Annotated in this window: 67 protein-coding genes (2 of these 67 cut by a window edge); 40 read left to right on the top strand and 27 right to left on the bottom strand. The window is 63.7% G+C overall.

From position 1 onward, the window contains the following. Positions 1-79 carry the beginning of a M23 family metallopeptidase gene (locus DKB74_RS11660; RefSeq protein ID WP_161956853.1) on the bottom strand. It extends 1,427 nt beyond the left edge of the window, so the window shows 79 of its 1,506 coding nt (coding positions 1-79); it begins with the start codon at positions 77-79; the stop codon falls past the left edge of the window. A gap of 245 nt (positions 80-324) precedes the next feature. Here DKB74_RS11660 and DKB74_RS11665 point away from each other — a divergent pair, with 245 nt between their 5' ends. From DKB74_RS11665 to DKB74_RS11690, 6 genes are all read left to right on the top strand, one after another. Beyond that, positions 325-2,820: a helicase-related protein gene (locus tag DKB74_RS11665; protein WP_109808352.1), complete on the top strand. Its 2,496-nt coding sequence runs from the start codon at positions 325-327 to the stop codon at positions 2,818-2,820. Continuing rightward, positions 2,817-3,128, top strand: coding sequence for an RNA-binding S4 domain-containing protein (locus tag DKB74_RS11670; RefSeq protein ID WP_239987490.1), 312 nt, complete (start codon positions 2,817-2,819; stop codon positions 3,126-3,128). The genes DKB74_RS11665 and DKB74_RS11670 overlap by 4 nt, the downstream gene beginning before the upstream one ends. A 36-nt stretch (positions 3,129-3,164) precedes the next feature. Further along, positions 3,165-3,506: a ferredoxin FdxA gene (fdxA, locus tag DKB74_RS11675; protein WP_109808353.1), complete on the top strand. Its 342-nt coding sequence runs from the start codon at positions 3,165-3,167 to the stop codon at positions 3,504-3,506. Positions 3,507-3,803: 297 nt separating this feature from the next. Further along, on the top strand, positions 3,804-4,343 hold the full coding sequence (locus DKB74_RS11680; RefSeq protein ID WP_109808354.1) for a CarD family transcriptional regulator: 540 nt from the start codon (positions 3,804-3,806) through the stop codon (positions 4,341-4,343). A 119-nt stretch (positions 4,344-4,462) separates the two neighbouring features. After that, complete coding sequence (locus DKB74_RS11685) at positions 4,463-5,179, top strand: head GIN domain-containing protein (protein ID WP_109808355.1); 717 nt, start codon at positions 4,463-4,465, stop codon at positions 5,177-5,179. 43 nt (positions 5,180-5,222) lie between these two features. Next, entirely contained in the window at positions 5,223-5,924 is a 702-nt protein-coding gene (locus DKB74_RS11690) for a GIN domain-containing protein (RefSeq protein ID WP_109808356.1), read from the top strand. Between the two features lie 22 nt (positions 5,925-5,946). On the opposite strand, the gene pdeM is transcribed toward DKB74_RS11690, so the two are convergent. The 8 genes from pdeM to lepB form a co-directional block, all read right to left on the bottom strand. Beyond that, positions 5,947-6,609, bottom strand: a complete 663-nt coding sequence (gene pdeM / locus DKB74_RS11695; protein ID WP_109808357.1) for a ligase-associated DNA damage response endonuclease PdeM — start codon at positions 6,607-6,609, stop codon at positions 5,947-5,949. A 31-nt stretch (positions 6,610-6,640) separates the two neighbouring features. Continuing rightward, on the bottom strand, positions 6,641-7,087 hold the full coding sequence (locus tag DKB74_RS11700) for an NUDIX hydrolase (RefSeq protein WP_145960964.1): 447 nt from the start codon (positions 7,085-7,087) through the stop codon (positions 6,641-6,643). Positions 7,088-7,159: 72 nt separating this feature from the next. Further along, on the bottom strand, positions 7,160-8,578 hold the full coding sequence (locus DKB74_RS11705) for a M20/M25/M40 family metallo-hydrolase (protein ID WP_109808359.1): 1,419 nt from the start codon (positions 8,576-8,578) through the stop codon (positions 7,160-7,162). 58 nt (positions 8,579-8,636) lie between these two features. Beyond that, positions 8,637-9,629, bottom strand: coding sequence for a nitrilase-related carbon-nitrogen hydrolase (locus tag DKB74_RS11710; RefSeq protein ID WP_109808360.1), 993 nt, complete (start codon positions 9,627-9,629; stop codon positions 8,637-8,639). Next, positions 9,626-10,525, bottom strand: a complete 900-nt coding sequence (era, locus tag DKB74_RS11715; RefSeq protein WP_109808791.1) for a GTPase Era — start codon at positions 10,523-10,525, stop codon at positions 9,626-9,628. Before era ends, DKB74_RS11710 begins: the two co-directional genes overlap by 4 nt. A gap of 86 nt (positions 10,526-10,611) precedes the next feature. Next, positions 10,612-10,920 (bottom strand): GIY-YIG nuclease family protein, encoded by a 309-nt coding sequence (locus tag DKB74_RS11720; protein WP_109808361.1) that lies wholly within the window; start codon positions 10,918-10,920, stop codon positions 10,612-10,614. Between the two features lie 134 nt (positions 10,921-11,054). Beyond that, the gene (gene rnc, locus DKB74_RS11725; RefSeq protein ID WP_109808362.1) at positions 11,055-11,765 is read right to left on the bottom strand and encodes a ribonuclease III; all 711 of its coding nucleotides are present in this window, start codon (positions 11,763-11,765) and stop codon (positions 11,055-11,057) included. Next, positions 11,720-12,550 (bottom strand): signal peptidase I, encoded by an 831-nt coding sequence (gene lepB / locus DKB74_RS11730; protein WP_109808792.1) that lies wholly within the window; start codon positions 12,548-12,550, stop codon positions 11,720-11,722. The genes rnc and lepB overlap by 46 nt, the downstream gene beginning before the upstream one ends. 102 nt (positions 12,551-12,652) lie before the next feature. Between lepB and pgi the strand changes: the two genes are divergently transcribed. Beyond that, entirely contained in the window at positions 12,653-14,149 is a 1,497-nt protein-coding gene (pgi, locus tag DKB74_RS11735) for a glucose-6-phosphate isomerase (RefSeq protein WP_109808363.1), read from the top strand. Positions 14,150-14,271: 122 nt separating this feature from the next. Then, positions 14,272-14,583, top strand: a complete 312-nt coding sequence (locus DKB74_RS11740; protein WP_109808364.1) for a zinc ribbon domain-containing protein YjdM — start codon at positions 14,272-14,274, stop codon at positions 14,581-14,583. A gap of 16 nt (positions 14,584-14,599) precedes the next feature. Here DKB74_RS11740 and DKB74_RS11745 read toward each other — a convergent pair whose 3' ends face one another. Continuing rightward, positions 14,600-15,247: a hypothetical protein gene (locus tag DKB74_RS11745; RefSeq protein WP_145960965.1), complete on the bottom strand. Its 648-nt coding sequence runs from the start codon at positions 15,245-15,247 to the stop codon at positions 14,600-14,602. A 703-nt stretch (positions 15,248-15,950) separates the two neighbouring features. Between DKB74_RS11745 and gorA the strand changes: the two genes are divergently transcribed. From gorA to DKB74_RS11760, 3 genes are all read left to right on the top strand, one after another. Beyond that, entirely contained in the window at positions 15,951-17,297 is a 1,347-nt protein-coding gene (gene gorA / locus DKB74_RS11750) for a glutathione-disulfide reductase (protein ID WP_109808366.1), read from the top strand. A gap of 18 nt (positions 17,298-17,315) precedes the next feature. Next, positions 17,316-17,627: an energy transducer TonB gene (locus DKB74_RS11755; protein WP_109808367.1), complete on the top strand. Its 312-nt coding sequence runs from the start codon at positions 17,316-17,318 to the stop codon at positions 17,625-17,627. 79 nt (positions 17,628-17,706) lie between these two features. Beyond that, positions 17,707-18,099: an energy transducer TonB gene (locus DKB74_RS11760; RefSeq protein ID WP_145960966.1), complete on the top strand. Its 393-nt coding sequence runs from the start codon at positions 17,707-17,709 to the stop codon at positions 18,097-18,099. Between the two features lie 59 nt (positions 18,100-18,158). On the opposite strand, the gene DKB74_RS18610 is transcribed toward DKB74_RS11760, so the two are convergent. Both DKB74_RS18610 and DKB74_RS11770 read right to left on the bottom strand, forming a co-directional pair. Further along, positions 18,159-18,512: a hypothetical protein gene (locus tag DKB74_RS18610; protein WP_145960967.1), complete on the bottom strand. Its 354-nt coding sequence runs from the start codon at positions 18,510-18,512 to the stop codon at positions 18,159-18,161. A gap of 63 nt (positions 18,513-18,575) precedes the next feature. After that, positions 18,576-19,841, bottom strand: coding sequence for a dicarboxylate/amino acid:cation symporter (locus tag DKB74_RS11770; RefSeq protein WP_109808370.1), 1,266 nt, complete (start codon positions 19,839-19,841; stop codon positions 18,576-18,578). A gap of 71 nt (positions 19,842-19,912) precedes the next feature. Here DKB74_RS11770 and glmM point away from each other — a divergent pair, with 71 nt between their 5' ends. Next, positions 19,913-21,256, top strand: a complete 1,344-nt coding sequence (gene glmM, locus DKB74_RS11775; RefSeq protein WP_109808371.1) for a phosphoglucosamine mutase — start codon at positions 19,913-19,915, stop codon at positions 21,254-21,256. 341 nt (positions 21,257-21,597) lie between these two features. Continuing rightward, complete coding sequence (locus tag DKB74_RS11780; protein ID WP_109808372.1) at positions 21,598-21,822, top strand: DUF1272 domain-containing protein; 225 nt, start codon at positions 21,598-21,600, stop codon at positions 21,820-21,822. Between the two features lie 58 nt (positions 21,823-21,880). Here DKB74_RS11780 and DKB74_RS11785 read toward each other — a convergent pair whose 3' ends face one another. Next, positions 21,881-22,345, bottom strand: a complete 465-nt coding sequence (locus DKB74_RS11785) for a MarR family winged helix-turn-helix transcriptional regulator (RefSeq protein ID WP_109808373.1) — start codon at positions 22,343-22,345, stop codon at positions 21,881-21,883. Positions 22,346-22,425: 80 nt separating this feature from the next. Between DKB74_RS11785 and DKB74_RS11790 the strand changes: the two genes are divergently transcribed. The 8 genes from DKB74_RS11790 to folP all read left to right on the top strand — a co-directional run bounded on the left by DKB74_RS11790 (position 22,426) and on the right by folP (position 31,072). Next, positions 22,426-22,884, top strand: coding sequence for a hypothetical protein (locus DKB74_RS11790; RefSeq protein ID WP_109808374.1), 459 nt, complete (start codon positions 22,426-22,428; stop codon positions 22,882-22,884). 276 nt (positions 22,885-23,160) lie between these two features. Further along, a complete protein-coding gene (gene thiD, locus DKB74_RS11795) occupies positions 23,161-24,363 on the top strand; it encodes a bifunctional hydroxymethylpyrimidine kinase/phosphomethylpyrimidine kinase (RefSeq protein ID WP_109808375.1) in 1,203 nt (400 codons plus the stop codon). Continuing rightward, on the top strand, positions 24,350-24,979 hold the full coding sequence (locus DKB74_RS11800; protein ID WP_420822414.1) for a ribonuclease HII: 630 nt from the start codon (positions 24,350-24,352) through the stop codon (positions 24,977-24,979). The genes thiD and DKB74_RS11800 overlap by 14 nt, the downstream gene beginning before the upstream one ends. After that, positions 24,976-25,395, top strand: a complete 420-nt coding sequence (locus DKB74_RS18615; RefSeq protein ID WP_145960968.1) for an ExbD/TolR family protein — start codon at positions 24,976-24,978, stop codon at positions 25,393-25,395. Before DKB74_RS11800 ends, DKB74_RS18615 begins: the two co-directional genes overlap by 4 nt. Then, on the top strand, positions 25,392-26,396 hold the full coding sequence (locus tag DKB74_RS11805; protein WP_205007873.1) for a M28 family peptidase: 1,005 nt from the start codon (positions 25,392-25,394) through the stop codon (positions 26,394-26,396). The genes DKB74_RS18615 and DKB74_RS11805 overlap by 4 nt, the downstream gene beginning before the upstream one ends. A 186-nt stretch (positions 26,397-26,582) precedes the next feature. Then, on the top strand, positions 26,583-28,271 hold the full coding sequence (locus DKB74_RS11810) for a radical SAM/SPASM domain-containing protein (protein WP_109808376.1): 1,689 nt from the start codon (positions 26,583-26,585) through the stop codon (positions 28,269-28,271). Between the two features lie 201 nt (positions 28,272-28,472). Then, positions 28,473-29,603, top strand: coding sequence for a site-specific DNA-methyltransferase (locus DKB74_RS11815; protein ID WP_109808377.1), 1,131 nt, complete (start codon positions 28,473-28,475; stop codon positions 29,601-29,603). Positions 29,604-29,959: 356 nt separating this feature from the next. Next, entirely contained in the window at positions 29,960-31,072 is a 1,113-nt protein-coding gene (gene folP / locus DKB74_RS11820) for a dihydropteroate synthase (protein WP_239987491.1), read from the top strand. An 11-nt stretch (positions 31,073-31,083) separates the two neighbouring features. Here folP and DKB74_RS11825 read toward each other — a convergent pair whose 3' ends face one another. Next, on the bottom strand, positions 31,084-32,511 hold the full coding sequence (locus tag DKB74_RS11825) for a sigma-54-dependent transcriptional regulator (RefSeq protein WP_109808378.1): 1,428 nt from the start codon (positions 32,509-32,511) through the stop codon (positions 31,084-31,086). A 95-nt stretch (positions 32,512-32,606) separates the two neighbouring features. On the opposite strand from DKB74_RS11825, the gene DKB74_RS11830 reads away from it, so the two are divergent. The 7 genes from DKB74_RS11830 to DKB74_RS11860 all read left to right on the top strand — a co-directional run bounded on the left by DKB74_RS11830 (position 32,607) and on the right by DKB74_RS11860 (position 38,209). Then, complete coding sequence (locus DKB74_RS11830) at positions 32,607-32,795, top strand: aa3-type cytochrome c oxidase subunit IV (RefSeq protein ID WP_275658169.1); 189 nt, start codon at positions 32,607-32,609, stop codon at positions 32,793-32,795. Position 32,796: 1 nt separating this feature from the next. Beyond that, positions 32,797-33,921 carry a Re/Si-specific NAD(P)(+) transhydrogenase subunit alpha gene (locus tag DKB74_RS11835; protein WP_109808380.1) on the top strand — a complete coding sequence of 375 codons (1,125 nt, stop codon included), beginning with the start codon at positions 32,797-32,799 and terminating at the stop codon, positions 33,919-33,921. 104 nt (positions 33,922-34,025) lie between these two features. Then, positions 34,026-34,295 (top strand): hypothetical protein, encoded by a 270-nt coding sequence (locus DKB74_RS11840; RefSeq protein WP_161956854.1) that lies wholly within the window; start codon positions 34,026-34,028, stop codon positions 34,293-34,295. A 3-nt stretch (positions 34,296-34,298) separates the two neighbouring features. After that, complete coding sequence (locus tag DKB74_RS11845) at positions 34,299-34,598, top strand: NAD(P) transhydrogenase subunit alpha part 2 (RefSeq protein ID WP_109808382.1); 300 nt, start codon at positions 34,299-34,301, stop codon at positions 34,596-34,598. Between the two features lie 129 nt (positions 34,599-34,727). Beyond that, the gene (locus tag DKB74_RS11850; protein ID WP_109808383.1) at positions 34,728-36,140 is read left to right on the top strand and encodes an NAD(P)(+) transhydrogenase (Re/Si-specific) subunit beta; all 1,413 of its coding nucleotides are present in this window, start codon (positions 34,728-34,730) and stop codon (positions 36,138-36,140) included. A 69-nt stretch (positions 36,141-36,209) separates the two neighbouring features. Continuing rightward, positions 36,210-37,109 carry a hypothetical protein gene (locus DKB74_RS11855; protein WP_145960970.1) on the top strand — a complete coding sequence of 300 codons (900 nt, stop codon included), beginning with the start codon at positions 36,210-36,212 and terminating at the stop codon, positions 37,107-37,109. Between the two features lie 152 nt (positions 37,110-37,261). Further along, on the top strand, positions 37,262-38,209 hold the full coding sequence (locus DKB74_RS11860) for a helix-turn-helix domain-containing protein (protein ID WP_145960971.1): 948 nt from the start codon (positions 37,262-37,264) through the stop codon (positions 38,207-38,209). Between the two features lie 108 nt (positions 38,210-38,317). Here the strand turns inward: DKB74_RS11860 and DKB74_RS11865 are convergent, their stop codons facing one another. From DKB74_RS11865 to DKB74_RS11920, 13 genes are all read right to left on the bottom strand, one after another. Continuing rightward, complete coding sequence (locus tag DKB74_RS11865) at positions 38,318-38,695, bottom strand: GIY-YIG nuclease family protein (RefSeq protein ID WP_109808386.1); 378 nt, start codon at positions 38,693-38,695, stop codon at positions 38,318-38,320. 21 nt (positions 38,696-38,716) lie between these two features. Continuing rightward, positions 38,717-39,802: a tyrosine-type recombinase/integrase gene (locus DKB74_RS11870; protein WP_109808387.1), complete on the bottom strand. Its 1,086-nt coding sequence runs from the start codon at positions 39,800-39,802 to the stop codon at positions 38,717-38,719. Beyond that, positions 39,694-40,032 (bottom strand): helix-turn-helix domain-containing protein, encoded by a 339-nt coding sequence (locus DKB74_RS19145; RefSeq protein ID WP_109808388.1) that lies wholly within the window; start codon positions 40,030-40,032, stop codon positions 39,694-39,696. The genes DKB74_RS11870 and DKB74_RS19145 overlap by 109 nt, the downstream gene beginning before the upstream one ends. Beyond that, positions 39,978-40,277, bottom strand: coding sequence for a hypothetical protein (locus DKB74_RS11880; protein WP_109808389.1), 300 nt, complete (start codon positions 40,275-40,277; stop codon positions 39,978-39,980). The genes DKB74_RS19145 and DKB74_RS11880 overlap by 55 nt, the downstream gene beginning before the upstream one ends. Positions 40,278-40,381: 104 nt before the next feature. Beyond that, the gene (locus tag DKB74_RS11885; RefSeq protein WP_109808390.1) at positions 40,382-40,825 is read right to left on the bottom strand and encodes a hypothetical protein; all 444 of its coding nucleotides are present in this window, start codon (positions 40,823-40,825) and stop codon (positions 40,382-40,384) included. Then, positions 40,822-42,765: a DNA cytosine methyltransferase gene (locus tag DKB74_RS11890; protein ID WP_109808391.1), complete on the bottom strand. Its 1,944-nt coding sequence runs from the start codon at positions 42,763-42,765 to the stop codon at positions 40,822-40,824. The genes DKB74_RS11885 and DKB74_RS11890 overlap by 4 nt, the downstream gene beginning before the upstream one ends. Continuing rightward, on the bottom strand, positions 42,762-43,214 hold the full coding sequence (locus DKB74_RS11895; protein ID WP_109808392.1) for a DUF4326 domain-containing protein: 453 nt from the start codon (positions 43,212-43,214) through the stop codon (positions 42,762-42,764). The genes DKB74_RS11890 and DKB74_RS11895 overlap by 4 nt, the downstream gene beginning before the upstream one ends. Then, complete coding sequence (locus DKB74_RS18710) at positions 43,211-44,029, bottom strand: hypothetical protein (RefSeq protein ID WP_154670832.1); 819 nt, start codon at positions 44,027-44,029, stop codon at positions 43,211-43,213. The genes DKB74_RS11895 and DKB74_RS18710 overlap by 4 nt, the downstream gene beginning before the upstream one ends. Before the next feature lie 131 nt (positions 44,030-44,160). Next, entirely contained in the window at positions 44,161-44,400 is a 240-nt protein-coding gene (locus DKB74_RS11905) for a hypothetical protein (RefSeq protein WP_109808393.1), read from the bottom strand. Beyond that, entirely contained in the window at positions 44,397-44,552 is a 156-nt protein-coding gene (locus DKB74_RS18715) for a hypothetical protein (protein ID WP_154670833.1), read from the bottom strand. Before DKB74_RS18715 ends, DKB74_RS11905 begins: the two co-directional genes overlap by 4 nt. Beyond that, positions 44,549-44,770 (bottom strand): hypothetical protein, encoded by a 222-nt coding sequence (locus tag DKB74_RS11910; RefSeq protein ID WP_145960973.1) that lies wholly within the window; start codon positions 44,768-44,770, stop codon positions 44,549-44,551. Before DKB74_RS11910 ends, DKB74_RS18715 begins: the two co-directional genes overlap by 4 nt. Continuing rightward, positions 44,767-44,955 carry a hypothetical protein gene (locus DKB74_RS11915; protein ID WP_109808395.1) on the bottom strand — a complete coding sequence of 63 codons (189 nt, stop codon included), beginning with the start codon at positions 44,953-44,955 and terminating at the stop codon, positions 44,767-44,769. Before DKB74_RS11915 ends, DKB74_RS11910 begins: the two co-directional genes overlap by 4 nt. Positions 44,956-45,037: 82 nt before the next feature. Continuing rightward, a complete protein-coding gene (locus DKB74_RS11920; RefSeq protein WP_109808396.1) occupies positions 45,038-45,868 on the bottom strand; it encodes a S24 family peptidase in 831 nt (276 codons plus the stop codon). Between DKB74_RS11920 and DKB74_RS18625 the strand changes: the two genes are divergently transcribed. The 12 genes from DKB74_RS18625 to DKB74_RS11990 all read left to right on the top strand — a co-directional run. Then, positions 45,861-46,118, top strand: a complete 258-nt coding sequence (locus DKB74_RS18625; protein ID WP_145960974.1) for a hypothetical protein — start codon at positions 45,861-45,863, stop codon at positions 46,116-46,118. The genes DKB74_RS11920 and DKB74_RS18625 overlap by 8 nt on opposite strands. 59 nt (positions 46,119-46,177) lie before the next feature. Then, positions 46,178-46,576: a hypothetical protein gene (locus tag DKB74_RS11930; RefSeq protein ID WP_145960975.1), complete on the top strand. Its 399-nt coding sequence runs from the start codon at positions 46,178-46,180 to the stop codon at positions 46,574-46,576. Then, positions 46,573-46,869, top strand: coding sequence for a hypothetical protein (locus tag DKB74_RS11935; protein WP_109808399.1), 297 nt, complete (start codon positions 46,573-46,575; stop codon positions 46,867-46,869). Before DKB74_RS11930 ends, DKB74_RS11935 begins: the two co-directional genes overlap by 4 nt. Beyond that, entirely contained in the window at positions 46,866-47,396 is a 531-nt protein-coding gene (locus DKB74_RS11940) for a hypothetical protein (protein ID WP_145960976.1), read from the top strand. Before DKB74_RS11935 ends, DKB74_RS11940 begins: the two co-directional genes overlap by 4 nt. Positions 47,397-47,413: 17 nt before the next feature. After that, a complete protein-coding gene (locus tag DKB74_RS11945; protein WP_145960977.1) occupies positions 47,414-47,725 on the top strand; it encodes a hypothetical protein in 312 nt (103 codons plus the stop codon). Between the two features lie 188 nt (positions 47,726-47,913). Next, complete coding sequence (locus DKB74_RS11955) at positions 47,914-48,630, top strand: methyltransferase (protein ID WP_109808403.1); 717 nt, start codon at positions 47,914-47,916, stop codon at positions 48,628-48,630. A 67-nt stretch (positions 48,631-48,697) separates the two neighbouring features. Then, entirely contained in the window at positions 48,698-49,960 is a 1,263-nt protein-coding gene (locus tag DKB74_RS11960; RefSeq protein ID WP_109808796.1) for a CHC2 zinc finger domain-containing protein, read from the top strand. Then, on the top strand, positions 49,957-50,226 hold the full coding sequence (locus DKB74_RS11965) for a hypothetical protein (protein ID WP_109808404.1): 270 nt from the start codon (positions 49,957-49,959) through the stop codon (positions 50,224-50,226). The genes DKB74_RS11960 and DKB74_RS11965 overlap by 4 nt, the downstream gene beginning before the upstream one ends. Continuing rightward, positions 50,223-50,957, top strand: a complete 735-nt coding sequence (locus tag DKB74_RS11970) for a DUF2312 domain-containing protein (RefSeq protein WP_109808405.1) — start codon at positions 50,223-50,225, stop codon at positions 50,955-50,957. Before DKB74_RS11965 ends, DKB74_RS11970 begins: the two co-directional genes overlap by 4 nt. After that, positions 50,950-52,503 (top strand): DNA primase family protein, encoded by a 1,554-nt coding sequence (locus tag DKB74_RS11975; protein WP_161956856.1) that lies wholly within the window; start codon positions 50,950-50,952, stop codon positions 52,501-52,503. Before DKB74_RS11970 ends, DKB74_RS11975 begins: the two co-directional genes overlap by 8 nt. 293 nt (positions 52,504-52,796) lie before the next feature. Then, complete coding sequence (locus tag DKB74_RS11980; protein WP_145960978.1) at positions 52,797-53,249, top strand: hypothetical protein; 453 nt, start codon at positions 52,797-52,799, stop codon at positions 53,247-53,249. 669 nt (positions 53,250-53,918) lie between these two features. Next, positions 53,919-54,239 carry the 5' portion of a P27 family phage terminase small subunit gene (locus DKB74_RS11990; protein ID WP_161956857.1) on the top strand. 315 nt of this gene lie beyond the right edge of the window, so the window shows 321 of its 636 coding nt (coding positions 1-321); its start codon is at positions 53,919-53,921; the stop codon falls past the right edge of the window.

Raw genomic sequence — 54,239 nt, forward strand, 5'->3', positions numbered from 1 at the left:
TCAATTCGGTGGTACGCGGATTGCTCAGCGCATTGGCGCCGGCCCCCGCATCATATCCGTGATCGCTCCGCAGGAACAAAGCTCGCTGCCCCCAAAAATCGTCCTCAACGCCGATACCCCCGGCTTGGACACGATCACTGTGCAACGGTGGGTTTAAAGTCAAATTAAGCTTGCCTCGCGACTGTCCCGAGTGCGGCAAACCGTGCCGCACCGAAGATGAAGAGTTGCTGACGGGATTTTCAGGCGCGAACCCAACATGGTTAAGCCGAATCATCAACTCGGGAGAGTTGCTTAAGGGCCGGCGCGAGACGATGTTGGTCGCCGATGACTCAGCTTTCGCGCAGCGCGGTTACGGCGGTTCTTGGTCCCACCAACACCGGCAAGACACATTTGGCGGTCGAACGGATGTGTGCGCATTCGAGCGGCATGATCGGGTTTCCGCTGCGGCTTCTGGCGCGCGAAGTCTATGACCGCGTCGTCGCGACGAAGGGCGAAAATCAGGTCGCGCTGATCACCGGGGAAGAGAAAATCTGTCCGCCCGATGCGCGCTGGTTCCTCTGCACTGCCGAATCGATGCCGCTGGAACGGCAGACCGGTTTCGTCGCGATCGATGAGGCGCAACTGGGCGCAACGCCCGAGCGCGGGCATGTCTTCACCGATCGCATGCTGCGCGCGCGCGGACGCGACGAAACGATGATCCTGGGTTCCGAAGCGCTGCGCCCGATGGTCGAGGCGCTGGTCCCCGAGGCCGAAATCATCGGCAGGCCGCGCTTTTCGACGCTGAGCTATGCCGGCGCGCGCAAGCTTTCCCGCCTGCCGCGTCGTTCCGCGATCGTCGCGTTCAGCGCCGAGGAAGTCTATGCCGTGGCAGAGGCGCTGCGGCGGCTGCGCGGCGGCGCGGCGGTGGTGATGGGCGCGCTTTCGCCGCGCACGCGCAACGCGCAGGTCGAAATGTTTCAGGCGGGCGAGGTCGACTATCTGGTCGCGACCGATGCGATCGGCATGGGCCTCAACATGGATGTCGCGCATGTCGCCTTTGCCTCGCTGCGCAAGTTCGACGGCAAGAAGCAGCGGCGGCTGACGGTTTCGGAAATGGCGCAGATTGCCGGACGGGCGGGGCGGCACCAGCGCGACGGCAGTTTCGGATCGCTGCACGAGGATGGGCCCAACGCCTTCACCCCCGAAGAAGTGCTGGCAATCGAATCGCACCGCATGCCGCGCGTCGAAAAACTGTTCTGGCGCGAGGGCGAGCCTGATCTGTCGAGCGTCGATGCGCTGATCGCCAGCCTGGAGCGCAAGCCCGACAGCGATGTGTTGCGCGCCGCGCCCGAAGCCGTCGATCTGGCGGTGCTCAAGCGGCTCGCCGAACAATCCTGGGTGCGTGATCGTGCGCGCGGGCAGGCGGCGGTGGCGCGGCTGTGGGCGGCGTGCGGTCTGCCCGATTTCCGCAAGCTGGGCGCCGATCCGCATGCGCGTTTCGTCGGGCGCGTCTATGGCCATTTGTCCGAAGGGCGCGGCGCCGTCCCGCACCAATGGTTTGCCGATGAAATCGCCCGGCTCGACCGGACGGACGGCGATGTCGAAACGCTGGCCGGGCGGATCGCCGCGGCGCGTAGCTGGGCCTATATCGCCCACCGCGCCGACTGGCTGGAAGACCCGCTCCATTGGGCCGAGCGCACGCGTGCGATCGAGGAAAAACTGTCCGATGCGCTCCACGCCAGCCTGACCCAGCGTTTCGTCGACAAGCGCACGACGATGCTGCTGCGCCAGATCGGCGCCAGCGCCGATGCGCTGCCCGTCACCATCGCTGCCGACGGTGAAGTGAGCATTGAGGAACATAGCCTCGGCACGCTCGACGGGTTTCGCTTTTCGGTCGCGTCGGATGCCCGCGCGGCGGACAAGCGCATGCTGCTTGCGGCGGCGGAAAAACGGCTCGCTTCGGAATTGCAGCGGCGGGGCAGGGCGCTGGCCGAGGCAAAGGACGCGGATATTGCGCTCGGCGAACCCGACCCGGATGCTCCCGTCGCGCTATTGTGGGAAACCCTGACGGTTGCGCATCTGGTGCCCGATCGCAACGCCGCGCTGCCGCAAGTGAAGCTCGACCGCGCGCTCGACGTGCTCGACGTGTCGTTGCGTGGCGCGGTGCAGGCGCGACTCGATCGCTGGCTGGCGGATCGCGTCGTGGAAACCGCGCCGCCGCTTGCGAAACTACAGGCGGCGACGCGCGACCCGGATGCGGGTGCGCCGCTGCGGGCGCTTGCCAATGCGTTGCTCGATCATGGCGGGATGATGCCGCGCCGCGCTGCTGCCGAACTGGTCGAGGCGCTCGATCCCCCGGCGCGCAAGGCGTTGCGCAAGCTGGGCATCACCATCGGCACGCTCGATATCTATGCTTCCGCTTTGCTCAAGCCCGGCGCCGCGCGCCTGCGTCGCGATCTGCTGCGGCTCGGGGCCGGGCCGGCGGAAGGGGCGACCGTATTGCCGCGCAACGCGCCCGGCGCCGATCTGGCGCACGGCTTTCGCCCGCTGGGAACGCAGGCAGTGCGAGTCGACCTGGTCGAGCGAATCGCGCGTGCAGCGCATGATTCGCGCAAGGGCCGTGCCCCCTTCACGCCCGATCCGGCGCTGGCGACGTCGATCGGCCTGACGCCCGACACGCTGGCGCGACTGATGGCGCAGCTTGGGTTCCGTGCGATCCGCGGCAAGGAAGGCGAGCCGCAGCGCTGGGCCTGGAAGGGGCTGACACCCAAGCCCAAGGCGCCTGCGCCGCCGCGCGACAATGCCTTTGCCGCGCTTGCCGATCTGATGGCGGGCAAATGACCGAGGCGGCGGACATGATGCGTGTCGACCGCTTCCTCTGGTATGCGCGGCTGGCCAGGACGCGCAGCATGGCGCAGGCGATGGCGCAAAAGGGCACGATGCGGATCGACGGCCGGCGAATCGAGCGCGCGCATGTGCCGGTTCGCGTCGGTTCGGTGCTCGCTTTCCCCTGGAATGGAGCGGTTCGTATCCTGCGGATCGAGGCGTTGCCGCAGCGGCGCGGGTCACCATCGGAAGCAGCTCTGCTTTACACCAGTCTCGAAAGCCTATCCGCCAATGTCGTTGACGCGCCACAAAGCTCAGCATAGCAGGGGCGACCCAATGCGGAATGGAGCCTGCGACCAATGACCTATGTCGTCACCGATGCGTGTATCCGGTGCAAATATATGGATTGCGTCGAGGTGTGTCCGGTCGACTGCTTCTATGAGGGCGAGAATATGCTCGTCATCAACCCCAGCGAATGCATCGATTGTGGCGTGTGCGAACCCGAATGCCCGGCTGAGGCGATCCTGCCCGACACCGAAAACGGTCTCGAGAAATGGCTCGAGGTCAACAAGACCTATTCGGAACAATGGCCCAACGTCACGTCGAACAGCGGCCAGACGCCGGACGATGCCGACGAGCACAAGGGCGAAGACGGCAAATTCGAGAAATATTTCTCGGCAGACCCCGGCAAGGGCGACTGAGGCCGCCTGCGGCGTCGGCGCCACGCAGGCGCCGCGCCGATCGTGCCAAACCGTTACACTCGCGACGGCCCGTGCGTGAAAAGCTGCGCAGGGCCGGATAATTCGCGTGCCGCGCTGCCGCGAAACGCTGGTAATTTTATTACGACTGTGTTAAATGAGCAGAGTCGAAGGCGAAAATCGTCTTCGCTCCGGAGTCGTATTAAATCGAGCCCCGGCGCCCTTTCCCGCTTCGCCTAGGCGAAGCCCGCGAGAAGCGCAATCCTTTGGGGCCGGAATTCACGGAAAGGCTACACGCACATGGCTGCCAAGGCGCTGTCCTTCGATGTCGGCGATTATGTCGTTTACCCCAAGCACGGCGTAGGCCGTGTGATCGAGCTGCAAAAACAGGAAATTGCGGGCATGCAGCTCGAACTCTATGTGCTGCGCTTTGAAAAGGAAAAGATGACCCTTCGCGTTCCGACCAACAAGGCGGAAAGCGTGGGCATGCGCAAGCTGTCGTCGGACAAGACGCTCAAGGAAGCGCTCGACACGCTCAAGGGCAAGCCCAAGGTCAAGCGCACCATGTGGTCGCGCCGCGCCCAGGAATATGAAGCGAAGATCAATTCGGGCGACCTGGTGTCGATCGCCGAAGTGGTCCGCGACCTGTTCCGCGCCGACGATCAGCCCGAACAGAGCTATTCGGAACGTCAGATCTTCGAAGCGGCTGCCAGCCGCCTCGCGCGCGAACTCGCCGCGATGGAAGAAGTGGACGAGCCGACTGCGCTCAAGAAGCTGCTCGAAATCCTGAACAAGGCGGCGGCGATCCACAACAAGGTCAAGGAAGACGCTGCGGCCTGATCGGGCGGCACGGCTTTCGGCCAACGGAAAAAGGGCGGTCCTTCGGGGTCGCCCTTTTCATTTGCACGTATAGGCCGTGTGTTATATGAACAATACACATGAACAACGGGAGAAATGCCATGCGTCCGCTGATCCTTTTCGCTGCGCTGCCGCTCGCGGCATGCGGCTTTGCAGGAAATCAGGGTGAACATGCGCGCAGCAGCGGCCAGCACGCCACGCGCGATTTTGCCGCCAGCGATTTCACGCAGGTCGATCTGCGCGGATCGGATGATGTCTCGGTCGTCATCGGCCAGCAGTTCAAGGTCCATGCCGAGGGCGATTCGAAGCAGATCGAGCGGCTGCGTATCGAAGTGGTCGACGGCACGTTGCGCATCGGTCGCGAAGGCAACAGCGGCTGGTCATGGGGTTCGGACGACGATGTCCATATCCAGGTGACGATGCCGCGCATCACCGGCGCATCCGTATCCGGATCAGGCGATATGGACGTCGAACGCGGCGATGGCGATTTCGCCGGCGACATTTCCGGATCGGGCAACCTCAACATCCGGGGGCTTCAGGCCGGACGGGCATCTTTGTCGATTTCCGGATCGGGCGATATCGAAGCGGCGGGGAACGCCGAGTCGCTGACCCTCTCGATCAGCGGGTCGGGCGATATCGATGCCGAAGGGCTGACCGCGTCGCAGGCCAGCGTGGCAGTGAACGGCTCGGGCGACGTCACGGCAACGGTGAACGGCAACGCTTCGGTTTCGGTTTCCGGATCGGGTGACGTCGAACTGGGCGGCGGCGCGACCTGCACGGTCAACAAGTCCGGATCGGGCGACGTCAGCTGCGGCTAATGCGGACTTGCCGGGTCGGGTGCCCGGATGCGATGGCTGGGCAATGATCCGCGGCCTCGCCCTTCTGCCTCTGCTGATCCTGCTCGCGGCGTTCGCGCCGGGGCAGGACCGCAGCTTCATGGTCGGCAGTTTCGATCGCATCCGCGTCGATGGTCCCTATCACGTCACAGTGACGCAGGGCCGCTCGCCCGCGGCGCGTGCGGTGGGCGAACGCGATTCGCTGGAGCAGGTCGAGGTGCGGCTTTCCGGCACGACACTGGTCGTGACTGCAGGAACGCTGGGCTGGCAGGAGCGCAATTCGCCGGCCGAGGCAGCCGAGATCCTTATCGTCGCACCGCATCTGCGCGGGATTTCGGTCAATGGCGGCGGGCGCGCGACGATCGCGGCGATGGACGGTGATCGCGTAGAGGCGAATGTCAACGGCGCCGGAGCCATCACCATCGACAAGGTCGAAGCGCGCGATTTCCGCGCGACGCTGATCGGTACGGGCCGCATCGCGGCGAGTGGTGAGGCACAATCGGCACGGCTTCTGTCCAACGGTGCCGGATCGATCGACGCCCACGCGCTGACGACGGGCGATCTCTCAATCGTCTCGCAATCGGTCGGCGGCATTGCCGGGAATGCGCGATACACGGCGCGTATCCTGGCAACCGGCGGGGGAACCGTATCGGTCACCGGCGCTGCGAAATGCGAAGTCAGCGGCCCCGGCCCGGTGACATGCGAAGGCGAGACGATACGGCGCTGATCGCCGCCGCGTGAGGGCCGGTTCAGGCCGCGACCGGAAAGCGCAGCAGCCGCCCCTCGACCGCGATCATCGCTTCGGCATCGCGTCCCACTGCGCGCAGAATTTCCGGGTGCCCGGCATCGAGCCCGCCGGTCAGCGATCCGAATGCGGGCAGCACGATCTTGCGCGACGTCGTGACGAAGCACCGCCGCGAAAGCCGTCGCCCGCGTACCGTCAGGCGCAGCTTGGGGTGGAAATGGCCCGACAATTCGGGGCGCAGCTCCTGCGGATCGGCTTCGTGACGCAACAGGATGCCGTCGACATCCGCTTCCTCCAGCACTTCGGCGCCCCAGCGTTCGGCACCGGCGGGATCGTGATTGCCGGTGATCCATGTCCAGCGCAGCCGCCCGATCAATGTCGTCAGCAGCGCGCGCGCCGCGCCGGTCAGCCGCTCCCCGGCATCGACGTCGTGAAAACTGTCGCCCAGGCACCAGAGTTCGTGCGCCCCGGTGCGATCGACCAGCTCTTCAAGCCCCTTCAGCGTCGCCAGCGAATCATAGGGGGGCAGCATCTGGCCATGGGTGGCAAACCAGCTCGCCTTTTCGAAATGCAGATCGGCGACCAGCAATGCCCGGCGCGCGGGCCAGTACAGCGCGCCTTCGGGCAGCGCCTCGAACGCATGGCCGGCGAACGAAAAGGGAACCATGACGTTGCTATCGGCGCGGATTACGATGGCGTCAACAGCGCAGGATCGGGATGTCATTCCCTTCGAAACGCAACACGCCATGCGATGCGTCGCGCCGTTCGACCGTGTAGCTGCGCGTGATCGGCGCCGACAAGGTGGTCAGCGTGCCGGTTTCCTGATCGATTTCGCGTTCGATCGTCTCGGTCACCGTGTCGCCGTCCAGTGTCCAGCGCCCTTGCTGGCCGCCATTGTCGACGCTGCCATCGGCGGCATAGACGACTGCGAAGTCCGACGAGCCGCAATAGGCATCGAAGCTCCAGGTGCCGACGATCCACCGGTCGATCGGCGCATCCGCCGCGACCGCTGCCGCAGCGCCCGGGGCGGGGCTATCCTTGCCCGGAGCCTCTGCGGCATTCGCCGTGTCGCCGATGGGGTCGGCCGCCGAGCAGGCGCATAGCAGTGCGAGCGGCATGGCAATGCAAAGCAAACGGACCGGCATATCGCCCCCCCCCTCGATGTGGCCGGTGGGCGAGTATAAGCGAAGGCATGGCGGCTGGGTAGCCGCCACGGCCTATTCGGCGGCGACTGCCTGCCCGGTTTCGGCCTTAGCCGCGCCCAGCGCACGCAGGATCCGGACCCAGGAACGGATGCCCTTGTGGAATGCCTTCAGGTCGTATTTCTCGTTGGGCGAATGGATATTGTCGTCGTTGAGCGCGAAGCCGACCATCACCGTATCCATGCCCAGGATCGCCTTGATCGAATTGACCACCGGGATCGATCCGCCCGAAGCAAGCAGCGCAGATTTGCCCCATTCGGCGTCGAGCGCGCCCTGAGCCGCGCGCAGCGGCGCGCTGTCGGTCGGCAGCGAGACGGCGAACGAACCGCCGCGCGGTTTGAACCGCGCCTCGCAATCGGCGGGCAGGCTGTCGCGCACGCGCTGTTCGAACGATGCCCACACTTTGTTCGGGTCCTGCCCCGGCACCAGTCGGAACGAGACCTTGGCATGCGCCTCCGACGGGATCACCGTCTTGAATCCTTCGCTGATATAACCGCCCCATATGCCGTTGATCTCGGCGGTCGGGCGTGCCCAGCTTTGTTCGAGGATGTCATAGCCCTTCTCGCCGGCGGGCACCGACAGATCGACTTCGTTGAGGAACGCCGCACCGTCGAAGCCGAGCGCATCCCATGCCTTGCGCAGCGCGGGGTCGACCGGCTTCACGCCGTCGTAAAAGCCCGGCAGCGTCACGCGGCCATCGGCATCCTTCAGTCCGCTCAGGATTTCGGTGAGGGTCTGAATCGGGTTGCGCGCCGGGCCGCCATACAGCCCCGAATGCAAGTCGCGATCGGCGGCGCGGATCGTCACTTCGCCCGCCGCGGTGCCGCGCAGCCCGGTGGTGATGCCCGGCGTCTCGCTGTCCCACGCGCCGGTGTCGCAGATCAGCGCGAAATCGGCCTTCAGTTCATCGATATGCGCGCGCAGGAACGGTTCGAGGCTTTCCGACCCCGATTCCTCTTCGCCTTCGAGCAGCACCGTCACCCGGCACGGCAGCGCGTCGGTGGTTTCCTTGAGCGCGCGGAACGCTTCGATGAAGGTACGCAACTGGCCCTTGTCGTCCGAAGCGCCGCGGCCGACGATCTGTTTTGCGCCGTCCGCCCGTTGCTCGATCACCGGGTTGAACGGATCGTTCCGCCACAATTCCAGCGGATCGGCAGGCTGGACGTCGTAATGGCCATAGAAGAGGACATGCGGGCCGGGTCCATCATGGTGCGCGACCACCATCGGATGCCCCTGGGTCGGCGCGACGCGCGCGGCAAAACCCAGTTCCGACAGTTCGTCCGCCTGACTCTGCGCAGCGCGAAGGCAATCGTCCTTATGCGCCGGATCGGTCGAGATCGACGGGATGCGCATCAGCGCGAACAGCCGGTCGAGACTGGCGTCGAGTTGCGCATCGACTCGGTCGAGCGCGGCGGTTTCCTGCGATGAAGTCATGGCGGTAAATTAGGCGCCGTGCCGGTATCCCGCAAGGCGGGGTCTCAGCCGGTGCCGCCTATGCCGCGCGCGATTCGTCTTCCGCATCGGCGTCGATATCGACGATTCCCGAGCGCTGTCGCCGGTCGACGCGCAGTTCGAACACATCCGGGCGCGCATGGCGGCCGTCGATATCCATCGCGGCGAGGCCATGATCGGTTTCCGAAAGGTCGAGGCTCGCGGTCAGGATCTGCGCGCTGTCATCGGCCTGGGCGACGACCACGCCATCGGGTGCGATGATCGCGCTGCCGCCGGTGTGGAGCGCGCCAGCGGGCAGGCGGTCGAGCAATTCGCGCGCCGCCCGGAAATGTTCGCCGCCCGCGCGGGCAAAGCCGTGCATCAACTGATCGCGGGTCAGCACGCTGCCCGCCGCCAGCACGAAAGCGCTGCCTTCATAGGCATAATGGCATGCGGCGAGCAGATCGATGTCGCGCACGCTGGTCCAGGCGGAGACATGTACGTCCTCGCCCGCATGATGCATCGCCGCGCGGGCGAGCGGCATCCAGTGCTCGTCCGAAACGAGCTGGCCGACGCGGCCCCAGCTCGCCTGATGGATTTCCAGCGTCGAACCGTCGCCGGCGCCGAACACCATGCGTTCGGGCGCCGCAGGCACCAGCTTGCGGTGAAGCAGTATCGGCTGTTTGGGGCGCAGCAGGAACTGAGTGTTGTACAGGCTGGAACGAACGCGCTCGATCCCGCCGATCGCAACGGCAACGCCCGCCAGATCGACCACCCATTGCAGTTGCTCCAGCCGTGGGTCGGCCCCCCGGATCGCCTTGTCGAGCAACAGCTTGTGCAGTTCGCGCGTGCCGGGATGATCCCAGAGCGACGGGCCGGGCAGATGTTGCAGCCACGCCGGATAGCCGCCCAGAAAACATTCACCAAACGCAATCACGTTGGCGCCGGTTTCGATCGCCGCCTTGGTGAGGCCGACGGCGCGCTCGATTCCTTCGTCAATCGCAAGCGGCAATGGTGCTTCCTGCACGATCGCCGCCCGTATCCTGTGGTTCATTCCACCCAGTCCAATCCGATGTCCCGATAAAAGGAACGATCTTCTTGCCAGTCGGGCCTTACTTTCACGTGAAGATAGAGGTGGACCTTTACGCCCATGAGACGCGAGAGTTCGGCGCGCGATTTTGCGCCGATTTCCTTGATGCGGCTGCCGCCCTTGCCCAGCACGATCGCACGCTGGGTTTCGCGCGCGACCAGGATCTGCTGGTGGATTTCGACCGATCCGTCCTCGCGCTCCTTGTACAGCTCGGTATCGACGGCGCTGGCATAGGGCAGTTCGGCATGGAGCTGGTGATAGAGCTGCTCGCGCGTGACTTCGGCCGCCATCATCCGGTCGGTGGCGTCGGAAACCTGATCCTCGGGGAAATGCCAGGGCCCTTCGGGCATGCGGCTGGCGAGCGCGGTCTTCAGCTCGGCCACGCCGTCGCCGGTGGTGGCGGAAACGAAGAAGGTTTCGTCGAACGGCATCAGTTCGTTGAGCTTTGCCGCATGGCCCAGCAGGCGCGGCTTGTCGGCAATATCGACCTTGTTGAGGATCAGCAGCTTGGGCTCCTTGCGATGCGCCAGCCGCTCGGCGATTCCGGAAACCTTCGGCCCGATCCCGCCCTTGCCATCGACGACAAAGGCAATCGCATCGGCGCCCTCCGCACCTTCCCACGCGGCGGCGACCATCGCCCGGTCGAGCCGGCGTTCGGGGTTGAAGATGCCGGGGGTGTCGACCAGCAGCAACTGGGTGTCGCCTTCGATCGCGATCCCCATCAGCCGGGTTCGCGTGGTCTGCGCCTTGGGACTGGTGATCGCGACCTTCTGGCCGACCAGATGGTTGACGAGCGTCGACTTGCCCGCATTGGGCGCGCCGACCACGGCGATCAGGCCGCAATGTTGGGATACAGGAATCTGGTTCAACGTTCTGGATACTCTCAGAAGCGGGCTTCGACAGGCTCAGCCCGAACGGGATGGGAATGGCTGCCCTCTTACGCCGTTCACCCCGAGCTTGTCGAAGGGGGTTCAGTCTTATCCCGGGATTTTGCCAATGATTTTAGGCGTTCCCAATCGCCGCCGATAAGCGCTTCCTTCTTGGCTCGGCTCCAGCCCTTGATGCGCTTTTCCGTCTCCAAGGCTTCAATCCGGGTTTGGAAGCTTTCCGACCAGACCAATGTTACCGGGCGGCGTGAGCGCGTGTGGCCCGGAATAGCCCCGGACTGGTGCTGTGCGATGCGCGTGTCGAGATCATCGCTATGCCCGGTGTAATAGCTCCCGTCCTTGCATCGGAGGATATAGGCCCAGAACATTCCCGCGTTCCGTTTGGGGTTGGCCGCGCTTCGACAGCCCTCAGGGCGACCGGTAAGACGCAAAGCACATTCCAGAGAAACCGTTCGCCCTGAGCTTGTCGAAGGGCGACTTGCCGCAGATGCGGTGCTTGCGGCTATCCCGCCAGCTTTTCCAGCAGCGCCTTTGCGGCCTCGGTCTCTGCGCTCGATTTGTTGGTGCCGATACCTTCGGCTTCGGCGAGCTTGCCGATACTCACGCGTACCGTGAAACGCGGTGCGTGGTTCGGGCCCGAGCGGTCGATGATCACATATTCGGGCGGGCGGCGATTATGTGCTGCTGCCCATTCCTGAAGCGCGGATTTGGGGTGTTTGGGCGCTGAACGTTGTTTGTCGATGCGGCTGCCCCATGCCGAGCGGACGAAATCGCGCGCGGCATCGAGCCCGTTGGCGAGATACCAGGCGCCGATCAGCGCCTCCATCACATCGCCCAGCACATTGTCGCTCTGCGCCGCGCCATCCTCGCGCGCCTGCTTGCCGAGGCGGAGGTGCGTGACCACGCCCAGATCGCGCGCGACATCGGCGCAGACCGCGCCGGTCACCAGCGCGTTGAGCCGCCGCGACAGCGATCCTTCGGGTTCGCCGGGAAACCGTTCGAACAGCCATTCGGCGACGATCAGGCCCAGCACCCGATCGCCCAGAAACTCCAGCCGTTCGTAATTGTCGGCGGCCTGGCTGCCATGCGTCAGCGCGCGTTCGAACGGCGCCAGATCGTCCGGCGCACTTCCGAAAACTTCAGCGATCCACCCCCCGAGATCGGGTTTCAAAAGCCCTCGCCCATGCGGTTCCAGCGCGCCGCAGTGAACCATGTCCAGGGCAGGAACCAATTGGCATCGCCATCGGTCGACCAGAAGGTGAAGACGGCCTTGCCCTCCAGATTTTCCATCGGGACGAAACTGATGCCGTTTTCGGCCTGGGTGAAGCGGCTGTCCGCGCTGTTGTCGCGATTGTCGCCCATCATGAACACATGGCCGGCAGGGACGGTGTAGAGGATCGTGTCGTCGGCCGGACGCGTGTCGATGTCGAGCACTTCATAGCTTTTGCCATTGGGCAATGTTTCGCGGAATTTTGCGATGCGACAGACCGGATGCCCGTCCGCGCCCACTTCCTCATGGCCCGGCGGGCAATTGTTCGCATCGTAATTGCCGGTGAAGGGCAGCACGAAATCGGCGACCTTTTCCTTGGGGACCGGCGTTCCGTTGAGGATCAACTGGCCGCCGCGCATCTGAATCGTGTCGCCGGGCAGGCCGATGACGCGCTTGATCCAGTCTTCGTCGCCATGACCGGGTGCCTTGAACACCACCACGTCGCCGCGCGCCGGATCGCTCCAGTGCATATTGGGCAACAACGGCAGGCTCCACGGCAGCGAATGCCGCGAATAGCCGTAATTCCATTTGGTGATGAACAGATAGTCGCCGATCAGCAGGCGCGGCATCATCGATTCGCTCGGGATGCTGAACGGCGAGAAGATGAAGCTGCGGATCACGAAGACGATCAGCACCAGTTTGATCAGGAACTTGCCCAGGTCGAGCCATTCGTTCTTGGGCTTGGTTTCGACCGTTTCGGTCGATTCGGCGGTCGAAGCGGTATCCATGCGCTTGCTCTGCTGCGACTGGCGCATGGCGTCAAGCGCTCGGTTGGGACTGGCCCCGCCGGATATGGGACGGTAGGAGCAAGGCGCAGACAGGAGAACCCCATGCCGACACCCGACTGGTCCGCCGTCAGGAAATTGCCGCAAACACCGCTTGCCGATCTGTTCGCGGGCGATCCGGACCGACTGGCGTTCCTTACTGCCGATGTCGTCGGCATTCATTTCGACTGGTCGAAGACGCATCTGTCGCGCGATGCGGTGGAGACGTTCGTCGCGCTGGCCGACACGATGGACCTGACCGGCAAGCGTGACGCGCTGTTCGGCGGCGAAGCGATCAACGTCACCGAAGGCCGCGCGGTCGAACATAGCGCACAGCGCGGGGAAGGCGCGCCGGAAAGCGTGGCGCAGGCGCGCGGCTTCCATGCCCGGATGCGTGCGTTGATCGACGCGATCGAGGCCGAGGCGCTCGGGCCGGTCCGCCACATCCTGCATGTCGGCATCGGCGGATCGGCGCTGGGGCCGGATCTGCTGGTCGATGCGCTGGGCCGCGATGCCGATCGCTATGACGTCGCGATCGTTTCCAATGTCGATGGGCTCGCGCTCGAGGAAGCGGTTCGGGATTTCGACCCCAAGGCGACGTTGCTCGCGATTGCATCGAAAACCTTCACCACCACCGAAACCATGCTCAATGCCGAAAGCGCGATTGCGTGGATGGCCGAAGGCGGCGTTGCCGATCCCTATGGCCAGTGCGTCGCGCTGACCGCTTCGCCCGACAAGGCAGTGGCATGGGGGATCGATGAAACCCGCGTGCTGCCGTTCAGCGAAAGCGTCGGCGGGCGCTATTCGCTGTGGTCGTCGATCGGCTTTCCCGCCGCGCTGGGCCTTGGCTGGGACGCGTTCGAGGAACTGCTTGAAGGCGCCGCCGAAATGGACCGGCATTTCCGCCTGACGCCGCTGCGCCAGAATGCGCCGGTCATGGCCGCCTTTGCCGACCTCTATTATACGCAGGTTCGTGGCTGCGAAACGCGCGGCGTCTTTGCTTATGACGAGCGGCTGCGGCTGTTGCCCAGCTATCTCCAGCAGCTTGAAATGGAATCGAACGGCAAGCGGGTGACGGTGGAAGGCGAGCCGGTCAGCTGGCCGACCGCGCCGATCACCTGGGGCGGCGTGGGCACCGATGCGCAGCATGCGGTGTTCCAGCTGCTCCATCAGGGCACGCATCTGGTCCCGGTCGAATTTCTGGGCGTGGTCGAGCCCGAGGATATTCTCAACGAAGCGCATCACCGCCAGCTGTTGCTCAACATGCTGGCGCAGGGTGCTGCGCTGATGAAGGGCAAGGGGCATGACGATCCCGCGCGTGCCTATCCGGGCGATCGGCCGTCCTCGACATTGCTGCTCGACACGCTCGATCCGCGCACGCTGGGTGCGCTGATCGCATTTTACGAACATCGCACCTTCGTGAATGCGGTGTTGCTCGGGATCAATGCGTTCGACCAGTTCGGCGTGGAGCTGGGCAAGGAAATGGCCAGGGCGGCCGATGCCGGCGACCTCGATTTCGACGCATCGACCAACGATCTGCTGGCGCGCGCGCTGGGCGCCTGACGCGGCGCCTGAAGTGGGTCTGGTCTAAAGCAAACCCGTTCGTGTCGAGCAAAGTCGAGACACGTTTTTGAATGAAGCAAAGCCCGTCCCTCGACTTCGCTCGGGACGAATGGAGGAATAGCGTGTCCGACGAAGAATATGTCTATGACGAAGCGAGCGGCGAATGGATTCCCGCCTCCGAAGCGGCGGCCAAGGCGGAAGCCGCCGATGCCGGCGACTCCGTTGAAGTGCGCGATGCGGTCGGCAACATCCTGCAGGACGGCGATCAGGTGACTCTGATCAAGGATCTCGACGTCAAGGGCGCGGGCCAGACGCTCAAGCGCGGCACGCTGATCAAATCGATCCGCCTGACCGGCGACAGCCAGGAAATCGACTGCAAGTTCGACGGGATCAAGGGCCTCGTCCTGCGCGCGGAGTTCGTGCGCAAGCGGTGAGCGTTACCTGTTAGGCTTACTCGTGTTTTCGGGCCAAAACTTCGAAACTAGATGGTTCGCTGCAATTGCGAGTCAGGCGAATGCCGCGCCGTTCCTCCCAACGTATTATCGCGTGCGGCGCGACGACGACGGCTTGGCCTGCTATACGAGGATACCTCGCACGCGCGCTCTCGAACTCCTGAGTTAATACCGACTCCTCGTCGTTCCGCGCGCTGAGGCCTGTGGGCGATCCGCCCCAGTAAGCGCCTAGCTGAACTATCGAAATCTGCCCGGATGGAAGTTTGAATACGGGTGCCCCAGAGTAGAGGCAACGCCAAGCTTGTCCGGAGGAGTAGCCGGTGAAGGTGTTGGTAGCCAACGAGACCAGCGCGTAGTCGCCGCCATCAATTTCTTTCAGACTTAGCCAAATATTGGACTGACGGTTAATCTGATTGCCGCCGATGCCGGCGTTCTCGACGGACACAATCTCATCTTCGAACTGAAGCGTCTCCATGTTCACCCGGCGTAGTTCGATCGTTGTCGCCATAGCTGTGCGTGGGCTCGCGCTCACAAGCAGCGCAGTGTTCGACTGGGGACCAAACGCCAGCGATATCGGCGGGGGGGTAGCACACGCGACGGTCACCAAACTCATCGTGACCGCTGAGAACAGTTGCAATACCTTCATGGCCCCCTCCACTGCCTGAAATGGCCGCTATTCTACCCACCGCCTAAACCTCTTGCCAGTAGAGATTTAGCGTTTGAAGCATTCTGGATTTTAAACAGGCAGTTTGGCAGGAAATTCCAGGGACAGAATCCTTAATTGACTAGGTCGTGAACCCATAAACGGCACCGCCGAGGCGCCGGAATGGCGAACATATCGGGTCAAAGGGGCCGCCGGGAGGGCTGGGCGCCCTTCCAAGGCCGTTTTGGGCCGAGATGGAAGCCATTCCGGCGTCCCGAAGGGATTTGGCCAAAATGGCCCAGCGCTGCGTCGGCAGAGCTTGAAATATCGCCATATTCCTGCGCCCTGCCTCCTTGAGCTGAGCCATTTTGCCTCAAACCTCGACGGCGCCGTTTATGGGTTCACGACCTAAGCTGGGAGCCCGGATCGCAAAGACCGGGGCGCCTTGGCCACTGCCCGTGCGCGCTTCGACTTCCGGCCCAATGCCGAACCCGTTATCTGCTGAGCAACGCCTCCCTCCGAACGGCCTCGCAGTACCGCGGGCGGTTGGCAGCGGCGGTGGGGGTGCCTATCTCCCCAGCCGAACCTTCCCGCCGTTTGGGCTGAGTCCGTCGAAGCCCTGTTCTTCTCTTCTCCGCGACGCTGAAAGAAGAGCAGCCCTTCGACAGGATCATGGCCAACGGTTCCGATCTGGAGTGCGCTGCCGATGTCCGACTATGATTATGACCTGTTCGTCATCGGTGCCGGCTCCGGCGGCGTTCGCGCCGCGCGGGTTTCCGCCGCGCATGGCGCGAAAGTGGCGATTGCCGAGGAATATCGCGTCGGCGGGACCTGTGTCATTCGCGGCTGCGTTCCCAAGAAGCTGCTGATCTATGGCGCGCATTTCGCCGAGGATCTGAAGGATGCGCGCCGCTTTGGCTGGAACGTGCCCGATTGCGATTTCGAATGGCCGGTGCTGCGCGACAATGTGCTCGCCGATGTCGATCGTCTGAACAAGGCCTATACCCACACGCTGGAAAGCCATGACGTCGAAGTGATCCTTGAGCGCGCGACGGTTTCGGGTCCGAACGAAGTGACGCTGGCCAGCGGGCGGACGATCAGCGCGGGCAGGATCCTGATCGCCACCGGTGCGCGGCCGCATGTGCCGTCCTGCCCCGGGCATGAGCTGGGCATCACGTCGAACGAAGTGTTCCATCTGGAGGCGCTTCCCAAGCGCGTGCTGATCGCGGGCGCCGGCTATATCGCCAATGAATTTGCCGGCATCTTCAACGAACTGGGCACCAAGGTGACGCTGATCAACCGCAGCGACGTGATCCTGCGCGGCTATGACGAATCGATCCGTGACCGGCTGCTCCAGATTTCGATGACCAAGGGGATCGATTTCCGCTTCCACGCCGAATTCCGCGGCATCACCAAAAATGCGGATGGCAGCCTGAAGGTCGAAATGACCGAGCACGAACCGATCGATGTCGATTGCGTCATGTTCGCCACCGGCCGCGTGCCCAATACCGATGGGCTCGGCTTGTCCGATGTCGGTGTCGAACTGGACGAAAAGGGCGCGGTGAAAGTCGACGCATACAGCAAGTCCAACATCGACAGCATCTATGCCGTCGGCGACGTCACCAATCGGATGCAGCTTACCCCGGTGGCGATCCGCGAGGGACAGGCATTTGCCGATACCGTGTTCGGCGATACGCCGCGCACGGTGGATTATGACAGCGTCCCCTCTGCCGTGTTCAGCCATCCGCCGATGGCGGGCGTCGGTCTGACCGAAGGACAGGCGCGGATGAAGTTCGGATCGATCAAGGTCTATACGTCCGATTTTCGCGCGATGAAGAACGTCCTGGCCGATCGCAACGAGCGCGCGCTGTACAAGATGATCTGCGATGCCGAGACCGGCAAGGTGATCGGGCTGCACATGATCGGCCCCGATGCGCCGGAAATCCTGCAGGCGGCAGCGGTGGCGGTGAAGGCGGGCCTTACCAAACAGGCGTTTGACGACACCGTCGCGTTGCACCCCAGCATGGCCGAGGAACTGGTGCTGATGAAGTAAATCTGTCAGGATGACCGGATGGCGAGGAGTGGATCGATAATATTGGGGCTGGCCGGTCTGGCTGCTACCGCGCTCCTCGCGCCGCCCGCTTTCGCGCAGGATCACGCCTCAGCGACGCGGCAGACGGTCGTGCGACTGACGACGGATCGCAGCGGTCGGCCGAGGCAATGCGACGTGATCGAAACGAGCGGAAGCGCGCAACTCGACGCCACGACATGCGATCTGATGATGCAACGGATGCGATTTCGTCCGGTGCGGGACGCGCAAGGCGTGCGCGTCGAACAAGTGATCGTCCGGACCGTCGACTGGACGCAGGATTCCCCGAAATAACCGCGTCGCCGGAGTGACGCAGGTGGCGCGGACGGCTGCGTTGGCGTATCGTCATGAAGTTGTATTGAGAGGCGGTACCATGAAGTGGATCGCAGTGACTGGCGCGGCAATCGTTGGATGGCTCAGCGTTTTGCCTGCCTCTGCGCAGACTGAGCCGCGACTGAAAAGCGGATGGCTCAACTCGCAGGATTATCCGCGTGCGGCAGTACGCCGTCATGCGCAAGGCGTGCTGGTGTTGGGTTTCACCGTAGATACGGACGGGCGCGCGACTGACTGCCAAACGCTTCAATCGACCGGCGACGCGCTGCTGGACGATCAGGGCTGTCGGATTTGGACCAGCCGAATGCGCTATGAGCCGGCTCGAGACGCGGCTGACGAACCTGTGGCGGCTAACTTGCAACAACAGATTGTGTGGACGCTCGGCGACGTGCGGCGGTGTCCGGCTACGGTGATCTGTATCTCGCCCTATTGAGGCGCCCGTCCGCGTATCAGCTGTCGCGCTGCACCCCAGCATGGCCGAGGAACTGGTGCTTATGAAATAGTCGGTGGGTCGCAGCGGACCGCGTCGAGAATATATCCTTCGACTGGCTTGAGACTATCGACGAGATAGGCTGGCAGAACGGCGTCGTCGTCCAGCCTGGACCAATGTGTATCGATATCGCAATGCGCGCCCAGTGCAGGCAATGTCTCCAAGGTGGCGCAAGCAACGTAAATGATATGACCCTTGCCATCGCGAACGATATCGATAGCGCCCCAGCTGTGAATTATGCCGCATTCGACTTCGATCGGGTGGACCGAAAGAACAAACGCGTCGTGGAATTTGACAACGTCGTTGGTCTGCGGGCCAAAGAAGGCGATCAGGGAAAGCGCGGCGGAAGCAAGCATTCAAAGAAGATGATGCGCTAATCCGGCAATATTGCGGCTAATAAGCGCAAAAATTGACAAGCCTTAACCGCTCAGCAAGTCGTCGGCTTCGGTGCGCTCTCCGCCTGCGCCCGATCGTGCGGCCAGGACGGCGTTGGTCGAAACGTCCATCGTCACATTGGCCACCGTCCGCATGATATCGGGCAGCGTTTCGACTGCGACGAGCAGCGCGAGCGGTTCGACCGGGACACCCATCGCGATGGCGATCGGGGCGATCGAGCTGATGAAGCTGATCGCGCCGGGCAGGCTGACGGCGCCCAGCGTCGTGATCGCCGCCGCCGCGACGCCCGCCGCCAGCTGCGTCATGGTGAGCTCCATGCCGAACACATGCGCGACATAGATGGCGACCGCGACGTTCATGCACGGCCCGGTCACGCGGAAGATCGCGACTGCGAGCGGCAGCGTGACGCCCGATGTCGCCACCGGAATACCGAGCCGTTCGGACCCTTCGAGCATGGCGGGCAGCGACGCGAGCGAGCTTTGCGTGCTGACCGCCACCGCCTGAGACGGGGCGACCGCGCGCGCGAAGCGGCCAAGGCTCACTTTGCCGCCGAATACTGCCAGCGGATAGGCGAGCAGCAACAGCACGCCGCCCACCGCCGCGACAATCAGCACATAATGGACCAGCGCGCCCAGCGCCGCCGTGCCGGCGCGCGCGCCGACCACGAACGACAGCGCCAGCACGCCGATCGGCGCGAGCCACAGGACCCAGTGGATCATCACCAGCATCGCGTCCGATATCGCGCGGAAAAAAGCGACCAGCGTTTCGCGCGGCTCTTCCGGAAGGCGCGTGACGGCAAAGGCGAAGACGGTGGTGAACAGGATCATCGGCAGGAACGCATCGTTCACCGCCGCCGCGATCGGATTGGTCGGGATCATCGCCGCGAGGAATTCGGAGAAGGGCGGCACTTCGCCTGGCACCTGCGCTCCGGCAAAGCTTTCGCGCAGCGCTTCGGTCGCGCTTTGCGGCAGCGCCCAGAGATTGAGGAACAGCGGCGTCAGCAGCGCGCCCAGGATTGCGGAAACCCACAGCAGGATAAGGAACAGGATGATCGCCCGCGTCGCCAGCCTGCTCGCCCGCGCGGCCTCCGCCGTCGCGGCGATGCCGACGACCAGCAGCGATACGACCAGCGGCACGATCGTCATGCGCAACGCATTGAGCCACGCCGTCCCGATCGGCTGGGCATAGGCGGTTGCGGCCAGCGCCCCTTCCGGCGATTGCGCGGCCCAGACGATGCCGATGACAAGACCGCCGATCAGCGACAGAAGGATGCGGGTGGTTTGGGACATGCTCGCTCTGGTAAGGATTGCCCGCTATCAGGCATGAAAGGCAATCCCGATAGGGCGTGAGCGCAGAGGTAATGGCAAGAAAATATTTCGGCACCGACGGAATCCGGGGCGCGACCAACATCTTTCCGATGACCGCCGAAATGGCGATGAAGGTCGGCATGGCCGCCGGTGCGCATTTCCGGCGCGGCGATCACCGTCACCGGGTGGTGATCGGCAAGGATACGCGGCTGTCGGGCTATATGCTCGAAAATGCGATGGTCGCCGGCTTTACCGCGGTCGGCATGGACGTGGTGCTGGTCGGCCCGATGCCGACCCCCGCTGTCGCGATGCTGACGACATCGATGCGTGCCGATCTGGGCGTGATGATTTCGGCCAGCCACAATCCCTTCGCCGATAATGGCATCAAGCTGTTCGGGCCCGATGGCTACAAGCTGTCCGATGCCGATGAACTGGCGATCGAAACGCTGATCGAGGCCGAGCCGCAGCTCGCCCCGTCGGCCGAAATCGGCCGCGCCCGCCGGGTCGAAGATGCGCGTGGCCGCTATATCCACTTTGCCAAATCGACCTTTCCGACCGATCTCAGCCTCGACGGGATGAAAATCGTCGTCGATTGCGCGAACGGCGCCGCGTACCATGTCGCGCCGTCGGCCTTGTGGGAACTGGGCGCCGAAGTCGTCGCGATCGGCGTGACGCCCAACGGGCTCAACATCAATGACGGGGTGGGTTCGACTGCGCCCGACAAGCTCTGCGAAACCGTGGTGGCCGAAGGCGCCGCGATCGGCATCGCGTTGGATGGCGACGCCGACCGGCTGATCGTGGTCGATGAAAAGGGGCGCGTGGTCGATGGCGACCAGCTGATGGCGACCATCGCCTGTGGCTGGGCGCGGCGCGGGCTGCTGAAAGGCGGCGGGCTGGTCGCGACGGTGATGTCGAACCTGGGCCTAGAGCGGCATTTGTCGGCGCAGGGGCTGGGGCTGGAGCGGACGAGTGTCGGCGACCGCTATGTCCTCGAACGGATGCGCGCCGACGGGTTCAATGTCGGGGGCGAACAATCGGGGCACATCATCCTGTCGGACTATGCCACGACCGGCGACGGGCTGGTCGCGGCGCTGCAGGTGCTGGCCGAAATCGCCCGCGCGGGGAAACCCGCCAGCGACGTGCTCCACCAGTTCGATCCGCTGCCGCAAATCCTGAAGAATGTCCGCTTCGCCGCCGGCTTCACTCCGCTCGACGATGTCAGCGTGCAGGAAGCGATTGCCGAAGTCGAAGCCGATCTGGAAGGCAAGGGCCGCCTGCTCATCCGCAAATCGGGCACCGAACCGGTGATCCGCGTCATGGCCGAAGGCGATGATCGCGGCGAAGTCGAGCGCGTGGTCGACCGCGTGTGCGACGCCGTGCGTGCGGTGGCGGCTTAGCTGGCTACGGCCATTTGCTAAGCCGCATCGCAAGATTTCTTAGTTCTTACAGCCGTTTTTATCGCAGGTGATGCGTTCTGTCGTATTCACCCAATGGCTTGGGTTGACATTAGTGTTAAATCCACATCCGGTAGTTCCGCCTTTGGAGCCTTGGTGTACTTCCCCGGTGGGAGTGTGCTTTACAGACATCGTGCTTATCTCCTCTCTATCTTAGCAATAATAAATAGCCTGTGGTGAGCGCAAGATATTTTATTTAGTAATGACGTCCCTGATGCTGATCGGGCACATCAAATCAAATTGAGTCTTTGTCATGAGGTTCGCGCTCGCTACAATCTCTGCAGATGCTTGAAATGCGCCCCGACTGCGAACGCTGCGGCAGCGATTTGCCCGCCAATGCGCATGGCGCGTTCATCTGTTCGTTCGAATGTACTTTCTGTGCCGAATGCGCGGACTCGCTGGACGAGCGCTGCCCCAATTGCGGTGGTGAACTTACCGACCGGCCGACGCGGACGGGGGAGCGATTGAAAGCCAATCCGGCGGGTACGAAGCGGTATTTTCCTGGCTGATCGTCCCCCGCTCGCCTCGCGCAGGCGGGCCGCCGGTGCAGCAGGTCGTTGAACCGCCCTATTCTCCAGCGGGCGCTTCGAGCCTTGTCCGCAGCGTCGACAGGACGCCGATCGCGGCCCGAATATCCCCGGCAGACAGGCCCTGCGCCAATGCCTGAACAAGCGGATCATAGAGGCGGATTGCCGCTTCATAGGTCTGTTGTCCCTTTGCGGTCAGGACAACGAGCTGCGCCCGTTTGTGATGCGGGTTCGGCTGAAACGAAACCAGACCCTCTTTCTGCAGGTCGTTGACGATCCGTTGCACATTCTGCCGGTTCGCGCCCAGATCCCGCGCCAGCCATGCCACCGGCTGATGGCGACTGGCCTGAACGATCGCTCCCAAAATCTGCCAGCGGGCACTGGTGAGGCCGAGCGGCGAAACGACCCGGTCGCCCCATGCGAGCGTCGCATTATTGGTTCGAAACATGGTCAGGATCAGTTCGGTCAGTGCTTCGGCTTTCGAGGGTTCGGTCGAATCTGACATATGGCACCTTACATTTATATTGACATCATCATGTCATATATGGTTCCTGGTGACAATATCGTAGCCAAGGACGCGTGCCCATGAAAAAGCTGATTCATCCGATAGCAGGCGCGATCGCGCTTCTGACGATAGCGACCTTCTGGCTTTCGACGGTGTTTTGCGAACTGCTCGGTTCGAAGGAGATGGTCGTTGCCGTCAAAACGGCGATTCCCTGGGGGTTCCTGCTGCTCGTTCCCGCGCTTGCTGCCACCGGCGGCACGGGTTTTTCACTGGCACAGGGGCGGAAGGCGGGACTGGTCGCCGTCAAGCGGAAGCGCATGCCTCTTATCGCGGCGAACGGCTTGCTGGTCTTGATCCCATCCGCGCTGTTTCTCGCTTCAAAGGCAGGGGCGGGCGAATTCGATACGGCATTCTATGGGGTGCAGGCGCTCGAACTGATTGCGGGCGCGACAAATCTGGTTCTTCTCAGCCGCAATATGCGCGACGGTTTCCGAATGACCGGGCGGTTGAAGACCCGTCGCATAAGTCCGCAGCGCTGAATTCTGCCCTTCTGAGTATCGTGCTAGCGGGTCGTCCTGAACAGGATGGTCTTGTGAACCGCGAAGATCGCGATGCCCCGAAACGCGGCGCTTCGGTTACGGGGCATTAGGGGCTGTCCTACACGGCCCTGGCTGTGGCAAGGCTAAGCCCATGATCCGTCGCACGCCCTCGATCGCCAACCCGTCACGCTGCCGCGGTCTTCGCGTGCGGGGGGCGGATCGGGTGGGACGTGCCCTGAACTTCCTAAACTTCCAGGCCGTTTCGGAGCTTCAGCCATGACGCCGCGCATTCTGATCATCGCCGGTTCCGATTCGGGCGGCGGCGCGGGGATTCAGGCCGATATCCGCACTGCGACGATGCTCGGCGCGCATGCCATGACCGCGATCACCGCGATCACCGCGCAAAATACCCGCGCGGTCGAGGCAGTCGATCCGGTCTCCACCGACATGGTGATGGCCCAGATCGACGCGGTGCTGAGCGACATCGGCGCCGATGCGGTCAAGATCGGCATGATTGGATCGGCCAAAACCGCGCATGCCGTTGCCGAAAAGCTCGAGGAATTTCCTGGCGTTCCGGTGGTGTTCGATCCGGTGATGGTCGCGACATCGGGCGGCGTGCTGGCCGACGATCTGACCATCGCCGCGTTCGAGCGGCTGATGCGCGTCGCCACTGTCACCACGCCCAATCTGCCCGAGCTGAAGGCGCTTTCCGGCCAGTCGATCGTCGATCGCGATGCCCAGCGCGACAGTGCGCGGTCGCTGGTTGCGCGTCGCGGCAGCGCCGTGCTGGTCAAGGGCGGCCATGGCAAGGGCAGCCAGGTGACCGACCGGCTGTTCTGCCCCGAACATGGCGAAAATCCGCCCGAAATGGAATGGCGCGACGCGCGGATCGAAAGCGACGAAACGCATGGCACCGGCTGTACGCTGTCCACCGCCATCGCCGTCGAACTCGCCAAGGACTGGACGCTGCCCGAAGCGATTGCCCGCGCGCGGCGGTTCGTCCGCATTGCGATGCTGTCGGCGCCGGGGCTGGGGCATGGCCATGGGCCGATGGGGCATCACGACGTGCGGCTCGACCTCAACCTGTCGCGCTTTGCGCCGATGCTCAATCAGGTGACGGTGCCGGTCGGCGACTTTGCGGCTGCCGAGCGTTTCTATCGCCTGCTCGGCCTCAAACAGATCGTTCGTGCACAACCGCGCTATGCCCGGTTCGAAGCCGAAGGCGGCGCGACTTTCTCGATCGAAGCGGCCGAAGAGATGGACGGGCGCCCGGTCATCTTCTTCGAATGCGGCGATCTCGACATGACGGTAACCTATCTGAAGGCGCAGGGCGTCGTGTTCGATACCGAGCCGACCGACCAGAAATGGGGCTGGCGCGATGCGCGGCTGACCGATCCGTCGGGCAATGCGATCTGCCTCTATCAGGCCGGCGAGATGCGGCGTTTCCCGCCCTGGCGTATCGAGGATGCCGATGGCTGACGGGGCGGGGCCTGATTTTACCCGCGAACTTCATTTCTCCGCGCTCCATCGCGGGCCGGTGGCGGGAGTGGACGAGGCCGGGCGCGGGCCGCTCGCCGGGCCGGTGGTCGCGGCCGCCGTGGTGCTCGATCCCGATTGCATCCCCGACGGGCTGAACGATTCCAAGGCATTGTCGGCAAAGAAACGCGCGGCGCTTTGCGCGGCGCTGATCGAATGCGCGCAGATCGGGGTGGGGATTGCCAGCGTCGAGGAAATCGACCGTCTCAACATCCTGTGGGCGAGCATGCTGGCGATGGAACGCGCCGTCGCGGCGCTGGCGCTGCCGCCCGCCTTCGTGCTGGTCGACGGCAATCGCTGCCCGAAATGGACGCATCGCAGCGAACCGGTGATCGGCGGCGACGCGCGCTGCCTGTCGATCGCGGCGGCATCGATCGTCGCCAAGGAACGTCGCGACGCGATGATGATCGCGCTCGACGCCGAGTTCCCCGGCTATGGCTGGGCATCGAACAAGGGCTATGGCGCGCGCGTCCACACCGACGCGCTGCGCACGCTGGGCCCAACCCCGCACCACCGCCGCAGCTTCGCGCCGGTGGCGCAGGCGGAGCTGATGTTTTGATCGCCGCGATGCGCGCCGGTGGGGTGGCGCTATGGCTGCTGCTTTCGGGCTGCAGTGGCGGCACATATGGTGTGAAACAGTGCGGGGCTGCCCCTGATGGATGGTTTGATCCGCTCACCGAATGGCCGCATCTGCGCGACCGAAGCGAAATTCAACTTGCGGCGTCTGGCGCACTGCGATGGAACGGGCAGCCAAGTAGCGAGACGGAAGTTGCGGACTATCTTGCCCGGTCGGCGAGGTTCCGCCCGGAACCGGCGATAGTGCTGAAGATAGATACAGATGCCGGGTGCGATAAGGTTCGTCAGGTGCGGACTGTGATGGCCGAAAGCGAGCTTTGTCGGCTCGGCTTGTGCGGTGAAGTTGGAGCGGGTGCTGGCCCGCTCTATCTGGATCGCATGCTTGGGAATGGGCAATGAGCTATTCCGGCGGCAGCGCGCCGTTGCGAGGGATCGTGATTGCCGGTTTGCTGCTTTTGCTGGTTGCAGTCCCGGTGGCCGGCCTCAACTGGATGTTGGCGGTGCCGGGGCAGAGCTATCGCGGTGCCTTGCCTGAACCCGATCCGGCGACGGTCGCGCAACTGCGCACCGATGTAACCGCGATTGCCAGCACGCCGCATAATGTCGCGCATCCCGAAGCGCTCGAACATGCGGCGCAGCTGATCGAGACGCAACTTGCCGCGGCGGGCTACACCGTCCGTCGGCAGGCGTTCGAAGCGGGTGGGACGCGCGTGCGCAATATCGAAGCGGTGATCGATCCCGCCGATCCGCATGCACACACGCTGGTGATCGGCGCGCATTATGACAGTGCGGGCAACGCGCCGGGCGCGAACGACAATGGCAGCGGCACCGCCGTGCTGCTCGCGCTCGCACGCCGTCTTTCCGATCTTCGCGGCAAGGCGGCGATGCGCATCCGGCTGGTATTCTTCGTCAATGAAGAGCCGCCCTGGTTCAAGACCGCCGAAATGGGCAGTCTTGTCTATGCCAGGGCGCTCGCGGCGGCGCGGGAGCCGGTCGATGCGATGTTCTCGCTCGAAACGATGGGCTATTATTCGGACGTGCCGGGCAGCCAGAAATACCCCGCGCCGCTCAGCTATTTCTATCCCGATACTGGCAATTTCATTGCCTTTGTCGGCACGCTGGGGTCGCGCCCGCTGGTACGCGAGGCAGTGGCGCGGTTTCGCGAGCATGCGACTATTCCCAGTGTCGGCGGCAGCGCCCCGGCTTGGCTGCAGGGGATCGACTGGTCCGATCACTGGGCGTTCGAGCAGGCGGGCTATCGTGGCGTGATGGTCACCGACACCGCGCCCTTTCGCTATCCCTGGTATCACGATGCAAAGGATACGCCCGACAGAATCGATTACCGCCGCCTCGCGCTGGTGACGCAGGGGCTGGAGGCGATGGTTCGGCAATGGCGATGAACTCCCACCATGGCATCGGGGCGGCGGGGGGCTGCACATGCGGATCGATGCCTGTACCGGCGCGGTAAGCGACCTCCACTACATGCGATAGGCCCGGCACCCGGCAAGTTTTTCCTAGCTCCCGGACGTTCTTGCCCGCTTCCCTCTACAATGAACCGGACGGATATTTTGGGTGGGGCGGTTTGAATGTCTTTTGCGCAATCGGGAAATGCCTTTGATACCGGCGCTGCGGAGCCGGTAGCGGCGCCCGAGGAAAATCCGTTCTATCCAATCCTCGACAGCATCGTCGCGCGGCTGGGCGACAATCTGGATCATCCCGAACTCTGGCCGATGCTGGCCGACGCCGCGGCGCATGACGATGTCGCTATGCTGCGCGATTTGATTGCGCAGGTGCGTCCGGGGCAGGGCGGCAGTGTCGGCAAGGCGCTGGATGTCGTTGCCGGTGTGCTGCACGCCCTGTCGGTCGATCGCGCCGAGGGGCTGGCCGCGCTCAGCCGGCTGGCCGCGAACCACGCGCATTGCCCGATGGTGGCGGGCGCTTATTTCTTCGTCGATCGTATCGGTACGCCGGGCAGAAGCGCCGATCTGTCGGACCGGTTCTGCGACGCGCCCTTCATCAAGTTCGAAACGCTGATGGACGGCACGGTCGCGCCCTGTTGTTCGATCTGGACGCAGAAAAGACTGGGAACGTTGGACGGGCAGACGGCCGAGGAAATCTGGAACAGCCCGTCTTCGCAGCAGATGCGCGAGAGCATTCTCGACGGCAGCTATCGCTATTGCAACAAACAGCGTTGTACGCTGATCATGGAAGATCAGCTGCCCAGGCGCGATGCGGTCGCCGATCCGGGATTGCGCGCGATCATCGATGCCGGGCAGACCGCGCTCGATACGCCGCCGCGCTGGCTGTTCCTGGCCCATGACGTGTCGTGCAACCTGGCCTGCCCGTCGTGCCGCAGCGAGATATTGGGTGCGAGCGAAGCGCAGGAAGCGCGCTTTGCCAAGATCGAGCAACAGGTGTTCCAGCCGCTGTTGAGCGCGGGGGGACGCGTCAAGATTTCGCTGTCGGGGCAGGGCGATCCCTGGTCGGCGCCGCATTATCGTTCGATCCTGCGCTATCTTGCCGATCATGAACTCGACGTCGACCTCGACCTTCATACCAATGCGCTGCTGATGGGCGAAAAGCGCTGGCAGGAATATGCCGGGCTCGACCGGTACGAAGCGCTGGTCAATGTCTCGATCGATGCCTGTACCCCATGGGTGTATGAAGTGGTGCGGCGTCCCGGCAAGTGGGAGAAGCTCTATCCCAATCTGCGCTTCATCGCCGACAAGCACGACCGCGGCGAGTTTCGCGAATTTCACCTGAACGCGACGATCCAGCTCGACAATTTCCACGAAATGCCGGCGTTTATCGACCTGGCCGAAGAACTCGGCGCCGATAGTTTCCGCATGTATATGATGCAGAATACCGGCGGGCATATCGCGCGCGATTATGCGCGCAAGAATGTCGGGGATGTCCAGCATCCGCTGCACCGCGCCTTTCTCGAAACGCTGCGCGATCCGCGCCTCGCCGATCCGCGAGCGCATCTCTACGATGTCGGCACCTGGCGGGCGCGGGCGCTCGAAGCCCGCCTGCCGACCGATGCACTGGGTGCCGGATACGGTTTCGCAGCGCTGAGCGATGCGATTCGCGACGCCGATGGCGATGACGCGACGATCGTCGCGCTGTGTGCGGGAGGACGGACCCGCTTGCGTGGCAACGTGGATCTGCTGCTGGTCGAGGCGTCGGCGCTGCGTCGGCTCGGCTTCGAACAGCAAGCCGAATATCGGCTCCGCGAGCGCGAGGCGCTGGGTGGAGAGGCGGTGGCGCTTGGCTGACATAGCCTGTGGATAAGTGAGTCTTTCGGGCCACACCCCATCGCTTGTGCCTGTGGATAAGTTTCGGACTCAACATCTCGGGGGTCCGACAAATGTTCCGCCAAGTTAACGATTCCTAAGGAATTTCCGTTAACCAATGATCGCTTGACGGAGTCCCGAACATCCGCAGGATCGGGCGCCTTTGGTTCAGGGAAGGGGCGTATGGGGGTCATCGAGAAGGTTAAGAAAAGCACGCGCGTTGCCGTGACTCCGGCAGGCGTGCTGCCGCTCGATCAGATCCTGATGGGCGATTGCATCGCGCATATGAAGGCGCTGCCGACCGACAGCATCGACGCGATCTTTGCCGATCCGCCCTATAATCTTCAGCTCGGCGGCGACCTCAGCCGTCCCGACGGCAGCCATGTAGACGCGGTCACCGACGATTGGGACAAGTTCGACAGCTTTGCGTTGTACGACAAGTTCACGCGCGCCTGGCTGAAGGAAGCGCGCCGCATCCTGAAGCCGACCGGGACGCTGTGGGTGATCGGCAGCTATCACAATATCTTCCGCGTCGGCACGGCGGTGCAGGATCTGGGCTTCTGGATCCTCAACGACATTGTCTGGCGCAAGGCGAACCCGATGCCCAATTTCAAGGGCACGCGCTTTACCAACGCGCATGAAACGATGATCTGGGCGTCGATGGGCGAGAAGGCGAAATACACCTTCAACTATCGCGCGATGAAGACGCTGAACGACGAGATCCAGATGCGGTCGGACTGGGAATTGCCGATCTGCGCGGGTCAGGAGCGGCTGAAGAAGGACGGGCACAAGGTCCATCCGACCCAGAAGCCCGAGGCGTTGCTGTATCGCGTGCTGCTGTCGTCGACCAAGCCGGGTGACGTGGTGCTCGATCCGTTCTTCGGTACCGGCACGACCGGCGCCGTCGCCAAGCGGCTTGGCCGCCGGTTCATCGGTATCGAGCGCGAGACGGCTTATATCGAAGCCGCGCAGGAGCGGATCGATGCCGCGTTGCCGCTCGACGAATCGAATCTGAAGATCATGCAGGCAGGCAAGGCCGCGCCGCGCGTCGCGTTCGGTACGCTGGTCGAAACCGGCTATCTTCAGCCCGGCACGGTGTTGAGCGACAGCAAGCGACGCTGGAAAGCGAGCGTCCGCGCCGATGGTTCGCTCGCGCTAGAGGACGGGCAGGCGGGCTCGATCCACAAAATGGGTGCCACGCTGCAGGGCGCGCCGAGCTGCAACGGCTGGACCTTCTGGCATTATGAAGCTGCCGATGGGCTGCGCCCGATCGATGCTGTCCGCCAGACCTATTTGCTGGCGACGCAGCCCTGATTGAAAAGGGCCTGATTGAAGGCGGCCCGACTGAAACGGGCCTGATCGAAGCGGGAATTAATGGCCGTGACGTTTGATGCCGCGGAGCCGGAGACGATTCCGGTGCCGCCGCCGCAGATAGACGGTCAGAAAAGCAATGCCGATCACCCCGGAAAGGGCAATGATGCCGTAGGCTAGTACTTCACGAGAAACTTCAAGCATAAAGTCGCTAGGCCGCATTTCTGCAAGAAGATCAATAGCAAATTTCGACAGACATGCCCAGTTTCTGACAGTTGCATTTCCGTATCGATTCTAGTTGCCTCGAAAATCTGCAGATATTCGCAGGTTGTTGCAAGCATATATCGGCTGGAGCTTTGATGATGGACGCGACACTTGGCGCTGCTGCCAATATCTATCTGCGACCCGTGCAATTCGTGGATACGCCGGTGGGCCGGGACGGCGAAGTCGCGCGGCTGGCGGGCGGATTGCAATGGTTCGCGGCCTATGAACTGACTGCCATGGTCGAGGGCGCGCGCGCCCTGCGCCGCACCGTTCCGGTCGCCGAACTGAACGCCGTGGCGAACGAGATCGCCCAGGGGGAGGCGCTGCTCGGCCTGGCGGCGCGTATTTCGGCGCCGCGTCCGCCGCTGCCGCTGGGCGAGCGTGCGCTGCGCTTCGATCAGCCGCAGGTCATGGGCATTCTCAATGTGACCCCCGACAGCTTTTCGGACGGCGGCAAGCATCTCGACGATCCGGCTGCGGCTGCGGGCGCCGGTGTGGATATGAGTGCCGCAGGCGCGGCGGTGATCGATGTCGGAGGCGAATCGACACGCCCCTGCGCGGAAACGGTCTGGGAAGGCGACGAGATTGCGCGGAGCGTGCCGGTGGTCGAGCGGCTGGTTCGCGGCGGCGCGCTGGTGTCGATCGACACGCGCAAGGCCGGGGTGATGGAAGCCGCGCTCGCAGCCGGTGCGCATATCGTCAACGATGTCGCGGCGTTGCTATGGGACGATCGCGCAGTCGAAGTGGTGGCGAAGGCAGGATGCCCGGTCGTGCTGATGCATTCGCCCGATCCGAAAAAGGGGCCGCATGGCGGCAGCGGCTATCGCGATCCGCTGATCGAAACCTATGACTGGCTGGAAGCGCGAGTCGATGCAGTCGTCGCGGCGGGCATCGAACGGACGAAGATACTGGTCGATCCCGGCATCGGCTTCGGCAAGTCGCTGAGCGACAATCTCGCGCTGCTCAACGGGCTGGCGCTGTTTCACGGGCTGGGTTGTCCGGTGGTGCTGGGCGCGAGCCGAAAGCGGATCGTCGGCGCGCTGGCGAACGAGGCGCCGGCCGAACAACGGCTGGGCGGATCACTTGCGCTCGCGCTGAAAGGGGCGGAGCTGGGCGCGCAGCTGATCCGCGTCCATGACGTGTTCGAAACGGTGCAGGCACTGCGCGTCTGGCGCGGCATGCGCGACGCGGCGCTGGTTGCGGGCTGACGCGGCAGCGATCAGGCCGCGTTCTGGTCGATCCCCAATTCGCCGAGCTTGCGGTACAAAGTCGAGCGACCGATGCCCAGGCGGCGTGCGACTTCGGTCATGCGCCCGCGATAATGGCCGATCGCGAGGCGAATCACATCGGCTTCGATTTCGTGCAGCGGCCGCAGATTGCCGTCGGGCCGGAACAGCGTGACGCCGGCATGGCCCATATTGCCCGCCGGGGCCGACGGGCTGGCGCTGCGGCCTTCGGCCTGTTGCGCGATCTGGGGGAAATCCGAACGCGTCAGCGCATCGCCTTCGCACAGCACGGCGGCGCGGAAGAGCGCGTTCTGAAGCTGGCGCACATTGCCGGGCCATTCATAGGTGCCGAGCAGCTGAAGCGCCTCATCGGTTATGCCGAGCGGGCGAAGGCCCGGCTGTTCGGCGATTCGACCGAGCAGATGGCGCGCCAATGCCGGGATATCGCCGGTTCGGTCGCGCAGCGGCGGGATGGCGACCTGAACGACATTGAGCCGGTAATAGAGATCCTCCCGGAACCGGCCTGCTTCGACTTCGGCGGTCAACAGCTTGTTGGTCGCGGCGATCACGCGGACATCGACCTCGCGCCCATGGCGTGCGCCGATCGGCTGAATCTCGCCCGATTGCAGCACGCGCAGCAATTTGACCTGCGCCTCGAGCGGCATCTCGCAGACTTCGTCGAGGAAGATCGTGCCGCCATCGGCATCGACGAACCGGCCGATCTTGCGCTCGAAAGCGCCGGTGAACGAGCCTTTTTCATGCCCGAACAGTTCCGATTCGACGAGGTTGGAGGGAATCGCGCCGCAATTGACGGAGATCATCTCCTTCTTGTTACGCGGCGATGCGGCGTGAATCGCTTCGGCGACGACTTCCTTGCCGACGCCGCTTTCGCCTTCGATCAGCACCGGCACGCGGGCGCGCGCTGCCTTGGCCGCGATCGCCAGCGCGGCGCGGAATTGGGGCGCGGAACCGACGATTTCGTCGAAGCCGAGCGGATGCGAGAGTTTTTCGCTCAACGGGCGCAGTTCGCCCGCAGTCTTGCCGCCAACCGCGACTTCGAGCGCGGTGAGCAGCCGTTCGGGCGCCAGCGGCTTCACCAGATAGTCGGTGGCCCCGGCGCGCATCGCCGAAACGGCGCATGCGACCGAACCATTGGCGGTGAGCGTCAGGATCGGCAGTTGCGGGCGGCGGGCGCGCAATTGTTCGATCAGCATTCCGGCGTCGCAATCCGACGACCAGTCGTCGAGCAGAATGGCGTCGAGCGCCATCCCGTCGGGCGTGCCCAGCGTCGCGATCGCGGTTTCCGGATCGCCGGCAAAGATGGTGCGCCAGCCCCGGCGCGCAGTGATTGCCGCCACCAGACGCCGCTGCGCCGGTTCGTCGTCAATCAGCATCAGGAGTCGCTGCCCATTGCGCGTCATAGGCGATTCCTTCGTTCCCAACTGTCCCGTATCAGGGCGTTTGATACGCAATATGGGTAAAGGCGGACTTAAGCCTGCAAGAAGCCAAGCTGCACTTGTTCGGAAGGAACCTGCCGGTTAAGGAAACGGCAATTCTTGCGCATAGGGGAACAGCCGCAATGGGCGACAATGCCGAAATCCAGGTACATCAGAATACCTTCAACGGCTTCATGTCGATGGTGAAGATCGGAACGGTTGCCGTTGCGATCATCGTAGCCGGCGTCGTGATGCTGATCGCCAGCTGAGGTGCGGATCGCCGTCTTGAAGGAAACCGCCGCCGGTGAGCGGCGCGTTTCCGCAACGCCGGAGACGGTGAAGAAATTCATCGCTCTGGGCGCGACCGTGGCTGTGGAAGCGGGCTCGGGCGATACGGCGTCCTGTGCCGATGCGTCCTATACCGATGCCGGTGCCACGATCGGGAGCCGGGCCGAAGTGCTGGCGGACGCCGATATCGTGCTGGGCGTTCAGGGCCCGGCGCCCGACAGCCTTGCCGGGCTGAAGCAGGGCGCATGGATCGTCGCCGGCCTCAATCCCTTTGGCGAGCGCGAACGGGTCGATGCCTATGCGCAGCTTGGCGCCGAGGCGCTGGCGATGGAATTCATGCCGCGCATCACGCGCGCGCAGTCGATGGACATATTGTCCTCGCAGTCGAACCTGTCGGGATATAAGGCAGTGCTCGACGCCGCGTCCGAATATGGTCGCGCCTTTCCGATGATGATGACGGCGGCGGGCACGGTTTCGGCCGCCAGGCTGTTCGTCATGGGCGTCGGCGTCGCGGGGCTTCAGGCGATCGCCACGGCGCGCCGCCTGGGCGCGCAGGTTTCGGCGACCGACGTGCGCGCAGCGACCAAGGAGCAGATCCAGTCGCTGGGCGCCAAGCCGATCTTCGTCGAGAATGTCAAAGGCATCGAAGGCGAAGGCACCGGCGGTTATGCCACCGAAATGTCCGACGAGTACAAGGCGGCACAGGCCGAGCTGGTATCGAGCCATATCGCCAAGCAGGACATCGTCATCACCACCGCGCTGATCCCGGGTCGCGCGGCGCCGCGCCTGATCACCGACGCACAGGTCGCGACGATGAAACCGGGCAGCGTGATCGTCGATCTGGCCGTCGAACAGGGCGGCAATGTCGAAGGGTCGGTTGCCGGCGAGGTCGTCGAAAAACATGGCGTGAAGATCGTCGGCCACAAGAATGTGCCGAGCCGGCTCGCCGCAGACTCCTCGGCGCTGTTCGCGCGCAACCTCTACAACTTCCTGTCGGCCTTCTGGGACAAGGATGCCGGCAGGCCGGTATTGCCCGATGGCGACGAGATCGGCGACGCGATCCGGCTGACCCGCGACGGCAAGGTTGTGAATGCCAGGTTGCTGTGATGCGGCGCGCCGTTGCCTTGACCTGCCGTTCCGGCGGGGCGGCGACGGTGCTGGGCGCGGCAATGTCGTTGTGCGCATGCGGACCGAGCGCCGGCGATACTGCGATGCGTGAATGCCGTCAGCTGGTGAGCACCAATCTGGGCGGGGGTTCCGAATTCGAGGAACGTTCGACTCGCGCCACCGAGCTGGAGGATCTGACGATCCTGCGCATCGATTTCGAAGGCGTGAATACCTTCAATGCGCGGGTGGAAGGCATGGCGCTGTGCGTCTTCTCGCGCGATAAAGGCGGCGCGATGCGGCTGCGTCCGGAAATGTCGTCGGTTTCGGTGCAGGGCCGCAATGCGGTGCAGCCGATACCGACAAACGGGGGATAACCGATGGACTTTATTGCGATCCTTTCGATCTTCGTCCTGGCGTGCTTTGTCGGCTATTATGTCGTCTGGTCGGTGACACCGGCGCTGCACACGCCGCTGATGGCGGTTACCAATGCGATTTCGTCGGTGATCATCGTCGGCGCGCTGATCGCCAGCATGGCGGCGGGGCAGGAAGTCGCGAAGTGGCTGGGGCTGGTCGCGGTGGCGCTTGCCAGCGTCAATATTTTCGGCGGGTTCGCTGTCACCGAGCGGATGCTCGCCATGTACAAGAAGAAGGAGCGCCCGGCAGCCGCGAAGAAATAGGCGCCGGGCACAATAATCGTCGCTCCCGGACGGTCGGGAGCCCATGTTTCTCTCCACAATCGCAGCAGATGACGATGGAGAGATCGGCCCCTGTCTTTGCAGGGGCGACGTTCAGGGGGTAGGAATAGGATGCACGAAGCCGCACCGGTAAATCCTTGGGTGGCGCTCGCTTATCTGGTGGCGGGCATATGCTTCATTCTCGCGCTGCGCGGGCTTTCGAGCCCCGAAACGAGCCGCCGCGGCAATCGATACGGCATGGCCGGCATGGCGATCGCAGTCGTCACGACGCTGGCAACGCATCATATCGCGAGCCCGATCGAGCTGGCCGCCGCCATCGGCATCGGCGGTGCCGTGGGCTGGATGACCGCGCGCCGTATCGCGATGACTGCGATGCCGCAGCTGGTTGCGGCGTTTCACTCGCTTGTCGGCCTTGCCGCCGTGCTGGTTGCGTGCGCGGCGTTCCTCAATCCCGGTGCGTTCGGGATCGCCGAGGGTGGCGTGATCTTTCCGGTCAGCCGGGTCGAAATGGGGCTGGGCGTCGCGATCGGCGCGATCACCTTCTCGGGCTCGGTGATCGCGTTCCTGAAGCTGAACGGCAATATGAGCGGCAAGCCGATCATGCTGCCGGGTCGTCACGTCATCAACCTGGGCGTGCTGGCCGGGATTTTGGGGCTTGTTGCCTATTTCACGCAGGATCAGGCGCCCTGGATCTTCTGGACCGTCACGATCCTGAGCTTCGTCATCGGCTTCCTGCTGATCATTCCGATCGGTGGCGCGGACATGCCGGTCGTGGTTTCGATGCTCAACAGCTATTCGGGCTGGGCGGCGGCGGCGATGGGCTTCACGCTGCATAACAGTGCGATGATCATCACCGGCGCGCTGGTCGGATCGTCGGGTGCGATCCTGTCCTACATCATGTGCAAGGCGATGAACCGCAGCTTCATCAGCGTGATCGCCGGCGGCTTTGGCGCCGAAAGCGGCGGCGGTGGTGCTGGCGGCGAGAAGATCGACCGCCCGTGGAAGCGCGGCAGCGCCGAGGATGCGGCGTTCCTGATGAAGCAGGCCGAACAGGTGATCATCGTTCCCGGATACGGCATGGCGGTGGCGCAGGCGCAGCATGCGCTGCGCGAAATGTGCGACAAGCTGAAGGAAGAAGGTGTTTCGGTAAAATACGCCATCCATCCCGTGGCGGGGCGTATGCCCGGGCATATGAACGTGCTGCTGGCCGAAGCGAACGTGCCCTATGACGAAGTGTTCGAGCTGGAAGATATCAACAGCGAATTCAGCCAGACCGATGTCGCATTCGTGATCGGCGCGAACGATGTGACCAACCCGGCTGCCAAGACCGACAAATCCTCACCCATTTACGGCATGCCGGTTCTCGACGTCGAAAAGGCCAAGACCGTGTTGTTCATCAAACGATCGATGGGCGGTGTCGGCTATGCGGGTGTGGACAACGAGGTTTTCTACCGCGACAACACGATGATGCTGCTCGCCGACGCGAAGAAGATGGTCGAGGAAATCGTCAAGGCTCTGGACTGACCCGGAGCGGCGATTTTCCCGAACCATTTTTGACGTGCTGGCGCAGTACACTTCGCGGGGGGAAGTTGCATGTCACTTGTCGGAAAGATCGTAAGCGGCTCGACCAGACTGATTTTCGAGCGGCCGGGCTCGATATTGATGTGGGGCCTGTTGCTGCTGGTGGGCATGGTCGGGATCGTATTGATCCTGTTCGCGATGCAGAGTGTGCTGGTCGGTCGCGATCCCACCCAGCCGGTTTCGCCCGGTGCCGGAATCATCGTGCAGCTGATCCTGCAACTTTTGTACATGGCGCTGACGGCAGTGATCGGATCGGCGGTTTTCCGCGCCGCACTTGACCGCGAGAACGCCCGCGGGTTCTCGATCCGGTTCAGCGCCGACGAACTGCGCGTTTTCGCGCTGCTCGTCATCATGTTCCTTCTCTATTGGCTCGGCGCGATCTTTCTGGGGCTGGTCATCGGCTTTCTGAGCAGCTTTTTCACCTTTGCCAGTCAGGGGGACATGGGTGTGCTGCGCTGGCTCACGGTCGGTTTGTGGCTCATTCTGACGGGATTCATGCTGTGGGTCTGGGTGCGGCTGTCGACGGCGCTGCCGCTGGTGCTGATCCGCAAGCGCATTTCGATCGATAATGCATGGGATCTGACGCGCGGTCATTTCTGGCAGTTGCTGGCGGGATATCTGATCGTCGGATTGATTGCGGTCGGGATTATGCTGGCGTTGCTCTATCCGTTTTTCGGTGACCTGTTTCACGCGTTCGCCCTGTCTTTCGTCGATCCCGACGCGGCGCGCTATTCCTCGTCCCGGTTCATGGGGCGTCAGCTCAATGCGTCCGGGGCGGTCAGGATCGGGCAGGCGCTGGCGATGTGGCTGGCGGTCACGATCGCCTATGCCCTCAACTTCGCATCGGTTGCCACGGCGACTCGCTGGTTGTTGATTAAGGATGGCGAGCTCGAGGAGGACGAACTCTATTGAGCGAAGCGCGCGGCTATTGATCCGAAGTGGAGCAAATGCCGTGCGACCGCCTATTCCGTCGCCAAATAACCTCCGGAATGGATATTTTTGAACTAACCATTTCGGAGGAACCCGGCAAATCTGGAACAGATGATGAACTCACGGGGCCGACCATGACCGCAACGACATCGCAAATGCTCTCGGATAGCTATGATCTGCGCGGGTCCGCGATCCTGATCGCCGACGCGGGATGCGACGATGCGGGGTTGCGTGCGGCAATCGACGCCGCGGGATTGCGCGAGATCGCCGGAGGCGACTGGAACGCGGCAGTCACGCGGATCGATACGAGTGCCGACGTCATCCTGATCGAAACAAGCGGGCGCGACGTTGCACAGGCCGAGCGGGTGTTCGACAATGCGATTGCCGCCGCGCGCGCGGGCGGCGCGGCGGTGCTGGCGACCGTGCCGCAATCGATGCTCGACGATGTCGCCGGCCGCTGGTTCGACGGCGCGCTGGCATTGCTGTGCGAACCCGGGCCTGCCGACCGCGTCCTTGCGCTGAAACAGTTGTTGCAGCGGCGCGCGCTGCGTTTGAACGATGTCACGCGCGATGCCGAGGCGGCGCGGCTGCAGCGGCTGAACGAGGAAGTCGCGCGCATCGCCGACACGCTGGTCCGGCTGACGCGCGGCGACGAACCGGATGTCGGCGCGATTGCGCTGCGCGAACCGCCAAGCGGCTATCGCGGACCCGATCAGGGCAACGGCCATGCCGTCGATATCAAGGCGGAGGAAATCCGTGCCGTCATTCGAGCGCGACGGATGCGCGGGCAGTTTTTCGGCGACGAGCTCTTCGCCGATCCCGCCTGGGACATGCTGCTCGACCTGTTCGCCGCCGAACTGGAGGGGCGGCGCGTGTCGGTATCCAGCCTGTGCATCGCGGCGGCGGTGCCGCCCACCACTGCGCTACGCTGGATCGGCGGCATGCATGACGCCGGGCTGTTCGAACGGCATGCCGATCCGGACGATCGGCGCCGCGCCTATATCGCGCTGAGCGCCAAGGGACGCGACCAGATGCGCGCCTATGTCGCGACGCTCCGCAAACAAGGGCTGACGCTCGTTTGAATGCGAGGCACTTGTCCCGGTCGCATTAGGCTGTATTAGGCGCCACACGCGATCGGGCGGTTAGCTCAGTTGGTAGAGCATCTCGTTTACACCGAGAATCATCGCGGCCTAACTGTTTGGAATTACGATATTAAATCGACTGTCCGACTTTTGTTCGGGATTATTCCGGGACCTTCTGGCTTCGATGACGCGGAAACCCTTTTCCATGATGAGACGCTGCACGTCTTCGATTACGTCGGATCGCCTGAACCACTCGCCGCGAACGCGAGCTTGAGAGAACAGAGCGTGCACTTCGCGCTCTGCCTTTAACGAACCGGGGATGACGCCAAGCAATTTAAGTTGCTGCGGCTGGGCGGTCTGCAGGCTTGCAATCCGTTTTGTCGGATCCTTTGCCCAACCGATCTTTATGTGGCCTCCACTTCCGACTTGCACGAAATAGACCCACCCGATTTTCCATCCGAGTTCGATTCGTTCTTCCTCTGTCATAAGCTCCCGCTTCGATCAGTATCATCCTCGCTTGGCCTTCCGCTCACCGAAACCGGAATGGCTTTCAGAAGCTTCCAACGCGTTTCGCACGTCGTCGTCCAACACATGGGCATAGCGCAGCGTTGTTGAGATGTGGCGGTGTTTGAGCGCTTCCTTGGCAGCTGCCAGTGAGCCGGTGGCACGGACGATTCGGGTGCCACGGGTGTGGCGAAGGTCGTGGAAACGGAAGTCTTCAATCTCAGCGGCTTTCTTTGCCGCAGCCCAGGCGCCGCGCAGCGCGGTTTTCGTCATCGGATAGCGTTCGCCCTTTTTGCGGGCGGGGTGTTTTCGGCCCTTTTTGTCGCGCTTCACCTCTGCTTTGTCGACCTGGGCGATATAGGTGAACACAAACGGACAAACCTTTGGCTGATTGGCAATGATCGCGATCAGCGTGGGCGTCAGCGGTCGGCGAATGATGTCGCCACCCTTGATCTTAGTCTGTGCCTGGCGTGCGTCGAAGTCGACATCCTTCCAGCGCAGGCCGATCACTTCCGCCTGGCGCCAGCCCGATTTGAGCGCGAAGTCGCAGACGTCGATCAGATCCGCCCGGAGCTGTTCAAACAAGCGTGGTTCCTCCGAAATGGATAGTTCGCGCGGCGGCTTTTTGCTGCCCTTCAGGAACAGAAGCTTCCATTCGGGCATGTCGCCGATGTCGAACTTTGCGCCAGCGGCGCGGCGCCACACGGCACGGCAATTTTCCACTTCGCGATTGATGGTCGCATTGCTGCGGGTGGCGCGACGGCGCGCAAAGAAGCGTTGCAGATCGAGTTGAGTGATTTCCGACAACAGCCGATTTGCGCCCAGCCCTTCGATCAGCGCCTTCAGCATGTAGCGGGTGGTTGACCAACTGGTCTGATGCTCTGCATGGTCCTGATACAGGCCGCATGCTTCATCGAGTGTAATGGGCGGCTTTTCGCGAATGTCGAGAATCGCATCGCTGCGGACTCGGCTTTCGAATGCTAGGGCTTCGCGCTTTGTTTTGAGCCCTGTCGAGCCGTGAAAGCGAGTACCCTTCCAGACGAAGTCGTATTGGAAATACGGCGAGTTTTTCGGTTTGTAGACTGACATGCGGGCGTGTCCTGTCGGGCGCGAGCAATAAACGACTCGAGATCGTCGACCGTGTAGCGAACCGCGCGCCCGATCAAGATGTAGGGCAGTCGGCCCGCCTGACGCTCCTTGCGCAGGGTTTTGGTGCAGAGGCTCAACCGCTCGGCGGCCTGTTCCTCGGTGAGTAGAAGCGGGGTCATGTGAGCGGATCGAAGCCCGCAGCGAACCGGCGGCGCATATATTCTGGCCATTCCATGCGCCCGGCGGCGCGATATTCGTCGCGGTAACGCTGGATCAGCGTGTTGTGATGATTGCTGGCCTCGCGTCCCGCCTTGCGCGCTTCTGAAGTTCCGCGTGTGCCGTTGCGCGTGATGCGCGCGACGATCGACAGCGGCGTCAGGACGCGCCCGCGCGTCGTGGCGCGATTGTTCCAGGCGGTGTTGTGCGCAGGCGTGCAGAACAGCTGATTGGCGCGGTTCGGTTCGAACGGCTTCATGCATTCGGGGCAAGGACGCGGTGCCCATCCACCCTCCTGCTGACCGGGCGTGCGGTTATGGCCCATTCTGGAGCACGCTTGTAACAAGGGAGTGTCGACCTTGTTCACGCTGCGGCATTCCGCGCCGCGCGATCGGCGCGTGCCTGCTGATTGCAGCAATGGAGGAAGCGGATCAGTGCGGTATGGGCGCCGGGGCGATAGGGCTGGTGATAATGGGCCAGTGTCGCGAGACGCGCGGCATAGCGCGCCAGCGCCAGATCGTCGGGGCGGGTGGCGACGAGGCGTTCGGCCGCCTTCACTGCCCATGCGAGGTCGGCGCGGATTTCGGCGTCACAGGCATGCACTTCGGGAATGTCGCGATGTTCGTCGACGGCGGCCCAGATGGTGGCGAGCGTCGCGGCGACCTGGGCGCGGGCATCGGCGGCGGCAGGCGCGAGCTTGCCGGATTTGACGAACTCCGGATCGGTGCGCGCGCGATCGTCGCGCAGGCGTTCCGCCGTGGCGCGCAGCGTTGGCCAGTCGCCGATATAGGGGGTGGCGGGGGTCATGCGGCGACATCTTCCGCTTCGCGCGTGTCAGCGTTCGCGAACTGTGCGCGCACCAGTGCCTCGGCGATGGGCGGACAGACGCTGTTGCCGCATTTGGCGACCTGCGCCGTCTTGGTTATGGGATCGCCGTTGCTGTCGCGGTCGATCACATAATCGGGCGGAAATCCCTGCGCATTGAAAAGCTCGCGCGGGGTGAGCATGCGCATGCCGATATCGACAATCACATATTCCTCGCCTTCGACCGTAACCGTGATGACGCCGAAGCGATCCTGCACCGTGACGGTGCCAAGCGGACTATCAAGTCCGTGGCCGTCCTGTTCGTTGCCGTAATATTTGATCAGGAAGGCGCGGACCTCAGCCATGTGGGTGCCGCCTGCGCTGATCGTGTGCAGCGGTTCGTCGGTCGCCTGACCATGAGCACAGGTGCCGCGCAGCTTGACCAGATTGCTGGTGACGACGCGTTGTTGCGAGCCGGTCGTGGCGACCGTCGAGAGCGGCGCGTCGGCGGCACGGCCGGAAAGGCGGTCGTTGCGCGGCCCGCCGTTCGCTTGCTCTATATGGGCGCTAACGACCTCGTGTCGCGGCGCACCAGCCATAACGGTGTGCAGCGGATCGCTCGGCTCATAGCCTTGGCCGTTCTGCGAGAACTTCTGCATGAACGCGGTCACCGCCGCGTGCTTGGCCCCGCCGGCTACCACCGTGCCAAGCGGCTTCTCCGGGTCGATTGCGCGCGGAGCCTGTCCTTCGCGTTCGCCATAGCCGGTTTGCACCAGAGACGCTGCAACGACGCAGTTGTGGTCCTTCAGCGATGCAGTGACGGTGTGCAGCGGTTCTTGAGGATCGAACGCCCTAGCGGCTCGCGTATTCTTGAACGCAGTCCCAACAACAACGGGCGCGCATTTCGCTTCGACAACACCCAACGGTGCGGACCCGCCTGGTCGCTTAATGAAGCTGTTGGCGGTGACGGTCGGCACGGGCTCGCATGCGCCACTGCCGATCGCACCGTTCCGAAACTTCGTCACATGCGGCATGATTACGGCGTGTTCGCCGCGATTGGCGCCGGTGACGGTCGACATCGGTGTATCGATCGTCGCACCGCGAGCGCCTTCACCATGGTGTGTCAGCGGGACGATGAACGGGCGCGGGTTTTCGACCACGAATTTCATGATGCCATGCGCGATGCGGCGCAGCGTCTTGTCTGCCAGCGGCTTTTTGCGCTCGAAGATCGACGGGCAGGGGATCGACCAGTCGATTATATCTGCGGCGGTGCGCCAGTGTGGCAGATTTGCCGCCGGCACTTTGAACCCCGCCGCGCGCTGGCGCTTTCGCCAGGTCTGAAATTCCGCGTCCGAAGGCGGGCGGTGAGTCGGTTCTGGCCAGACGATCGGGTTGCCGTCGCGTCGGGCGATCATGAAAAATCGCTTGCGGATCGTCGGCGCGCCGTAATCGCAGGCGCGCAACTCGCGAAACTGGAGCTTGTAGCCCGCGCGGCGCAGGGCGCGTTGCCATTTGTCGAAGGTTTCTCCCGCGCGTTCCTTTATCGGGCGACCTTCATCGCAGAGCGGCCCCCAGGTGCGGAATTCCTCGACATTCTCCAACAGGATCACGTCGGGTCTGACGCGTTGTGCCCATAGAACCACCACCCATGCGAGATCGCGGATCGACTTTTCGCGGGGCTTGCCGCCCTTCGCCTTGCTGAAATGCTTGCAGTCGGGGGAAAACCACGCGAGCTGCACCGGGCGCCCTTCACAGACTTCCTGCGGGTCGATCTGCCAGATGTTGTTGCGGATATGGCGGGTGTCGGGATGGTTGACCTCGTGCATCCGGATCGCCTGTTCATCGTGATTGATGGCGATATCGACGGCGCGGCCCAACGCGGCCTCGATGCCGGTGGACGCGCCGCCGCCGCCGGCGAAATTGTCGATGATGAGAGGGGTCATGGCGTCACCCCCAACCGCGGGTTCGCTAGTCGCAGGAGTGTTTCCGCGTGACACCAGTCACTGGTGAGCGGGCACCAGCATTGCAGATTGCGCCCACGAAGCTGCGGCAATGCGGCGATCAGCCGATCGCGCCAGCGACGGAGCGCAAAGACCTCAGCTTCGCTGAACACTCCGATCCGCAGCAGGGTCGAGGGGTCGAGGCTGCCCGTCACCCATGCGCGATAGAGGATCACGCTGCGTTTGTGACCGATCCGCGCGCGACCCGAAAAGGGGTTGGACCACAGCGTGGGGCGTCCGACATACACCGCGCCGGGTGGCGTGAAATTGAAGCGCCGACGTGTCCGCTGAATGCGGTGCGGGATATCAGATCGCGGCGCGAATGCGCCGTTGATCGCCGGGCCTATGCCCGGCGATCCTGTGGCGGCAGCGGGACGGTGGATGACAGTCATGCCAACGCCGTCGCGTTAATTTCGGCGTCGATAAGAGCGAACAGCGTATCTGCGATCTTTCGAGTAGCCGCCGCCCTAGCCGCCGCCGCCCTAGCCGCCGCTTCCGCCGCCAGAGCCGCCGCTTCCGCCGCCAGAGCCGCCGCCCTAGCCGCCGCCGAACGACCCGCCGCCGCCGCCCTAGCCGCCGCTTCCGCCGCCAGAGCCGCCGCCCTAGCCGCCGCCGAACGACCCGCCGCCGCCGCCCTAGCCGCCGCTTCCGCCGCCCTAGCCGCCGCTTCCGCCGCCAGAGCCGCCGCTTCCGCCGCCCTAGCCGCCGCCCTAGCCGCCGCTTCCGCTGCCTTTAGATCGCCTTTGCCCTGGAGCGCCTCGATAACCTGCTGCGAAGCCGCCGTAACCTGTTGCCAATAATCAGGCGCTGGCGAAGGGATTGCAGGCGTTGCCGCCTCGATCGCCTGACGTACCGTCGCGATGAGCAGGCCGGTATGAATGCGGTTCCACGCCGCCCCGTCGAGTGCCACCATGGCATCGATGCGCGTGGCAAAGTTTTTGAACAGCCACGGAACATCCGCCTCGGGCACATTATCGTCGAGGTGGGGCATCAATCCGAACAGCCATTGCGGCAGCAGGCCGGTCGGGCATTGGTCGGTGCTGGTGATATCGCCGGGCTTTCCGAACGCAGCGGCGAGGCAGAGATATTCGCGACCGTCTTCGCCCTGACGATACCAATCGCCGCGCAGCCAGCGTTCCTCGGCCACGACGGATTTGAAGAGAGTAACCGGATTTTCCGGCGCATTTGTGGTGATTTCGTTGGTCATCGACAGGCTCCTGATGGCGGATGAAAAATGTCAGGGTGTGACCGGCCCGGCCTCGACGGGTCGGTCACTGGGGGATTGCGCCACCGGGGTGCGGTGCGACCCGTGGGGTTGGTCGAGGCTGGCGCGGGGGATCATGGGGCCATCTCCGGTTCGGAACTGGCTGAGCCATTCCAGTCGTGGGTGCCGTTCAGATGGGCTTCGGCGTCGTGACGGAGCTGATCGCGGGCGACAATGCGCTTTGCCTTTGTCGCAATGGTGATCAGCGCGCGCAGGCGCGGGGGAATGCGGCCCCAGCAATCGGCACAGAAATATTCCCATTTCTGGCGCGGGCGGGCGCATTTGCGGCGGCGGCAGATGCAGGGGCGCGTCATCGATCGATCCCCAAGCCGAGATACTTAAGGACGGCCAGCACAGTGATCGCAAAGAGCGTGATGCTAACGGCAGTGCCGATGCGTTCGACGAAGCGCTGCATTTCCAGCTGGGCCTTGCGATCGTCTTGGGGAGGGTGCGGGCGACGGTTCATGGCAGCAGGCCCGATTGCATCGCCGCCATGGCGAGAACGATGCCGACGCCGACCAGTGCGACGATGCGGGTCGCACGATCTAAGCGCGGAGCCCAGCGGCGGCGCCAGTCGCGCGCGAGCATCGTCTTGCCATGCCAGCGGGCATCGTGCCGGTGCCATTCGGACGGGCAGTGCCAATTGTCGCGGCCCGTGCTGGTGAAGCGGGGGCTGAGCATCACGCGCGCTCGGCCGCTGGGCAGCTGCCGACGTGATGGTGGATGCTGAAATGCCGGCGGATGGTTTCGACGTGTTGGCGCAGATCGGCGATGGCCGTGCCGGCGCCGTTCAGCGCTGCATCGAGCGCGGCGAAATCCGGCGCGGGTTCCGGCGCACGGGGTTCGGGAAGTTCGGGTAGCGTGTCCATGCCTGCCTCCGACTGGTTCGGAGGCTGGTGTTATGTCGTCGTATGATGACAGTCAAGCGATATTGTCGGCAAACGCCGACAGTCAGAAAGCGACCAGCTCCTCCCACGGGATGATGCGGTGCATGTGTGCGACCTGTTTCCGGTCGACGCGGAAAGTAAGCGGTGGGTTGAATTGCTCCAGTTCGAGGTAGGTGGGGGCAGCCTTCACAAGGCGTTTGGCGAGGACAGTGTAGATTCGTTCGCCATCGTCATCGGGCTTGCGCAGCTGAACTACGACATAGTCGCGCGACCGGGGCGTTCGTTTGGGATCGACATAGGCCACCTCGCCCGGCTCATAGCGCGGCTCCATCGACGTGCCGTTGAAATAAATCGCGTAAACGTCGCGACGGCGGTCGAGTGAGGCCGGACGCCTTACGTGATCGACGACTTCATCATCGAGCTGCATGGTTTCGACGAACACCTGCGCTCCGTCGCCATCAAACTCGCGATCGGCGCACTGGGCAGTGCCGCGAACCGGAACGTCCTTCGGGCGATCATCGCCGCGAAACGCCAGTCGCGGTGCTTGAACCGCCTTGGGCGCAGGTTCTTTCTCATCAGCGCGGATGCCCGCTTCGAATTCGGCAAAAGTGACACCAATGGCGTCGAGCAGTTTCGAGATCGTCGCGTGGTTCGCGGCATTGCGTTTTCGGATATTGGCAAAGACGCCGCGATTGACGCCTGCGCGCAAAGCCCAGGCGTTTTCCGACAGGCCTGCGGGCTTTACCGCCAGCAGTCGCTCGTAAAGGGTGGTCGGGTCAGAAGCCATCATGTCGGCAATAGCTGACAATCGGTGATTTCTCCCTGTAATCCTTTGCCGACATATTTTGCTTGCAATGTCATCGTATGACGACATATCAAGCGGGGCTATGGACATACCCACGCCCCCCGAATTGATTGCCACGATCGAAGGCTTTCTTTCCCGCCATGGAATGGCCGAGTCCCGTTTCGGACGTGACGCGGTTGGCGATCAAAACCTCTTGGCAAATCTTCGCGCCGGGAAGCGGATGCCCGGTCTGATAAAGCTCAATCGGATCGCCGATTTCATGACGGCGAGGGACGCTGAGCTGGTCAGTGCGGATCATGCCGCAAGTGATACGACCGCATTGGGCGCAACGTCATGCTGATCGGCGGGCACTTCACGCAATCCACTACGAAGCGTCGCTGCGCAGCGGCTCTGGCGGATTTGAAGCGCGACCGAGAATGGTCGAACAGCGATCTGGCCGATGTGCTGGGATGCGGCGAGGGCACGGTTCGCAATCGTCTGGCCGATGATGATCCGGCCAATCAGATGCCGGTCCATGAGCTGCGCCGCCTGATCGCGGCGGGCGAGGGCAGCACTGTGAACGCGATCCTTGCCGATCTGGGCGTGCATATCGAGCCGGATCATTTCGGCAATCCGACCGATGCCCTGCAGGCGGCGGCGGCCGCTTCGCGCTGTTCGGTCGCGCTGATCGAGGCGGCGCCCGACGGCATCGACGGCAAGGAATGGGCAGCGTTGCTGCCGCTTCTGGAAGATGAAGAGCGCAAGATCTCGGCGTTGCTTGCCGAGGGACGACGTATGCTGGCGGAGGGCAGGCAATGAAGCGCAAGATGCATTTGACGGCGAAGGTCCCGAATGCGGGGGCGCATCGGCTTGCCTGGTGGCTGGGCGCGCAGGGCGACGGTGCGTTCGATGCGCTCGCAAGTAACGCAATGATCGACACCGCCATGATCGACCGCATTATCGCCGGGCAGTTGCTGCCGGGGCACGAAATCGGGCTGGCCGTGATGCAAGCGACAGACGGCGCCGTGATGCCGCGCGATTTCTATCGCGCCAGCGATCGAGGATGGTTCGAGCGTCCTGCGGCGCGTGAAGTTGACCGGATGGCGGCGTGACCATGGCGGGGGTGCTCAACACTGTCGCGCGCGTGCCGCTGGCTGCGGAGGTCGACGAGCTGGATCACTGGGTATCGATTGCCCTTCCGGGCGAACGCTGCATCTATGCGACCGGGCCGGAGCTGCCGCGCGGCGCGCCTGCCGTGTCGCGGGCGCGCATTCTAGCCGAAAGCGGACTGGTAACGTTGACGACACAGGCGATTGTCGGCGGGCGCAATTTCATCGCAGTGCGGTGCGCGATCGATCCGAACAAGCCGGTGGTCGATCGCCACGTGCCGCCGCAGGAAGATGCGCTGGCAGAAAAGGTGCTGGCGCGGCTGCGCCGGGCGGCGAATTTTTCGCAGCTGTGCCCGACCAACGCCGAGCTGGCGCGCGATTGCGGCCTGAAAGACGCCGATGCCGCCAGTTACCGCATCAAGAAGCTGATCCGCGAACGGAAGATCCGTGTGGAGGATCAGGGGCCGAACCGGCGACGGATCGTGACGATCGTGGCGACCGGGCGACGCACCGTGCCGGGAGCGTTGTGATGGGAGCCGTGGCGGGCATGCGGCAGCAACCCCAGGCCGATCAGATCGCGGAGATGATGGCGCTTACCGAACTGAGTCGCCAGCGTCCCCTATCCCCCGAAGAGAGTGAGCGATTGGGCGAACTGATTCAGCGGGAACAGCGTCGTGCGCGATATCGCCCCGCGCGCATCGCAAAATTGCGGGCCGAACTGGAATTGCTCGAAGCGCTTGAGATTGCGGATCGGGGAGGAAACGCCGTCCGCGAAGCGGAATCGGCGTCAGTATCGGCGGTCGACCTTTCGGCCGACGCGCTGGGCCAATGGCGCCTTCCTCAGTCGAGGGCCGCGTAGATGGTTGATATCGTGGATATGGCGCAGGCAATTGAGGCCGAGCATCTGGCGCATGCCATGCAAGCGGCCAGGCAGCCGGTCGCCCCCGGATCACCGGGTATTTGCGAAACATGCGGTGAGGATAGCGGGCGTCTGATCGAAGGGCGGTGCGCGCCCTGTCGCGAACCGCGCCTACCGAGGCGTCGGTAATGGGCGGGCAGAATCGATCCACCGCGGTGATGCAGCGCCGCCGCGTGGCGCCGGATAGCCTTGACTATTTCCCGACGCCACCGTTTGCGACACGCGCCTTAATCGAATTTCTGAAGTCGATCGGGGAAGACTTGGCGACGGCAAGCGCATGGGAACCGGCGTGCGGAGAAATGCACATGGTGCGGCCGATGCGCGAAGCATTCACCAGCGTGCGCGCGAGCGACGTTCATTCCTACGGTGACCATGAACTGCTTGATTTCGCGCTGATCGGAGGGGGAGAACCAAGCGTCGATTGGGTGATCACCAATCCGCCGTTTCGCCTGGCCGAAGCGTTTATCGGCACCGCGATGCAAGTGGCGTTGCGGGGCGTGGCGATGCTGGTGCGATCGGCCTTTCTGGAAGGCGAGGGGCGGTGGCGGACATTGTTTCGCGAGACGCCGCCCAGTTGGGTGCTGCAGTTCACCGATCGCGTCGTGATGTTGGAGGGCCGACTGGTGCGCAGAGGGGCGGTCGATCCCTTTGCCGCGCGAGCTGGCGACAAGGCCGCCAGCGCTACCGCCTATGTCTGGTTAGTGTGGTTGAAAAGCGATGCCGGAGAGATGGCCGACACGCGGTTACGATGGATAGCCCCGGCATGCGCACGACTGGAGCGGGAAGGGGATTATCCAACCTATCCGGTGGCGGCACAGCCGCCGGGCGGGATGTTCGATCCGTGACCGTCTGACGTCATCACTGCCGCGGCTTTCAAGCCTGACCATCAAGCCCGATTTGCGGGGGGATTTCGTGTCTTCGTTCGATCGCCGACAGCAGGACAGTGATTTTCGTGCGCGCGTCGATCGGGTGCGTGCCGAAGCGGATATCGTCGCGATCGTCGGTGCGGTGGTGAAGCTGGGCCGGGGGGGCAAGCCGCGCGGGAAATGCCCGTTCCACGGGAGCAAATCGGACAGTTTTTCGGTCGATCCCGGCAAGGGGTATGCCCGCTGTTACGGGTGCGACTGGCATGGCGACGCGATCCGGTTCCTGCAGGATTATTATAATCTGCCGTTCCGCGAGGCGTTCGACCGGGTGGCATCGGCGAGCGGCGTCGACGGGCTGACTGCGGCGCCGTTGGTGCGCGAAAAGGCAGCGTCGTCGCGGCGGGACAGTGGTGCCCCGCCGGTCAGCTCGCTGGAAATGGCGCGATGGATATGGATGCATTCGGCGCCCGATTTCGATGCGGTTTACACCTGGTTGCGCGCGCGCGGCGTGCCCGACGATGTGCTGACGCCGCACCGGCTGCGCGACATACGTTTTGCCGGGCTGGCGCCGATATGGGCATGGCCGGAGGACCGCAGCGCGGGCGATGTGCCGCAGGCGCCGGCGATGGTCGCGCTGGTGCGCGCGGCGCCGGGCGGCGCGCGCGCGGCGTGGCGCCCGATCGGGCTGCACGTCACCTATCTGGCGCCGTCGCTGGACGCCAAGATGGTGCGGCGGCGCGCCGACGGCAGTGCGATGCGGGCGCGCAAGATGCTGGGTTCGGCAGCGGGCGGGTGCGTATTGTTGCCCGCAGAGGGCGTGACGCACGACGCGATGCCGGAATGCGCGCCGATCGCAGCGGGTGAAGGCATCGAGACGACATTGTGCGGCATCGGGGTTGCCGGCGGGGCCGGCGTGACCGGGGTCGCGGTGCTTAGCCTGCAGAATCTGCAGGGGATGGCGGAGCGGGTCGGCAAGGACGGGGCGATTGCGATGTTCGATCCGCGTCCTGCCGATCCGCCCGCGCCGCAGGCCGTTGCCTGGGCGCATCGGGGGCCGGTGACGATATTGGTCGATGCGGACATGGCGCCGCTGACCGGGCCGATCGACCGCGCCAGCGGCAAGCCGCGTGGCGTTGCGATGATCGAGCGGCGCCGGGGGGCGGTGGTGCACCGGACGATGACGACAGCGGAGCGCGCGCGCCTGTGCGGCGCGCTGGCCGTGCGGGCATGGCGCGCGCGGGGCGCGGATGCGCGCGCGGTGCGGCCGCCGATGGGAATGGATTTCAACGATAGCGCGAGGCTGGGATGATTGTCGTCAAAGTGGAGCTGTGGAGTGCGGTTACCGGCGATGTGCAGGAACTGGCGCGGATGACGATCGACAATGTCGGCGGAACGCAGCAGCTGGGAAATTATCGCGCCCGGACGATGCGGGGACGATCCGCAGAGGCGCTGACGCGCGCGATGCTGCGCAGTGACGTGCAACGTGAGGGTCGGGTCGAACGTCATCCGCGATTGCGCGAGCATGTGTGGAATCTGGTCGCGAAGTCGCTTTCCGGCATGGGATATGGCCGATGAGCGCGGATCGCCTGCGCCTCTATGTCGATCGCATCCGGCGGTTGATGGGCGAGCGCGCCGAACTTTCGAGCGATATTCGCGATGTCTATCGCGAGGCCAGGGCCGAAGGGTTCGACACCGCGACGATTCGCAAGCTGGTCGCGCGGATGGATATGGAGCCGCAGCATCGTGAGGAAGCCGATGCGATGCTGGCGACGTACGAAGCGGCGATGGGCGGTCTGGACGATGCCGAAGTCGAGCGACGGATTACCGAGTTGCGTCCCGATGCGGCGGCGATCGCGCTGGAAATGCTGACGGCCGATATCGTCGGGCTGGAAGATGAAGACCGCGCCGCCGCGCTGGTCGAGCATGTCACGGTGTTGCTGGATATTCGCGCCGAAATCGCCGTGCTGCGCGCGCAGGAGCGGATGCGCAAGGCGATGGCGAAAGACGAAGGGTTCGACGCCAAGCAGATCGCCGTAACCGTCCGCTGGTTCGAGAAATGCGTTAAACATGGCGAGGAAGCGATGCGCGCGGGGGAAGCGACGTTTCATCTGTATCGCGGGACGGTGGAGGCCGATCGTATCGCGCCGTCGGGCATGTCCGAGCGCGATCAGGGATTGATGGCGAAATTCGCCGGCAAGGATGTTGCGGCGGAGAAGCGCAGCGCGGCGCGCAAGCGGTTGTCGGGCACGATCGCGACGCTGAATGCGATGGACGCGGCGACGCGGCGTGGGGGTGGGCATGGGTGACGCGATTCCGGTGATCGTGCCCGATCCGTGGGATCTGGCGTGGCACGAGCTGAACGACCAGGGCAATGCCGACCGGTTCGTCGCGCATGCTGGCGGATTGTTGCTGCATGTGCGCGGATGGGGGTGGATTGCCTATCGCGACGGGATGTGGAGCCGCGACGATGGCGAGCGGCTTGCCGCGCTGAAGGCGATGGAAGTCGCCCGGCATATGCGCGAGGAAGTCCGCGCGCTGAACGAAGCGCTGGAAAATCGCAAATTGCCCAAAGGCATGACCGAGGAAATGCTGCAGGGCCGGATCGAGGCGCTGGCGAAGCATGCCAATCAATCGGGCAATGCCAATCGCACCAAGGCGATGCTGGAACAGGCATCGAAGCTGGACGTGCTGAACCGGGCGATCGAGGATTTCGACAGCGATCCGCTGGCGCTGAATGTCGCGAACGGCACGCTGCGGTTCCGACAGGACCGGGACGGCAAATGGGGCGTTTCGTTCCGCCTGCACGATCCGGCGGACCTGATCACGCGCAAGGCGAGTGTCGAATGGATCGAAGACGAAAAGGTGCGGGTGCCCAATGCCGAATGGCTGCAGCATCTGAAAACCGCATTGCCGAACGACGATGTCCGCTGGTTTTTCCAGAAGCTGATGGGATATTGCGCCACGGGCCTGACGCTGGAACAGATATTCATCCTGTTGCAGGGCAAGGGCGGCGACGGCAAATCGACCGCGATGAACGTGCTGCGCATCATGCTGGGCGGCTATGCCGTTTCGGGCAACGTCAAATCCTTTATCGACACGCGCGACAGCGATGCCGGCGGGCCGACGCCCGAGCTGATCCGGTTTGTCGGCGATACGCGGCTGATCAGCCTGCAGGAGCCCAAGCGCGGAAAGGCACTAGCCGAGGATCGGGTGAAGCAGTTCACCGGGGGATCTCCGGTCACCTATCGCGCGCTGTATGGCGCGGAAGAGGAATTCGAGCCGCAGGGCAAGGTAGTGATGGAGTGCAACAGCCGCCCGCGCATCAGCGGCGACGATGACGGCATCTGGCGCCGCATCGTGATCGTGCTGTGGCCGCACCAGTTCAAGGGCAGCGCGATCGTGAAAGGCATGGATCGCCGCATCCTGGCCGCAGAGGGCGGCGGGAGCGGCGTGCTGGCATGGATTGTCGAGGGCGTGCTGGCGTATCTGCGGGACGGGCTGGAGCAGCCCGAGGACGTGCAGGATGCGATCGAGGAGTATCGCCGTTCGGCCAACCCTTTTTCGGAGTGGATGGCGGCTTGCGTGGTGGCCGATCCGCTCGCCCTGACGCTCGCGGCTGATCTGTACCGCAGTTACAAGGATTGGTGCCAGGAGCAGGAAATCGACGAACGCGCGGTGATGAGCCACAGCGCGTTCGGGCGGGCGCTGGGCGACAGGCAGATCATCGTGAAGGGCAAGGATCGGCGAGGCAAGGTGCTGCGCCGTGGGGCGCGGCTGCGTGACGATGCGGGCGGCGGCGAGGCTGGGTCTGATGGCGACGATATCTGGCCCGGCGATAGCATCGCGCCGTGAGCGACGGACAGATGACGGACAGTTTGCCGCAACTCTCCGTCATTCAGGGGCGCGGCGGTTTCGAGGCAGAAAGGCGGGTGATGGTCAAGAGGGAAAAGCGAGGTTTGTAGCGAGTGCAACTGTCCGTCCGTCCGTCATGTGTCCGTCGCTGTAACCCGCAGAAATGCGAGGATGACGGATGGAACGGGGACAACGGACAGCGCGCGGCGCAAAGCCCTTAAGGTGGGCGCGTGCGCATGTGCGAAGTTGCGATTTTCGTCTGTCTGTCCGTCATTGAATAAGAGGGTTTGGAAATGGTGAGCAATGCAGAACAGGTTCGGCTTCAAGGGGTGGTCTGCTACGACGACGTCGAGGCGGCGCTGATCGATGCGGTGTTGATCCAGTGGCGCACCGAGGCGGGCAACTGGCCGTTCGCCAGCGACGGGCCGTGGCATCTGATCCGCAAGGAATGGAGCGACTGGGATGCGCGCGACGCCAAGCCAGTGCCGCGCACGCCGCCGAGCCGGGGTGAGCTGGAGCGGATGCGGGCGGTGCTGTTCGGGTGGTTGCCGCTGGTGCCGTCTGATCTTGATCGGCGGATCATTGTGGTGAGCGTGACCTGGCGGGCGCGTGGCGAGAAGCGGGTGCCGTGGCGCAAGGTGGCCGAGAAGCTGGGGCAAGCGGTGAGCGCGGATGCTGCCAAGATGCGCTATCGGCGGGCGGTGCATGCGCTGACCGTGGCGGTGAATGAACGGGGGTTGGGCTGAAAGCCGCAGAAAACTGCAACCGGAATGCGTCAAGCCCCGGAATGCCTCCGGACCAAAATAAAGGGTGTTCTCCTCCGGACCTAAATAGGCGTAATTCTAAGTAAGTTGGTCGCTGGCGTGTGTCGGTGACGGTTGCGTTCCCTCTCCAAACCTATCGCATCGGGCGGCTTGGCTTCGGCTTGGCCGCCCGATGCGCGTTGTGAGCCATGCCATCCAAGCCGCGAACCCTTCGCCCGGTTGGGCAGCCAGCTTCGGCAGAGCGGGAGCGGCATCGGGGCAGTGCGGCATCGCGAGGCTATGGCAGGGCGTGGCAGGCGGCACGGGGGCATCATCTGAGCGCTGAGCCTTTATGCAGCTATTGCGAGCTTGCTGGACGAGTGACGGCAGCAACGCTGGTTGATCACTTGTATCCTCATCGCCGATTCGACGGGGTGTTCTGGATCAGGGAGTGGTGGGTTTCGTCCTGCGCGCGGTGCCACGATGGCTTCAAGCAGCGGGTTGAGGCGGAGGGGAAGCGCGCGATCGACCAGCTTGCGGTTCGTTTGGGTCGACCTGTGCTGCAAGGGGGTGGGGGGGCGAAAGTCTAGGGCCGGTCGGCTGTGGACCGGCCTCGAACCACGGATTTTTCGGCGCGAAATTGCGCAGAAGTTTTTTTATGGAGGCAGGAAAATGCGGGGTAGGAAACCCGACGCGCCCGGCCTTCAGCAGGCCAAGGGGAATCCGGGCCGGCGCCGATCGGCCGTGCAGAAACGGCTGGATGAAGCCGAGCGGGTCGCGGAGATGCTGGCGCGAGCGCCGGCACAAGGGGATCCGCTGGCACCGCCGTCGATCATCGAACAGGGAGCCGAGGCCGCGGTTGCGGTTTGGCGAGATCTGGCGCCGCGATTGCGATCAACGCAACGGCTACAGCCGCAGCATCGGCCGATGTTCGCGCTGTTCTGTGTCTATTTCGCCGAGTGGGTGCTGGCGAACGAGGACATCAAGAAGAAT

It is taken from the genome of Stakelama portus (genome assembly GCF_003171655.1).
GTDB lineage: Bacteria > Pseudomonadota > Alphaproteobacteria > Sphingomonadales > Sphingomonadaceae > Sphingomonas > Sphingomonas portus.

Coding starts and splice junctions, on each gene's coding strand:
- DKB74_RS11665 (WP_109808352.1), top strand. CDS start 325: ATGACTCAGCTTTCGCGCAGCGCGGTTACGGCGGTTCTTGGTCCCACC.
- DKB74_RS11670 (WP_239987490.1), top strand. CDS start 2,817: ATGACCGAGGCGGCGGACATGATGCGTGTCGACCGCTTCCTCTGGTAT.
- fdxA (WP_109808353.1), top strand. CDS start 3,165: ATGACCTATGTCGTCACCGATGCGTGTATCCGGTGCAAATATATGGAT.
- DKB74_RS11680 (WP_109808354.1), top strand. CDS start 3,804: ATGGCTGCCAAGGCGCTGTCCTTCGATGTCGGCGATTATGTCGTTTAC.
- DKB74_RS11685 (WP_109808355.1), top strand. CDS start 4,463: ATGCGTCCGCTGATCCTTTTCGCTGCGCTGCCGCTCGCGGCATGCGGC.
- DKB74_RS11690 (WP_109808356.1), top strand. CDS start 5,223: ATGATCCGCGGCCTCGCCCTTCTGCCTCTGCTGATCCTGCTCGCGGCG.
- pdeM (WP_109808357.1), bottom strand. CDS start 6,609: ATGGTTCCCTTTTCGTTCGCCGGCCATGCGTTCGAGGCGCTGCCCGAA.
- DKB74_RS11700 (WP_145960964.1), bottom strand. CDS start 7,087: ATGCCGGTCCGTTTGCTTTGCATTGCCATGCCGCTCGCACTGCTATGC.
- DKB74_RS11705 (WP_109808359.1), bottom strand. CDS start 8,578: ATGACTTCATCGCAGGAAACCGCCGCGCTCGACCGAGTCGATGCGCAA.
- DKB74_RS11710 (WP_109808360.1), bottom strand. CDS start 9,629: ATGAACCACAGGATACGGGCGGCGATCGTGCAGGAAGCACCATTGCCG.
- DKB74_RS11720 (WP_109808361.1), bottom strand. CDS start 10,920: ATGTTCTGGGCCTATATCCTCCGATGCAAGGACGGGAGCTATTACACC.
- rnc (WP_109808362.1), bottom strand. CDS start 11,765: ATGGTTCACTGCGGCGCGCTGGAACCGCATGGGCGAGGGCTTTTGAAA.
- lepB (WP_109808792.1), bottom strand. CDS start 12,550: ATGGATACCGCTTCGACCGCCGAATCGACCGAAACGGTCGAAACCAAG.
- pgi (WP_109808363.1), top strand. CDS start 12,653: ATGCCGACACCCGACTGGTCCGCCGTCAGGAAATTGCCGCAAACACCG.
- DKB74_RS11745 (WP_145960965.1), bottom strand. CDS start 15,247: ATGAAGGTATTGCAACTGTTCTCAGCGGTCACGATGAGTTTGGTGACC.
- gorA (WP_109808366.1), top strand. CDS start 15,951: ATGTCCGACTATGATTATGACCTGTTCGTCATCGGTGCCGGCTCCGGC.
- DKB74_RS11755 (WP_109808367.1), top strand. CDS start 17,316: ATGGCGAGGAGTGGATCGATAATATTGGGGCTGGCCGGTCTGGCTGCT.
- DKB74_RS11760 (WP_145960966.1), top strand. CDS start 17,707: ATGAAGTGGATCGCAGTGACTGGCGCGGCAATCGTTGGATGGCTCAGC.
- DKB74_RS18610 (WP_145960967.1), bottom strand. CDS start 18,512: ATGCTTGCTTCCGCCGCGCTTTCCCTGATCGCCTTCTTTGGCCCGCAG.
- DKB74_RS11770 (WP_109808370.1), bottom strand. CDS start 19,841: ATGTCCCAAACCACCCGCATCCTTCTGTCGCTGATCGGCGGTCTTGTC.
- glmM (WP_109808371.1), top strand. CDS start 19,913: ATGGCAAGAAAATATTTCGGCACCGACGGAATCCGGGGCGCGACCAAC.
- DKB74_RS11780 (WP_109808372.1), top strand. CDS start 21,598: ATGCTTGAAATGCGCCCCGACTGCGAACGCTGCGGCAGCGATTTGCCC.
- DKB74_RS11785 (WP_109808373.1), bottom strand. CDS start 22,345: ATGTCAGATTCGACCGAACCCTCGAAAGCCGAAGCACTGACCGAACTG.
- DKB74_RS11790 (WP_109808374.1), top strand. CDS start 22,426: ATGAAAAAGCTGATTCATCCGATAGCAGGCGCGATCGCGCTTCTGACG.
- thiD (WP_109808375.1), top strand. CDS start 23,161: ATGACGCCGCGCATTCTGATCATCGCCGGTTCCGATTCGGGCGGCGGC.
- DKB74_RS11800 (WP_420822414.1), top strand. CDS start 24,350: ATGCCGATGGCTGACGGGGCGGGGCCTGATTTTACCCGCGAACTTCAT.
- DKB74_RS11805 (WP_205007873.1), top strand. CDS start 25,392: ATGAGCTATTCCGGCGGCAGCGCGCCGTTGCGAGGGATCGTGATTGCC.
- DKB74_RS11810 (WP_109808376.1), top strand. CDS start 26,583: ATGTCTTTTGCGCAATCGGGAAATGCCTTTGATACCGGCGCTGCGGAG.
- DKB74_RS11815 (WP_109808377.1), top strand. CDS start 28,473: ATGGGGGTCATCGAGAAGGTTAAGAAAAGCACGCGCGTTGCCGTGACT.
- folP (WP_239987491.1), top strand. CDS start 29,960: ATGATGGACGCGACACTTGGCGCTGCTGCCAATATCTATCTGCGACCC.
- DKB74_RS11825 (WP_109808378.1), bottom strand. CDS start 32,511: ATGACGCGCAATGGGCAGCGACTCCTGATGCTGATTGACGACGAACCG.
- DKB74_RS11840 (WP_161956854.1), top strand. CDS start 34,026: ATGCGTGAATGCCGTCAGCTGGTGAGCACCAATCTGGGCGGGGGTTCC.
- DKB74_RS11845 (WP_109808382.1), top strand. CDS start 34,299: ATGGACTTTATTGCGATCCTTTCGATCTTCGTCCTGGCGTGCTTTGTC.
- DKB74_RS11850 (WP_109808383.1), top strand. CDS start 34,728: ATGCACGAAGCCGCACCGGTAAATCCTTGGGTGGCGCTCGCTTATCTG.
- DKB74_RS11855 (WP_145960970.1), top strand. CDS start 36,210: ATGTCACTTGTCGGAAAGATCGTAAGCGGCTCGACCAGACTGATTTTC.
- DKB74_RS11860 (WP_145960971.1), top strand. CDS start 37,262: ATGACCGCAACGACATCGCAAATGCTCTCGGATAGCTATGATCTGCGC.
- DKB74_RS11865 (WP_109808386.1), bottom strand. CDS start 38,695: ATGACAGAGGAAGAACGAATCGAACTCGGATGGAAAATCGGGTGGGTC.
- DKB74_RS11870 (WP_109808387.1), bottom strand. CDS start 39,802: ATGTCAGTCTACAAACCGAAAAACTCGCCGTATTTCCAATACGACTTC.
- DKB74_RS19145 (WP_109808388.1), bottom strand. CDS start 40,032: ATGGCCAGAATATATGCGCCGCCGGTTCGCTGCGGGCTTCGATCCGCT.
- DKB74_RS11880 (WP_109808389.1), bottom strand. CDS start 40,277: ATGAAGCCGTTCGAACCGAACCGCGCCAATCAGCTGTTCTGCACGCCT.
- DKB74_RS11885 (WP_109808390.1), bottom strand. CDS start 40,825: ATGACCCCCGCCACCCCCTATATCGGCGACTGGCCAACGCTGCGCGCC.
- DKB74_RS11890 (WP_109808391.1), bottom strand. CDS start 42,765: ATGACCCCTCTCATCATCGACAATTTCGCCGGCGGCGGCGGCGCGTCC.
- DKB74_RS11895 (WP_109808392.1), bottom strand. CDS start 43,214: ATGACTGTCATCCACCGTCCCGCTGCCGCCACAGGATCGCCGGGCATA.
- DKB74_RS18710 (WP_154670832.1), bottom strand. CDS start 44,029: ATGACCAACGAAATCACCACAAATGCGCCGGAAAATCCGGTTACTCTC.
- DKB74_RS11905 (WP_109808393.1), bottom strand. CDS start 44,400: ATGACGCGCCCCTGCATCTGCCGCCGCCGCAAATGCGCCCGCCCGCGC.
- DKB74_RS18715 (WP_154670833.1), bottom strand. CDS start 44,552: ATGAACCGTCGCCCGCACCCTCCCCAAGACGATCGCAAGGCCCAGCTG.
- DKB74_RS11915 (WP_109808395.1), bottom strand. CDS start 44,955: ATGGACACGCTACCCGAACTTCCCGAACCCCGTGCGCCGGAACCCGCG.
- DKB74_RS18625 (WP_145960974.1), top strand. CDS start 45,861: ATGGACATACCCACGCCCCCCGAATTGATTGCCACGATCGAAGGCTTT.
- DKB74_RS11920 (WP_109808396.1), bottom strand. CDS start 45,868: ATGTCCATAGCCCCGCTTGATATGTCGTCATACGATGACATTGCAAGC.
- DKB74_RS11935 (WP_109808399.1), top strand. CDS start 46,573: ATGAAGCGCAAGATGCATTTGACGGCGAAGGTCCCGAATGCGGGGGCG.
- DKB74_RS11945 (WP_145960977.1), top strand. CDS start 47,414: ATGCGGCAGCAACCCCAGGCCGATCAGATCGCGGAGATGATGGCGCTT.
- DKB74_RS11955 (WP_109808403.1), top strand. CDS start 47,914: ATGGGCGGGCAGAATCGATCCACCGCGGTGATGCAGCGCCGCCGCGTG.
- DKB74_RS11965 (WP_109808404.1), top strand. CDS start 49,957: ATGATTGTCGTCAAAGTGGAGCTGTGGAGTGCGGTTACCGGCGATGTG.
- DKB74_RS11970 (WP_109808405.1), top strand. CDS start 50,223: ATGAGCGCGGATCGCCTGCGCCTCTATGTCGATCGCATCCGGCGGTTG.
- DKB74_RS11975 (WP_161956856.1), top strand. CDS start 50,950: ATGGGTGACGCGATTCCGGTGATCGTGCCCGATCCGTGGGATCTGGCG.
- DKB74_RS11980 (WP_145960978.1), top strand. CDS start 52,797: ATGGTGAGCAATGCAGAACAGGTTCGGCTTCAAGGGGTGGTCTGCTAC.